At 42.4% G+C, this 56,261-nt stretch carries 62 protein-coding genes, 2 riboswitches and 1 other annotated feature (1 of these 65 running past the window's edge); of the genes, 42 read left to right on the forward strand and 20 right to left on the reverse strand.

Annotated features, from left to right (window positions below):
- On the reverse strand, window positions 1-413 hold a 413-nt coding region (locus SB660_RS00005), incomplete at its 3' end, for a transposase (RefSeq protein ID WP_410580804.1).
- 99 nt (window positions 414-512) lie between these two features.
- On the reverse strand, window positions 513-1,985 hold the full coding sequence (locus tag SB660_RS00010; protein WP_410580806.1) for an NAD(P)/FAD-dependent oxidoreductase: 1,473 nt from the start codon (window positions 1,983-1,985) through the stop codon (window positions 513-515).
- 226 nt (window positions 1,986-2,211) lie between these two features.
- Here SB660_RS00010 and SB660_RS00015 point away from each other — a divergent pair, with 226 nt between their 5' ends.
- A complete protein-coding gene (locus SB660_RS00015) occupies window positions 2,212-3,036 on the forward strand; it encodes a methyl-accepting chemotaxis protein (protein ID WP_410580808.1) in 825 nt (274 codons plus the stop codon).
- A gap of 36 nt (window positions 3,037-3,072) precedes the next feature.
- Here the strand turns inward: SB660_RS00015 and SB660_RS00020 are convergent, their stop codons facing one another.
- On the reverse strand, window positions 3,073-3,444 hold the full coding sequence (locus SB660_RS00020; protein ID WP_058014230.1) for a DUF5412 domain-containing protein: 372 nt from the start codon (window positions 3,442-3,444) through the stop codon (window positions 3,073-3,075).
- Between the two features lie 244 nt (window positions 3,445-3,688).
- Between SB660_RS00020 and SB660_RS00025 the strand changes: the two genes are divergently transcribed.
- Entirely contained in the window at window positions 3,689-4,312 is a 624-nt protein-coding gene (locus SB660_RS00025; protein ID WP_180309139.1) for a poly-gamma-glutamate hydrolase family protein, read from the forward strand.
- 16 nt (window positions 4,313-4,328) lie between these two features.
- Here SB660_RS00025 and SB660_RS00030 read toward each other — a convergent pair whose 3' ends face one another.
- On the reverse strand, window positions 4,329-4,877 hold the full coding sequence (locus tag SB660_RS00030; protein ID WP_058014228.1) for an ImmA/IrrE family metallo-endopeptidase: 549 nt from the start codon (window positions 4,875-4,877) through the stop codon (window positions 4,329-4,331).
- A 312-nt stretch (window positions 4,878-5,189) separates the two neighbouring features.
- Between SB660_RS00030 and SB660_RS00035 the strand changes: the two genes are divergently transcribed.
- A complete protein-coding gene (locus SB660_RS00035) occupies window positions 5,190-6,089 on the forward strand; it encodes an N-acetylmuramoyl-L-alanine amidase (protein WP_410580811.1) in 900 nt (299 codons plus the stop codon).
- Here the strand turns inward: SB660_RS00035 and SB660_RS00040 are convergent.
- From SB660_RS00040 to SB660_RS00065, 6 genes are all read right to left on the reverse strand, one after another.
- On the reverse strand, window positions 6,078-6,209 hold the full coding sequence (locus SB660_RS00040) for a hypothetical protein (protein ID WP_260850301.1): 132 nt from the start codon (window positions 6,207-6,209) through the stop codon (window positions 6,078-6,080). The genes SB660_RS00035 and SB660_RS00040 overlap by 12 nt on opposite strands.
- A 100-nt stretch (window positions 6,210-6,309) precedes the next feature.
- Window positions 6,310-6,486, reverse strand: a complete 177-nt coding sequence (locus SB660_RS00045) for a type II toxin-antitoxin system SpoIISB family antitoxin (protein WP_080984789.1) — start codon at window positions 6,484-6,486, stop codon at window positions 6,310-6,312.
- Window positions 6,455-7,225: a type II toxin-antitoxin system SpoIISA family toxin gene (locus SB660_RS00050; RefSeq protein ID WP_003211137.1), complete on the reverse strand. Its 771-nt coding sequence runs from the start codon at window positions 7,223-7,225 to the stop codon at window positions 6,455-6,457. Before SB660_RS00050 ends, SB660_RS00045 begins: the two co-directional genes overlap by 32 nt.
- Window positions 7,226-7,362: 137 nt before the next feature.
- Window positions 7,363-8,361, reverse strand: coding sequence for an inorganic phosphate transporter (locus tag SB660_RS00055; RefSeq protein WP_058014225.1), 999 nt, complete (start codon window positions 8,359-8,361; stop codon window positions 7,363-7,365).
- Between the two features lie 15 nt (window positions 8,362-8,376).
- Window positions 8,377-8,994: a DUF47 domain-containing protein gene (locus SB660_RS00060; RefSeq protein WP_003212390.1), complete on the reverse strand. Its 618-nt coding sequence runs from the start codon at window positions 8,992-8,994 to the stop codon at window positions 8,377-8,379.
- 206 nt (window positions 8,995-9,200) lie between these two features.
- Window positions 9,201-9,659 (reverse strand): ASCH domain-containing protein, encoded by a 459-nt coding sequence (locus tag SB660_RS00065; protein WP_058014224.1) that lies wholly within the window; start codon window positions 9,657-9,659, stop codon window positions 9,201-9,203.
- Between the two features lie 227 nt (window positions 9,660-9,886).
- Between SB660_RS00065 and ggt the strand changes: the two genes are divergently transcribed.
- The 14 genes from ggt (at window position 9,887) to SB660_RS00135 (ending at window position 23,869) form a co-directional block, all read left to right on the forward strand.
- Window positions 9,887-11,638 carry a gamma-glutamyltransferase gene (gene ggt, locus SB660_RS00070; RefSeq protein WP_058014223.1) on the forward strand — a complete coding sequence of 584 codons (1,752 nt, stop codon included), beginning with the start codon at window positions 9,887-9,889 and terminating at the stop codon, window positions 11,636-11,638.
- A gap of 653 nt (window positions 11,639-12,291) precedes the next feature.
- Window positions 12,292-12,759 (forward strand): PTS sugar transporter subunit IIA, encoded by a 468-nt coding sequence (locus SB660_RS00075; protein ID WP_410580815.1) that lies wholly within the window; start codon window positions 12,292-12,294, stop codon window positions 12,757-12,759.
- Between the two features lie 53 nt (window positions 12,760-12,812).
- Window positions 12,813-14,186 (forward strand): PTS galactitol transporter subunit IIC, encoded by a 1,374-nt coding sequence (locus SB660_RS00080; protein WP_058014221.1) that lies wholly within the window; start codon window positions 12,813-12,815, stop codon window positions 14,184-14,186.
- 19 nt (window positions 14,187-14,205) lie between these two features.
- On the forward strand, window positions 14,206-14,484 hold the full coding sequence (locus SB660_RS00085; RefSeq protein ID WP_003212259.1) for a PTS sugar transporter subunit IIB: 279 nt from the start codon (window positions 14,206-14,208) through the stop codon (window positions 14,482-14,484).
- Window positions 14,485-14,545: 61 nt separating this feature from the next.
- Window positions 14,546-14,992, forward strand: a complete 447-nt coding sequence (locus tag SB660_RS00090) for a hypothetical protein (RefSeq protein WP_410580818.1) — start codon at window positions 14,546-14,548, stop codon at window positions 14,990-14,992.
- Window positions 14,989-16,020, forward strand: coding sequence for an alcohol dehydrogenase catalytic domain-containing protein (locus SB660_RS00095; RefSeq protein ID WP_410580820.1), 1,032 nt, complete (start codon window positions 14,989-14,991; stop codon window positions 16,018-16,020). Before SB660_RS00090 ends, SB660_RS00095 begins: the two co-directional genes overlap by 4 nt.
- Window positions 16,021-16,202: 182 nt before the next feature.
- The gene (locus SB660_RS00100) at window positions 16,203-17,186 is read left to right on the forward strand and encodes a thiamine pyrophosphate-dependent dehydrogenase E1 component subunit alpha (RefSeq protein WP_144462260.1); all 984 of its coding nucleotides are present in this window, start codon (window positions 16,203-16,205) and stop codon (window positions 17,184-17,186) included.
- Between the two features lie 31 nt (window positions 17,187-17,217).
- Window positions 17,218-18,198 (forward strand): alpha-ketoacid dehydrogenase subunit beta, encoded by a 981-nt coding sequence (locus SB660_RS00105; protein ID WP_180310809.1) that lies wholly within the window; start codon window positions 17,218-17,220, stop codon window positions 18,196-18,198.
- A 17-nt stretch (window positions 18,199-18,215) separates the two neighbouring features.
- The gene (locus tag SB660_RS00110; protein ID WP_410580822.1) at window positions 18,216-19,541 is read left to right on the forward strand and encodes a dihydrolipoamide acetyltransferase family protein; all 1,326 of its coding nucleotides are present in this window, start codon (window positions 18,216-18,218) and stop codon (window positions 19,539-19,541) included.
- Between the two features lie 12 nt (window positions 19,542-19,553).
- Window positions 19,554-20,936: a dihydrolipoyl dehydrogenase gene (lpdA, locus tag SB660_RS00115; RefSeq protein ID WP_144462256.1), complete on the forward strand. Its 1,383-nt coding sequence runs from the start codon at window positions 19,554-19,556 to the stop codon at window positions 20,934-20,936.
- A 25-nt stretch (window positions 20,937-20,961) separates the two neighbouring features.
- Window positions 20,962-21,663 carry an SDR family NAD(P)-dependent oxidoreductase gene (locus SB660_RS00120; RefSeq protein WP_235567019.1) on the forward strand — a complete coding sequence of 234 codons (702 nt, stop codon included), beginning with the start codon at window positions 20,962-20,964 and terminating at the stop codon, window positions 21,661-21,663.
- Window positions 21,641-22,426, forward strand: coding sequence for an SDR family NAD(P)-dependent oxidoreductase (locus SB660_RS00125; RefSeq protein WP_410581209.1), 786 nt, complete (start codon window positions 21,641-21,643; stop codon window positions 22,424-22,426). The genes SB660_RS00120 and SB660_RS00125 overlap by 23 nt, the downstream gene beginning before the upstream one ends.
- A gap of 93 nt (window positions 22,427-22,519) precedes the next feature.
- Window positions 22,520-23,476 (forward strand): sugar-binding transcriptional regulator, encoded by a 957-nt coding sequence (locus SB660_RS00130; RefSeq protein WP_058014214.1) that lies wholly within the window; start codon window positions 22,520-22,522, stop codon window positions 23,474-23,476.
- Window positions 23,477-23,539: 63 nt separating this feature from the next.
- Window positions 23,540-23,869 carry a hypothetical protein gene (locus SB660_RS00135; RefSeq protein WP_008358910.1) on the forward strand — a complete coding sequence of 110 codons (330 nt, stop codon included), beginning with the start codon at window positions 23,540-23,542 and terminating at the stop codon, window positions 23,867-23,869.
- A 124-nt stretch (window positions 23,870-23,993) separates the two neighbouring features.
- Here SB660_RS00135 and SB660_RS00140 read toward each other — a convergent pair whose 3' ends face one another.
- Window positions 23,994-25,319 (reverse strand): APC family permease, encoded by a 1,326-nt coding sequence (locus SB660_RS00140; protein ID WP_058014213.1) that lies wholly within the window; start codon window positions 25,317-25,319, stop codon window positions 23,994-23,996.
- A gap of 318 nt (window positions 25,320-25,637) precedes the next feature.
- On the opposite strand from SB660_RS00140, the gene SB660_RS00145 reads away from it, so the two are divergent.
- On the forward strand, window positions 25,638-26,594 hold the full coding sequence (locus SB660_RS00145; RefSeq protein WP_044138917.1) for a ring-cleaving dioxygenase: 957 nt from the start codon (window positions 25,638-25,640) through the stop codon (window positions 26,592-26,594).
- A 134-nt stretch (window positions 26,595-26,728) separates the two neighbouring features.
- On the opposite strand, the gene SB660_RS00150 is transcribed toward SB660_RS00145, so the two are convergent.
- Window positions 26,729-28,045 carry a S1C family serine protease gene (locus SB660_RS00150; RefSeq protein ID WP_410580827.1) on the reverse strand — a complete coding sequence of 439 codons (1,317 nt, stop codon included), beginning with the start codon at window positions 28,043-28,045 and terminating at the stop codon, window positions 26,729-26,731.
- 167 nt (window positions 28,046-28,212) lie between these two features.
- On the opposite strand from SB660_RS00150, the gene proG reads away from it, so the two are divergent.
- The 10 genes from proG (at window position 28,213) to SB660_RS00200 (ending at window position 38,608) form a co-directional block, all read left to right on the forward strand.
- On the forward strand, window positions 28,213-29,037 hold the full coding sequence (gene proG, locus SB660_RS00155) for a pyrroline-5-carboxylate reductase ProG (RefSeq protein WP_410580829.1): 825 nt from the start codon (window positions 28,213-28,215) through the stop codon (window positions 29,035-29,037).
- Window positions 29,038-29,226: 189 nt separating this feature from the next.
- The gene (locus SB660_RS00160; RefSeq protein WP_169056356.1) at window positions 29,227-30,051 is read left to right on the forward strand and encodes a M55 family metallopeptidase; all 825 of its coding nucleotides are present in this window, start codon (window positions 29,227-29,229) and stop codon (window positions 30,049-30,051) included.
- Window positions 30,052-30,069: 18 nt separating this feature from the next.
- Window positions 30,070-31,005, forward strand: coding sequence for an ABC transporter permease (locus SB660_RS00165; RefSeq protein ID WP_003211100.1), 936 nt, complete (start codon window positions 30,070-30,072; stop codon window positions 31,003-31,005).
- Window positions 31,002-31,964, forward strand: a complete 963-nt coding sequence (locus SB660_RS00170; RefSeq protein ID WP_268466993.1) for an ABC transporter permease — start codon at window positions 31,002-31,004, stop codon at window positions 31,962-31,964. The genes SB660_RS00165 and SB660_RS00170 overlap by 4 nt, the downstream gene beginning before the upstream one ends.
- A gap of 7 nt (window positions 31,965-31,971) precedes the next feature.
- Entirely contained in the window at window positions 31,972-32,982 is a 1,011-nt protein-coding gene (locus SB660_RS00175; RefSeq protein WP_410580832.1) for an ABC transporter ATP-binding protein, read from the forward strand.
- Window positions 32,982-34,604 (forward strand): peptide ABC transporter substrate-binding protein, encoded by a 1,623-nt coding sequence (locus SB660_RS00180; protein WP_410580834.1) that lies wholly within the window; start codon window positions 32,982-32,984, stop codon window positions 34,602-34,604. Before SB660_RS00175 ends, SB660_RS00180 begins: the two co-directional genes overlap by 1 nt.
- A 111-nt stretch (window positions 34,605-34,715) precedes the next feature.
- Complete coding sequence (locus SB660_RS00185) at window positions 34,716-35,657, forward strand: S66 peptidase family protein (RefSeq protein WP_061407477.1); 942 nt, start codon at window positions 34,716-34,718, stop codon at window positions 35,655-35,657.
- Complete coding sequence (locus SB660_RS00190; RefSeq protein ID WP_058014204.1) at window positions 35,654-36,733, forward strand: dipeptide epimerase; 1,080 nt, start codon at window positions 35,654-35,656, stop codon at window positions 36,731-36,733. The genes SB660_RS00185 and SB660_RS00190 overlap by 4 nt, the downstream gene beginning before the upstream one ends.
- A complete protein-coding gene (locus SB660_RS00195; RefSeq protein WP_061407480.1) occupies window positions 36,733-37,650 on the forward strand; it encodes a C40 family peptidase in 918 nt (305 codons plus the stop codon). Before SB660_RS00190 ends, SB660_RS00195 begins: the two co-directional genes overlap by 1 nt.
- Window positions 37,640-38,608 carry an ABC transporter ATP-binding protein gene (locus SB660_RS00200; RefSeq protein ID WP_061407483.1) on the forward strand — a complete coding sequence of 323 codons (969 nt, stop codon included), beginning with the start codon at window positions 37,640-37,642 and terminating at the stop codon, window positions 38,606-38,608. Before SB660_RS00195 ends, SB660_RS00200 begins: the two co-directional genes overlap by 11 nt.
- A gap of 38 nt (window positions 38,609-38,646) precedes the next feature.
- Here SB660_RS00200 and SB660_RS00205 read toward each other — a convergent pair whose 3' ends face one another.
- The gene (locus SB660_RS00205) at window positions 38,647-39,528 is read right to left on the reverse strand and encodes a dimethylarginine dimethylaminohydrolase family protein (protein WP_061407486.1); all 882 of its coding nucleotides are present in this window, start codon (window positions 39,526-39,528) and stop codon (window positions 38,647-38,649) included.
- 179 nt (window positions 39,529-39,707) lie between these two features.
- Here SB660_RS00205 and SB660_RS00210 point away from each other — a divergent pair, with 179 nt between their 5' ends.
- From SB660_RS00210 to SB660_RS00230, 5 genes are all read left to right on the forward strand, one after another.
- Complete coding sequence (locus SB660_RS00210) at window positions 39,708-40,229, forward strand: acyl-CoA thioesterase (RefSeq protein ID WP_058014491.1); 522 nt, start codon at window positions 39,708-39,710, stop codon at window positions 40,227-40,229.
- Between the two features lie 114 nt (window positions 40,230-40,343).
- Complete coding sequence (locus SB660_RS00215; protein ID WP_058014200.1) at window positions 40,344-40,670, forward strand: PadR family transcriptional regulator; 327 nt, start codon at window positions 40,344-40,346, stop codon at window positions 40,668-40,670.
- 4 nt (window positions 40,671-40,674) lie between these two features.
- Window positions 40,675-41,427 (forward strand): HAAS domain-containing protein, encoded by a 753-nt coding sequence (locus SB660_RS00220; protein WP_058014199.1) that lies wholly within the window; start codon window positions 40,675-40,677, stop codon window positions 41,425-41,427.
- 114 nt (window positions 41,428-41,541) lie between these two features.
- The gene (locus SB660_RS00225; RefSeq protein ID WP_061407489.1) at window positions 41,542-42,030 is read left to right on the forward strand and encodes a small multi-drug export protein; all 489 of its coding nucleotides are present in this window, start codon (window positions 41,542-41,544) and stop codon (window positions 42,028-42,030) included.
- A 17-nt stretch (window positions 42,031-42,047) separates the two neighbouring features.
- Window positions 42,048-42,593: a GNAT family N-acetyltransferase gene (locus SB660_RS00230; protein WP_180309121.1), complete on the forward strand. Its 546-nt coding sequence runs from the start codon at window positions 42,048-42,050 to the stop codon at window positions 42,591-42,593.
- 14 nt (window positions 42,594-42,607) lie between these two features.
- Here the strand turns inward: SB660_RS00230 and SB660_RS00235 are convergent, their stop codons facing one another.
- Both SB660_RS00235 and SB660_RS00240 read right to left on the reverse strand, forming a co-directional pair.
- Window positions 42,608-43,651: a bifunctional transcriptional activator/DNA repair enzyme AdaA gene (locus tag SB660_RS00235; protein WP_410580840.1), complete on the reverse strand. Its 1,044-nt coding sequence runs from the start codon at window positions 43,649-43,651 to the stop codon at window positions 42,608-42,610.
- Between the two features lie 191 nt (window positions 43,652-43,842).
- Complete coding sequence (locus SB660_RS00240) at window positions 43,843-43,977, reverse strand: YrzI family small protein (RefSeq protein WP_081042291.1); 135 nt, start codon at window positions 43,975-43,977, stop codon at window positions 43,843-43,845.
- Window positions 43,978-44,197: 220 nt separating this feature from the next.
- Window positions 44,198-44,306: riboswitch (guanidine-I (ykkC/yxkD leader) on the forward strand.
- Between the two features lie 66 nt (window positions 44,307-44,372).
- On the opposite strand from SB660_RS00240, the gene SB660_RS00245 reads away from it, so the two are divergent.
- Both SB660_RS00245 and SB660_RS00250 read left to right on the forward strand, forming a co-directional pair.
- Window positions 44,373-44,702 (forward strand): DMT family transporter, encoded by a 330-nt coding sequence (locus SB660_RS00245; RefSeq protein ID WP_169056365.1) that lies wholly within the window; start codon window positions 44,373-44,375, stop codon window positions 44,700-44,702.
- Window positions 44,699-45,013: a DMT family transporter gene (locus SB660_RS00250; RefSeq protein WP_012009690.1), complete on the forward strand. Its 315-nt coding sequence runs from the start codon at window positions 44,699-44,701 to the stop codon at window positions 45,011-45,013. The genes SB660_RS00245 and SB660_RS00250 overlap by 4 nt, the downstream gene beginning before the upstream one ends.
- Window positions 45,014-45,045: 32 nt before the next feature.
- On the opposite strand, the gene SB660_RS00255 is transcribed toward SB660_RS00250, so the two are convergent.
- Complete coding sequence (locus tag SB660_RS00255; RefSeq protein ID WP_058014194.1) at window positions 45,046-45,231, reverse strand: hypothetical protein; 186 nt, start codon at window positions 45,229-45,231, stop codon at window positions 45,046-45,048.
- 162 nt (window positions 45,232-45,393) lie between these two features.
- Here SB660_RS00255 and purU point away from each other — a divergent pair, with 162 nt between their 5' ends.
- The 6 genes from purU to SB660_RS00285 all read left to right on the forward strand — a co-directional run bounded on the left by purU (window position 45,394) and on the right by SB660_RS00285 (window position 50,938).
- Window positions 45,394-46,296, forward strand: coding sequence for a formyltetrahydrofolate deformylase (gene purU / locus SB660_RS00260; protein ID WP_169056367.1), 903 nt, complete (start codon window positions 45,394-45,396; stop codon window positions 46,294-46,296).
- A 43-nt stretch (window positions 46,297-46,339) separates the two neighbouring features.
- Window positions 46,340-46,558, forward strand: a binding site (T-box leader).
- Window positions 46,559-46,613: 55 nt separating this feature from the next.
- On the forward strand, window positions 46,614-47,711 hold the full coding sequence (gene proB, locus SB660_RS00265; RefSeq protein ID WP_180309119.1) for a glutamate 5-kinase: 1,098 nt from the start codon (window positions 46,614-46,616) through the stop codon (window positions 47,709-47,711).
- Between the two features lie 12 nt (window positions 47,712-47,723).
- The gene (locus tag SB660_RS00270) at window positions 47,724-48,971 is read left to right on the forward strand and encodes a glutamate-5-semialdehyde dehydrogenase (RefSeq protein WP_061407497.1); all 1,248 of its coding nucleotides are present in this window, start codon (window positions 47,724-47,726) and stop codon (window positions 48,969-48,971) included.
- A gap of 124 nt (window positions 48,972-49,095) precedes the next feature.
- Window positions 49,096-50,232 (forward strand): Rap family tetratricopeptide repeat protein, encoded by a 1,137-nt coding sequence (locus tag SB660_RS00275; protein WP_061407500.1) that lies wholly within the window; start codon window positions 49,096-49,098, stop codon window positions 50,230-50,232.
- Complete coding sequence (locus SB660_RS00280; RefSeq protein ID WP_003211284.1) at window positions 50,222-50,356, forward strand: hypothetical protein; 135 nt, start codon at window positions 50,222-50,224, stop codon at window positions 50,354-50,356. Before SB660_RS00275 ends, SB660_RS00280 begins: the two co-directional genes overlap by 11 nt.
- 153 nt (window positions 50,357-50,509) lie before the next feature.
- Window positions 50,510-50,938: an organic hydroperoxide resistance protein gene (locus tag SB660_RS00285; protein ID WP_044138892.1), complete on the forward strand. Its 429-nt coding sequence runs from the start codon at window positions 50,510-50,512 to the stop codon at window positions 50,936-50,938.
- 32 nt (window positions 50,939-50,970) lie between these two features.
- Here SB660_RS00285 and SB660_RS00290 read toward each other — a convergent pair whose 3' ends face one another.
- Window positions 50,971-51,417 carry a MarR family winged helix-turn-helix transcriptional regulator gene (locus SB660_RS00290; protein WP_061407503.1) on the reverse strand — a complete coding sequence of 149 codons (447 nt, stop codon included), beginning with the start codon at window positions 51,415-51,417 and terminating at the stop codon, window positions 50,971-50,973.
- A gap of 161 nt (window positions 51,418-51,578) precedes the next feature.
- On the opposite strand from SB660_RS00290, the gene ohrB reads away from it, so the two are divergent.
- Complete coding sequence (gene ohrB / locus SB660_RS00295; protein WP_061407506.1) at window positions 51,579-51,995, forward strand: organic hydroperoxide resistance protein OhrB; 417 nt, start codon at window positions 51,579-51,581, stop codon at window positions 51,993-51,995.
- A 56-nt stretch (window positions 51,996-52,051) separates the two neighbouring features.
- On the opposite strand, the gene guaD is transcribed toward ohrB, so the two are convergent.
- The 3 genes from guaD to SB660_RS00310 form a co-directional block, all read right to left on the reverse strand.
- The gene (gene guaD / locus SB660_RS00300; RefSeq protein ID WP_012009701.1) at window positions 52,052-52,522 is read right to left on the reverse strand and encodes a guanine deaminase; all 471 of its coding nucleotides are present in this window, start codon (window positions 52,520-52,522) and stop codon (window positions 52,052-52,054) included.
- Window positions 52,523-52,661: 139 nt separating this feature from the next.
- Window positions 52,662-54,950, reverse strand: coding sequence for a 5-methyltetrahydropteroyltriglutamate--homocysteine S-methyltransferase (gene metE, locus SB660_RS00305; RefSeq protein WP_410580846.1), 2,289 nt, complete (start codon window positions 54,948-54,950; stop codon window positions 52,662-52,664).
- Window positions 54,951-55,104: 154 nt separating this feature from the next.
- Window positions 55,105-55,297: riboswitch (cobalamin riboswitch) on the reverse strand.
- Window positions 55,298-55,409: 112 nt separating this feature from the next.
- On the reverse strand, window positions 55,410-56,261 hold the 3' portion of the coding sequence (locus SB660_RS00310; protein WP_012009704.1) for a S8 family peptidase. The gene runs 108 nt beyond the window's last position; 852 of the gene's 960 nt are visible here — the last part of the coding sequence; its start codon lies off the right edge, out of view; it ends in the stop codon at window positions 55,410-55,412.

Below are 56,261 nucleotides of genomic sequence, written 5' to 3' on the forward strand. Positions count from 1 at the left end.
AACCCTTTTTTCATCGCTTCTCTTAAGATTCGATAAAAAATTTGTTCAAATAAATCTGTATCGTGGAAGCGTCTCACGTAGTTTTTACCGAAGGTAGAAAAGTGCGGGATTTTCTCCGAAAACCCATATCCAATAAACCAACGATAAGCCACGTTAGTTTCAATTTCTTTAATGGTTTGACGCATAGAGCGAATACCAAATAGATATTGGATTAAGACCATCTTAATGAGGACAACAGGATCAACACTTGGTCTACCATTGTCGGAACTATAATGATCTTTGACAAGATCATAAATGAAGTCAAAATCGATTGCTTGATCTATTTTCCGTACAAGATGATCTTGAGGCACTAATTCATCTAAAGCCACTACTTCTAATTGGTTTCGTCTTTCTTCTTCACGTTTGGATAACATGTTCATCCCCCACAGACTTGTGTTATTACCCTTATTATACAAAAAAGCTTGTAGACTTTGTCTACAAGCTGAAAGCCCCATTAAGGGGCTTTTTTTGTTTCAATTGAATGACAGTAGTTGCCGTAAACGAAAGTCAGGAACCGCTTCATGGAAAAAAGCCCGATTGCGTTCATCGTCCTCTTGATTCCACTGACTCCACCATTCAGCCGTTTCGCCAGAAGTGTCGGCTTGAATCATGTCATGCAGCTGTTCTAAGTTGATGATGTCTCTTGGTTCTGTTAAGAAAGAATGCATTTGGTGATACGCCTCAAGACGTTCAGGCTGTTTTGTTACTATGGCGTATTGTACGTAGCGATTTAAAAATCCTTGTACGAACGTCAAATGGGGAATGGTTGTTTCTCCTTTTAATTCAACGCCTTCCCACGCCATATCAGCAATCGCACAAAGCCACCAGCCAAGTTTATTGGCATGCTGCATTTGTTGTAATGTGTCCTTTTCAAAAGATAGCTGCTTATTTTTTTGTGCTTGTTTGAGCATACGCTCAAGAACTTGTGCTTCGAGTGCGGCCTTTGTCATTCCTTGCCCGTGAATAGGATCTAATGTACACAAGGCATCGCCCATCACCAATAATCCACTTGGCCATTCGTGCATTTGTTCATAGTGATGTCTCACGCAAGAAGGAACTCTAAACCCTTTTGGTTTTGTATAGGGCGTTAAATGAGTGATGGCATCTGCTATTGCTGGATGCGCGAGTGCAGCCGTTTCTGAATCAAATTGATCAGCATCCGTTGTTGGATAATGTGATCCGCCAGCTGCAGATAGAAGAACAGCTACTAAATCATGATCTACGCGTTCAAACAGTCCTGTTGGAATTTGCCTGTCTGGCTGACCCACGACGACCATTGATTGCTGGTATGGCGCTTCTGGTGGTATTTTGTAATATCTAGTGCTGTAACCGAGTGACACACTTAATTCATCTGTCTGTGGTAAGGTCAGTCCAGCATCTCTCAGCCATTTTGGCAATTTAGACATTCTTCCAGACGTATCAATTACTAAATCTGCTTTCATTTCACGAATGCTACCTGGTTTTTCATGCCGATCTTTCACGACCAGTCCGATGACTTGATTCGTTCCCTCTTTCAACTGAAGTGAGAGGGCTTCATGTTTTTCTAAACATTGCACCCGTCCCTCATTTAACATTCTTTGCATCAGCACCCACTCTAGCATGGCACGTCTTGTAACGGCTGTTTCTTCTGTATCAGTAAGCGTTAATTCACCATCTTTTGTGATAAATCGAGAGGTTTGTTGCCATGTATTAAATCCGCCCATTGTCAATAACTCTTTTGTATAGTCAGGGAATAAACGTTCCACGATTTGCTTGCCTAGTGGCAGCATTCTATGTGGATGAAAAGCTTGAGGAGTGCCGAGACGATTCTTAGGAGAGTCTGGCATTTCGTCCTTTTCGATAATAAAAACTTGATGATAAAACGTTGATAAAACTTTTGCAGCGAGTATTCCCGTCATACCGCCGCCAATGACGATCGCCCGCTCATATGTCATAGGTTGTCTCACAACATGCGCCTCCAATGAATATATATATATAAATGATTACATGACCATTTCATCATATGTTGATACTTAAATTATAGCAAATTTACGTTTTGTTGAATATAGAGAGGGAATTTCCCTCTTTTTACTCATACATATGAGAAATAACTTTCATCATCATCATTATTTTTAAAAAATAACTATTATTTTAAGAAAAGCGACCGATAAATAATATAAGGGGGTAGAGAAATTGGATATACTACAGAGTATAGTGACAGCAGCACCTTATATGATGCAGATTTTAAAAAATGAAGTGACGATGGGTGTCATTGACCGAGAGAAATTTTTGCTGTATTTGCCATCGAAAGATGTTGATTTTCAAATTCGAACTGGTGAACGTATTAAACCAGATGATCTGAATATGAAAAAAGCGCTGAGAGGTGAGACATCGAGTATGTTTGTGCCTGAATCAGTATATGGAGTACCTTTAAATGCAATGGGATTGCCCATTTTTGATGAAAACGGGCAAGTGATTGGTGCCCTCGCTTTAGGATTTCCACTCAAAAATCAAATAGAGCTTGAAGCGTATATGGATTCATTGAATGACATTATTCAAAGTATTCAAGAAAAGGTGCACGTGGTGGCGGCGCATTCAGAGGAGCTTTCTGCTACAAGTGAGGAGATGACCTTACAAACGCAGCAAACTCTTGAAAGCTCAAAACAAACAGCCGATATTACAAAAATGATTAAAGGCATCTCGAAACAAACGAGTTTGCTAGGATTGAATGCGTCAATTGAAGCGGCGAGGGCAGGAAAAGATGGAGCAGGTTTTAGTGTTGTAGCAAGTGAGGTTCAAAAGCTTTCAAGTGAAACTTCACGTGCAACAGAAAACATCGAAAGCTCATTACAAGGAATTTCCTCCAATATACATACATTACTTGAAAGTATGGACCATATGAAAGGTTCTTCATCAGAACAGGCTTCACTTGTGACGGAATTTAGCGAAATTGTTGATCGATTGACAACGGTTAGTACAGATATGAAGAAATTTATGCAAACCGTCATGGCAACGTAAAAAACGAATCCAAGAGGATTCGTTTTTTGTATGTCGTTATTTTCTCTTGTTCTGATCAAAGCGATAATCGTAGGTGTCGCCTTTCACCACATTTAAAAACTCATGTCCAATTTGAACAAGCTGTCCGTTTTTCCATTTGATGAGAGGGTCCTTATCAGGGTATTTCCAGTAAATCGTTTTCTTGCGGTGGGTCAGTTTGTTTTCAATTTCTGCTCTGACTGCGTTTTCCTTTAGCTTTCCTCCGCTATGCTGATAGGTGTTGATGATATACATTCCGTCAGGTGATGACATCGAGCGGATGAATGTTCCGTGAGACACGCCTTGAAGAGAGAAGCATTTCCAATAAATAATGCCAGCGAAGCTAAGGAGTAAGATGATAAGAGTGAGGGTGGTTTTCTTTTTTAACATGAATTCCTCCAGATGTAGATCACAATATTTCTAATTTATGAGAGAGAATACAAAAAGATTCATATAGTCCAAAAGTTCTATTCGTTTCAATTATCGGTCATTTTTTCTCAAAATTCAACAGAATGCCGTAAATGTAAGGAAAATTTAAGGAAGAATTCAAGTGGTATATTTGATTCGAAACCTCTTTACAAAAGAATGAGGGATCAGTAGACTTATGCTCATATAAAGAAATGGAGCAGATGACATGATGCAAATTATCGATACGTATCAAAATTATGAAGAGCTCTCCGCTCATGAAAGAAAAGGGATTGATTATCAAATTCTTCACGAGCGGAAAGGTGACCAGCTGCTAGTTTTATCTCCTCATGCTGGAGGAATTGAATCAGGCGTGAGTGAGCTTGTTCATGAAATTTCTAGTGACTATTCTATGTATTTATTTGAAGGCCTTAAAGTAAAAGGCAATCATGTGCTTCATATTACAAGTACACGCTTTGATGAGCCGCTTTGCCTTTCAGAGGTGCATACCCATCATTATACGTTTGCACTTCATGGCTACGGAGAAACAGAGGTGCTTCAAACGTTAGTGGGAGGTACAGACAGAGAAAGAGCGGCAGAAACTGTGAAGCGTTTAACGCTAAATGGCTTTCACGCATTGCTGCTAGCCGAATCTGATCGTTTTTCTGGAACGCATCCTGATAATATCAATAACAAATGTCTGACAGGAAAAAGTGTACAACTTGAAATTAGTCAGGCGCAAAGAAGAGCATTCTTTCAAGACTTTAGGCGTCAATACCGGCGAGATACACAAACTGAACAATTTTATCGGTACACAAATGTACTCAAACAAGTATTAGCTCTTTATGAATAAACTTTTATGCGATAATTTACGTTTGATAAACAGCTTCTTTTTCAGCGACTCTTTCTGCTTTCATTAAATAAGACGTAAACTCCTGCTGAAAGCGAATACCTGCTTTTCGCTGTTCGAATAAGGCAAGCCGCTTTTCAGCAAAAGTCCAAGTGACATGAAACGTTTGAGCAATATGAAAAATGGCTTGCTGCCGAAGGGGTGGAAGCTTCATTTTCATCAGCATAAAGGTTGGAACACAAAAGTGATACATGAATTGTTTTGCCTGAAACTCTTGCAATTCTCGAAAGAGTTTGTTCATTTTGAAATGATTGCCTGTATGCTTTAGCACATGACAAAGCTCGTGGGCAAAATCCTGCCACTGTTCTTCAGGCGATAGGGATCTGTTTAAGATAATACTGTAAAGACCTTGATGCTGGATCATCATGCTGCCAGTCTCCTCGTAATGGACCCATACGCGAAATTCAGAAGCGATCCTTTGCATCTCTCTATAAGCAGGACCGCTTATTTGTAATTGAGCATATAAACGCTTAATATCTTCTTCTAAATGGGTTAAAAAACCAGTCATTTGAAAACCTCCATGCAAACGTATGTTCTATTTTTGACGTAAAAGAAAAGTCCATATAGGACTAAATAGCTAAATGAGCTATTACTTACTTTTATTATCGGTTTATTTTTAACAATTTTAACATAAAATCAAGGAAAAATGGAATTAATTCCTGTTTTTTTTTCTGTATTTTTGCACGTTTCACGACTAAAAAGAGTGAATTGAATTCAAATTTTACCATAGTCTTCTCATGAAAACAAACAAGTATTGTCTTACGAATGCCACCGATTGATGAGAAAGATCAATTCAATCTAGCAAAAGGGAGTGCAGTACATGGTACAAATTTATCAAGATTTTATTCCAGTTGGAAACGGAAACCGCCCAGGGTATGCGATGACACCGGAGTATGTAACGGTGCATAACACAGCAAACACGTCAAAGGGAGCAGATGCGAAAAGTCATGCGGCCTATGTAAAAAGCCCAACGACAGAGGTGAGCTGGCACTTTACAGTGGATGATCATGAAATCTTTCAGCATCTGCCGTTAAATGAAAATGGCTGGCATGCAGGGGATGGTCATGGGAATGGTAACCGGAAGTCGATCGGAATTGAAATTTGTGAGAATGTAGATGGGAATTTTCAGCAAGCGGTCAAACATGCACAATGGCTCATTCAAAAGCTGCTAAAAGAACATCACATTCCGCTAGCAAATGTGGTCACACATCAGTACTGGTCAGGAAAAGCATGTCCACGCCAGCTTCTATCTACTTGGAATGAATTTAAAAAAGGGATTGAAACAGCAGAAGATCCTGAGACGGTCATCACATATGTCGTGAAAAGCGGGGATACGTTAACGAGTATTGCGAAAGCTCATGGGGTCACAGTTCAAGATTTACAGAAGTGGAATGACATTAGTGATCCGAATAAGATTCAAATTGGACAAGTTCTCAAAATTTATCGTAACGATGCAAAGAGCTTGTATGAGCTGCCAGATGGGGTTTTAAAGGTGACTTCTCCATTGACAAAGGGAGAGCACGTACGCCTCGTCCAGCAGGCGCTTGCTGCTGTTTATTTTTATCCTGATAAAGCATCTGCAAATAAAGGAATAGACGGAGTTTACGGAGAAAAAACGGCGAACGCCGTAGCGCGTTTTCAGCTGGTAAATGGTCTGACAAGTGATGGGGTATACGGACCTAAAACGAAGGAAAAGCTTCTGAAGCTGTTAAATCAGTGAGTGTTTCTGTTTGGATGATTGGATGACTGCTTCACTTTGCTCATTTAATCGACGCATATAAGGCGACGACTTAAATTCAGCAAACTGAACATATCTCAATTGTTTGATTTTCTTTTTCATTTATTGGCACCTCAATCGTTGCAGCGTATAGATTATTGTATGCAAGTCTATGTAAAAATGGAAGCAGGACGCGGATTTTGTTCCGCGTCCTTTAGTGTAATCAAGCCCTTTTATTTTTATACTCATCCAAGAGCTGTTCATTCTTTTTGAAAATACGTTCTGTATGGGGGCTTACCTTGTAATCCGCCATACTGATATGTTGCTTTTTCTTTAAAATCTTAAAAGGGTTTTTCTTGCGATTGTTGTTATCCCCTTGAAGTGCGTGGTCCATCTTCATCACCTTCCTCTTCGTCAGGCAAGATTAGGTCATAAATTGTTGTTAGTGACGTCATTAATAAATAGTCGAACTCAGTGACAATGTCATCAGAGGTGAGCTTAATGACGAAGTGATCATCTGCTACAGAAAACGGGATGAGCACCAATTTGCCGAAATCATCGTAATAGACTTCCTGCCTGTCAAGCTTCGCCTGAATAAGAGCTCGCTGGTCAAGTGTCCGGAGCAGGTCATCTTTTTGTTCCTGCGTATCGTAAGGACAAAGAACCGCTTGAATATTCATCTTGTCGGCAAAAGAATAAATGAGCCGTTCAATTCCCTCTATATATGCCTCTACACTTCCATAATATACATGAATCGGTTCGTTTTTCAATAGGTATTGGTACGTTTTTAGTTTATTGAGGTAAGAATGAAGTAGATCGTTATTTTGTTCTAGGAGTTGGTGGGTGTCGGTTTCTAGTTCGTGATTTCCGAGTTTTTTAATATAGGAGCTGAGAAAGATGAATGCATCGGTTAATGCGAAAAATACGGCAATAATTAAGTAGTGCATCCAATCGGTGAAGATTGAAGAAGGGTCATTTGTCCAGTACACAACAGCACCAGCTACATAAATCCAATACCACGTTTTACGAATGGCAAACATCTTTTCTTTTACTTTTTGTTCAAAACGCCATACGGCAAATACATATACAGCAAGGGCACCCAGCAATAACCACACGGTCAATTGAAAAAATAATAGCATGATTTTCTCTCCCATAGACAGATGGATACTTACTTTATTTCTATGGATATGATTGGAAAACCTGCTTCATGAAAAAATGGCTTGTAGGAAAAGGGTGCAGACAAATAAAAAAAGACCTGTCAGACAGGTCTTTGATATTAGATAATCGCATTTAACACAAAGTATATAAGAGCCCCGAGAGTTCCTGAAATCGGTAATGTAATTACCCAAGTGACAAGCATACGTTTTGCCGTACCCCAGTTTACCCCTTTTACTCTGTGTGCAGAACCTACACCTAGAATAGAAGATGAGATCACGTGAGTGGTACTAACAGGTAAGTGAATAAATGTCGCACCGAAGATAATAGCTGCACCCGTTAAATCGGCAGATACTCCGTTTACTGGACGAATTTTCATAATTTTACCGCCGACTGTTTTAATAATCTTCCAGCCGCCAATAGACGTACCTAGTCCCATTGCAAGCGCACAAGAGAATTGTACCCAGAAAGGAATATCGTCTGTTGTATGCAAATTCCCTGCAATTAAAGCCATCGTAATAATTCCCATCGCTTTTTGCGCATCGTTTGTTCCGTGGGTATACGATTGTAGTGCTGCAGTTAAAATTTGAACACGACGGAATTGTTTATTTGTTTTTGCGAGATTGTGGTTTCTAAATATAAATTTGACAATGGTGTACACGATATATCCTAATACGAAAGCTAGGATAGGTGAAAGCAACAGTGCTTGAATGATTTTAATGAACCCCGAATAGTTTAAAGCGCCAAAACCAGCAGAGGCAATAACAGCTCCTGCAATTGATCCGATCAGTGCATGCGAAGAACTACTCGGAATCCCGTAATACCAAGTAAGCAAGTTCCAAGTAATGGCCGCAATTAAAGCAGCCAAAATGACGACAGAACCGTTTTGAAGTGTAAAAGGATCTGCGATGTCTTTTGTAATGGACTTTGCCACACCTGTAAATGTCATTGCTCCTAAGAAGTTCATAAACGCTGCCATAATAATAGCATGTCTAGGCTTTAACGCCTTTGTTGAAACCGAAGTGGCAATGGCATTTGCTGTATCGTGGAATCCGTTGATGAAATCAAAAGCAAGTGCACAAATGACAATAAATATGGTAAGGATGAGTAATGTGTCCATGTTTAACTAACCCCGTTACGCATTCTTCATTATGATTGTTTCTAGATTGTTGGCAACACTTTGACAGGAATCAGCAATTTCTTCAAGTGTTTCGTAAATTTCTTTGTATTGAATTACCTTGATTGGATCCGTTTCTTTTCCAAACAAGTTCTTGAGTGATTTACGATAAAGATTGTCACAATTGTGCTCGATCTCTTTGATTTTGATTGCGTGTGGTTGAATATCTTTTAAGCGATTTTCAGCCAGTAAATCGATTGTAATTAAAATTTCCTTCGCACATTCTCTGATGTAGTGGCTGAATTTGTCGATATGTTCGTCAGAGCTTGTCATTGAATAAATTTCCATTGTCGCTGAAAAATGCTCAATTCCATCTAAAACATCGTCGAGGCTATTCGTCAATTGAAGAATGTCTTCACGTTCAATCGGTGTAATAAAGGCTTTGTTCAGCTCTTTAATCATAGTATGAACATGATTATCACCTTTTGTCTCATATTCCTTCAATGTGTCAGAAAATTCTTTCAGAGTGGTTTGATTTGTTACTTTATAGCTAACAAAATACTCAGCAGTTTCATCTAAATTTTTAGCAATTTCCGTTAACAAGACGGAAAACTTGTCTTTTTTCCTTTTTAACATGTAAAAACCCTCCATTGTATAAATGAGACAATGCACACATCAAATAATTATATATTCTTTTGTCGAAAAAAAACAGGTGTAGTCGAAAATTTCTTCACTTTTTCTATTTGATCTTATTCTGACCTAAAGATGTGTTCTCATCACACCTTTTTCAGAAAGGAGAAAAGAAATGAAAAAAGCGGTCCTTTTTTGGCGCCGCTTAAAGCTTAAGAAGCTGAATAAACAAGTTTAAATCGCTCGCAAACGAGGAGCATGTCTTCTTTAAATTCTAATCCGTACGGTTTGAGTGATTCTGTGAAAAATGCTTCATGGGCTCTGTACCAATAGTGATAAGAAAGATCGCCTTCACCTTCTGCTTGGGCAAATGATTCTGGAACTTCATTCATTGGCATGACATCTACATGCGTGATCTCTATGATGGCTTTTGGTTCGTCATGGCTGTCCAAAATAACCGCATATTGTCCTGCCTTTGGAAGCGGCTCCTGTTCCTTTTCGTAAAAAAGATGTCCAGAACATGTCGCTGTTTTTTTCCCTTGCAGAACAAGGTCAAGTAAATGATCTGGGTCTGCTCCAAATGCCCAAGCGGAAACAGATGCGTCAATTGGTGCGCTTTCTGATTTTTCTTTCCAATATGTTTCCCAAAATAAAGTGCTTTTTTGATTCATCATTCTTCCCCCTTTGCGATGCGTTTATTATACCGCGAAATCAAAAACATGAAAGGATAGTGTCTTTATCCCTACTTAGTACGTGTGTCATATGTTTTGAAAATCCACTTTACATTTGATGAATATAGGATGATAGAATGAAAATTATAGAAATTTTAGAATAATCTATTGTATTCTGGTCAAGAAGTCGGTATGGTCAAAGTAAGAATATGGAAGGGGTGTTGTGTATGAAACGCATTTCTCTAACTATTTTGTCCATATGTCTGTTGGTTTTCTCGTTTTTTCTGCCTGTCGGTCAGGTCACTGCAAACGAAACTCATGGGAATAAAGTAGCTGTTGGGAAAGATGGCATGGTGGCTACTGCCCATCCACTCGCATCAGAAGTGGGTGCAGATGTATTAAAGAAAGGTGGAAACGCTGTTGACGCTGCTGTTGCCATCCAGTACGCACTGAATGTGACAGAGCCAATGATGTCTGGAATTGGTGGCGGAGGATTTATGATGGTTTATGATGGGAAGACAAAAGAAACATCCATCATCAATAGTCGAGAAAGAGCACCACAAGGCGCAACACCTGACATGTTTTTAACAGATGAGGGGAAAGCCATCCCGTTTGCTGAGCGATCCACACATGGTAATGCTGTTGGTGTTCCAGGGACTGTGAAAGGTCTTGAGGCGGCATTAGATAAGTGGGGAACCCGCTCGATGAAGGAATTGATTAAGCCTTCCATCCAGCTTGCAGAGGATGGATTTGAAATCGATTCTGTCTTGGCAAAAGCCATTGATGATCATCAAGGAAAATTGAAAAAAACGGCTGCAGCGCCCATCTTTCTTCCAAATGATCAGCCGCTCAAAGAAGGAGACCTCCTAGTTCAGCCAGGCCTTGCAAAAACATTTAAGCTCATTGCGAAAAAAGGAAGCAAAGCATTTTATGAAGGAAAAGTAGCGAAGGCACTTGCAAATACAGTCCAAGATTTTGGCGGGACAATGACAACTGATGACATTGGTCGTTATGAGGTCGAGACTGACAAGCCTATCTGGGGAGACTATAAAGGATACCAGCTTGCAAGTATGCCTCCACCAAGCTCAGGCGGGGTGTTTATGCTGCAAATGCTCAAAATACTTGACCACTTTAACCTATCTCAATATGACCCCAAATCATTCGAAAAATATCAACTACTTGCTGAAACGATGCATCTCTCCTATGCTGACCGTGCTGCATATGCCGGTGACCCCGAGTTCGTAGATGTTCCACTAAAAGGACTATTAGACGATGATTACATTTCAGAAAGAGCCTCTCTTATTCAATTAGACAAAAAGAATCTTAACCCGAAAGAAGGAGATCCGTGGGCGTATGAGGATGAAAAAAATCCATCTCCTATTGTACCGCAGCCTGAAGATAAAACCATTGGTGAGACCACACATTTTACTGTTGCTGATCAGTGGGGAAATGTTGTGTCGTTCACGACAACCATTGAACAGTTATTTGGTACAGGGATTCTCGTCCCGGAATATGGTTTCTTCTTAAACAATGAACTAACAGATTTTGATGCAATACCAGGCGGAGCAAATGAAGTTCAGCCGAATAAACGACCGTTGTCCAGTATGACACCGACCATCATTTTTAAAGATAATGAGCCTGTCATGACAGTAGGTTCACCGGGAGGAACAACCATCATTGCTTCTGTTTCACAAACTATTTTGAATTTGCTTGAATATGAGATGGAGCTTCAGGATGCAGTTGAAGAACCAAGAATTTATACAAACAGTCCAACTTCTTATCGTTATGAAGTAGGTGTCCCTCTCGATGTGAGAACAAAGCTTAATGATATGGGGCATCGTTTCGGCAATTCGCCTATTGATATAGGAAATGTTCAAGCGCTACTCATTGATCGAAAAGCAGGAACCTTTACTGGAGTGGCTGATTCCTCGAGAAACGGAACTGCCGTTGGCGTCGATTTAAAGCTCTCTGCCCAATAAGAACATTTCCCGGGAAAAGAAGCGCCTCTTGAGGATGGCGTTTCTTTTTTATTTATATAAAAGAAACACAGCGGATCAGGGAATCGAAGACGCTTTGGCCATTTGAAGTACAGACTGTAATGTATTTCAATGGCTAAGGGTCTTTTTGTGTATGAATGACAAAGTTGTTGCTCACATCAAAGAGCAAGTACTGAGTGATTAGAAGAAGTCACATTTAATAAGAAGAAGAGCAGAGTTGATGAAAGATGCAGAAAAGACTGCATCTCAGCGTGTAGACAAACCCTCGCATTCGGTGTCAGTCCTGCGCGTCGGTACTCACGGATGTCAAATTCGCTCCGTTCCTGTGCTCGTCCTTCCCTAGACTGCAAAGGTTTTCTATCACGCTGAAAAGAAGACAAAGGGCTAAAATAAAAATCATTTTAGCCCTTTGTCAACAATCTGAGAGGCAGAAAAAACTGCATCTTTTTTTATAAAATTTTTCCTAGGAACATTGACTTATAATTTAGAATATTATAATATCTTTACAAAGGTAACAACATTGAACATTTTTCTATATGTGTATTTGTAAGCGCTTTATAAAAGGTTCTATTCTAAAATGTTCTTTCTTTTTGTTACATGTGTTCACGTTTATACCAAATGAAAGGGGTGGTTGTTTGAACAACTTGTTTGAGTTAGATGAACAACTGATCAAGCTGCAGTACGATGCATCTTCGAGAGAGGAGGTGACCACATATTTAGCAGAGCAATTAGAAGCAGGAGGATATATTAAGTCGAGCTTTTTAGCAGCGGTGCTTGAAAGAGAAAAAACATATCCTACAGGCCTTCCACTTGCGACCTTTGGGGTAGCAATTCCACATACAGATCCTGAGCATGTGAACAAACCGGCGATTAGTGTAGCCACTCTAAAGGAACCTGTTATGTTTCACAAGATGGGGAGCCCTGATGAAACTGTGCTGGCCAAAATTGTGTTCGTCCTAGCAATCTCTGAACCTAGTAAGCAGCTTGTGATGTTAGAGAAGCTCATGACACTTTTTAGAAAAGAAGAGGTGATGACGAAGCTGTCTGACATGACGTCGTATGAAGAAGCGGTTGCTTTGCTTCAGAAAGAATTAAACCAATAGCCTTTGACAAAATAATGTAAGCGCTTTATTCGAAAAATCCAGGAGGTGGATGTATGATCAAGCAAGCTGTCGATTTTATATTAGACCTTGGACCAACTATTATGCTCCCGATTATTATGACGCTTTTCGGTATGATTTTAAGGCAAGGCTTTAAGAAATCCTTCCGAGCCGGTATTACGATCGGAATTGGGTTTGTCGGTGTCAACCTTGTCATTAATTTGCTTGTGAGCGGCCTTGGGCCAGCAGCAAAAGCCATGGTTACTTCCCTTGGGCTAAAGCTCGATATTTTGGATGTTGGATGGCCGATTGGAGCTGCTATATCCTTTGGAACACCCGTTGCCCCTTTGATGATTCCTCTTGTGCTTTTGTTAAATGTCATCTTATTGTCCGTTAATTTTACGAAAACACTGAATGTGGATATTTGGAACTTCTGGCATTTGATTTTCGCAGCCTCTGTGACTTACTACGCTTATCATAATATGTTCTTGGCACTTGCTGTTGGTTTGATCGTCTCTGCTATCACACTTAAATTAGCCGATTGGACGGCACCGACAATCGAACACCACTTTGGATTGAAAGGCGTATCGATGGCTCATGCTGAAACGGTCAACTTCGCGCCGCTTATGTATGCGTCTAACCGCATCATTGACAAGATCCCTGGTTTAAACAAAATTCATGCTGATCCAGAAACATTGAAGAAACGTTTTGGCATTTTTGGCGAACCACTTGTGATGGGTCTCATACTTGGTATCATTATTGGTCTTTTAGGCGGATATGATGCGAAGGGCGTCATGACGCTTGGTATTCAAATGGCAGCAGTTCTTGTGCTAATGCCAAGAATGGTTGCGTTATTAATGGAAGGTCTTATTCCAATCTCTGAGGGCGCTCGTTCTTATATTCAAAAGCGCTTCCCTGGAAAAAATGTCTATATTGGTTTAGATACAGCGATTGTAATTGGTCATCCTGCAAATATGGCGGTAGCTCTTCTTATGGTGCCGATTACGATTCTACTTGCGGTCGTTCTGCCTTACAATGGCATGCTGCCGTTTGCTGACTTATCAGTTCTGCCGTTTACAGTTGTATGGGCAGTAGCAGCCGCTCGTGGAAATATTATTCGCGGTCTTATTAACAGTATTTTTACATTAATGATTGTCTTCTTTATCGCAACAAATCTCGCACCGCTTGCGACAACAATGGGGAAAGCAGTCGGATTTGACTTCCCAGAAGGAGCCAATATGATTTCAGGTATTGACCTTGGTTCCCACGTCATTCCTTGGATCATGGTGAGACTTCTTGATCCGAGCAACCCATACTTTATTGCAGCCATCATCTGTGCTTTGGCTTATGCGCTTCTATGGTACTGGGTGCGAAATGATATTAGAAAGCAGTATGCGAAAGAAATGGGCTTAGATCAGAAAGATCAATAAACGAGCTGGAGGGATTCTTATGGCAAAGAAAATATTGGTTTCATGCGGAACAGCGGTTGCAACATCAACGGTTGTTGCTAAAAAGGTCGAAGAGACGTTAAAGGAAAAAGGATACGATGTTGTGGTGGAACAGTGCAAGGCATCTGAAGTCCCGCAAAAAGCGGAGGGCGCCGATTTAATCGTAACGACAACACCAGTGAGTGATACGAAAGGAACGCCTGTGATTCAAACATTATCCTTTTTAACCGGATTTGGCATTGAAGATGATATTGAAAAAATCATCGATCATATTAAGTAAACAATCATTCCATGGAGGAGCTTTCCCGGCTCCTTCTATGTATCTGAAAGGAGGACGTCTCATGCAGCATCATGCTTATAGCCGAACGTCTGCAGTGTTGTCTATTTTTCTTCCAGCCGTACTCATCTGTCTGTTTTTCCTTTGGTCTCTTTATACGTTAATGTCAGCAGGGCCTGAACCGTTAGCTGTGTTAGGCGTTTATACGCTGCCTATCCTCATGCTTTCTAGTATCACTGGACTGAACCAGCCGACAAACGTCATCATTAGTGAAGATAAACTCAAAATCGGAGCGTTTGGCAGATGGCACACATATGTGGTCTCTGATATTAAAGGAAAGCTTTTTATTAAGCCATACCCTCATATCGGAAAAGTCTATGTCAGGGTGGGCCCATCTCGTATATTCGGAGGACGTTACTGGATATCCAGTGAGATGAGTGAGTACAAGCAGCTTGTGCAAACGTTGCAGGATTTTGCGAAAGGTGATGAAAAGGAGGATGCAGCTACATGAAATCAGCTGTCTTTTATTCTTCAGAGGACATTCGGTATGAGAAGCGGAACCGGCCTGCGATAAGTGAGGATGAAGTTCTATTAAGGATGCGTGCCTGCGGCTTATGCGGCACAGATATTTACAAAGCAACACATGAGACGGTACCTCCAGGAACGGTACTAGGGCACGAAATCGCTGGTGATATTGTTGAAACCGGAAAGCATGTGACAAATATAAAAACGGGAGACAGGGTTTATGTTGCGCACCATGTGCCTTGCTTTACCTGTGACTTTTGTCAAAGGGGATTTTATACAATGTGTCCGCAGTTTGCAGCCACTAATGTAGAGCCAGGCGGGTTTTCAGAGTATATCCGCGTACCTGCATTACATGTCAAGCACACAATGGGCAAGCTCCCAAATGACGTCTCATATGAGCAAGGGGCGATGGTGGAGCCAGTCGCCTGCTGCCTGCACGGTTTTGAACGAGCACCTGTTCATCCAGGAGATTCTGTACTGATCCTTGGAGCGGGGCAAATTGGCTGCATTCAACTACAGCTTGCCAAACATTACTTGGCTGGGAAAGTGATGATAACGGATGTGAATGAGAACCGGCTGCTGCAAGCGAGAAATTTAGGGGCTGACGTCGCTTTTCATCCAGCCTCTGAGCCGGTGGAAGACCGGGTCATGAGGGAAACAAATGGAAAGGGAGCAGACCTCGTCATTATTTCTGTTGGGAGTAGTGCGCTTTTAAAAGAAGCGTTTCAAGCAGTAGCGAGAGGCGGAACGATTTTAGTATTTGCTCATTTTCCAAAGGGAGACGTCTCCATTCCGGCTGATCGGTTTTTCCATGATGAAGTGAAAGTAGTAGGAGTCTATTCCTCGCATCCTTATCACTACCTCGAAGCCCTTGAACTTCTAAGAGCAAAAGTGGTCAACACAGAAAAGATGGTGACGCATCGTTATCCGTTAAGTCAGCTCCTTCAGGCGATAGAATGCGCAAGGCACCCTGAAGGTGAGAGTGTCAAAATCATGATGTATCCAGATAAATGAGAACGTAAGGGATTGGGAGAGAAAGAGAAGTTCTTTAGAAAAGGGCTTTGCCTTTCTCTTTTTTTCTGATAAAAGATGAAAACGCTTAAAAATGAAATAGAAATGCTTGACTTCAATGATACTTAAACGTATGATAATTACAAATGTAACACACAAGAACAAATGTAAAGGGGAGAGAATAAATGCAAAAACAAATCACTTTGCCTGAACAGATTAGTCATGAGAGATTAGCAGATTTATATAAACAAATGTGGTTAGTGAGATATTTTGATGAAAAGGTCGATCAATTCTTTGCGAAAGGACTTATCCATGGAACCACTCATTTATGTGTCGGACAGGAAGCGTCAGCTGTTGGATCAATTGCCGTATTAAAGGACGAAGATAAGATCGTCAGTACGCACCGTGGACATGGTCACTGTATTGCAAAAGGTGCAGAGGTCAATAAGATGATGGCGGAACTATTCGGGCGTGAGACTGGTTATTGCAAAGGAAAAGGCGGCTCGATGCATATCGCTGATTTAGAAAAAGGGAACCTTGGCGCAAATGGAATCGTTGGCGGCGGTATCCCGCTGGCAACAGGTGCAGCGCTCACATCTAAAATGAAACAGGAAGGCTTTGTCGTTCTTTGTTTCTTCGGAGATGGAGCGACAAATGAAGGAAGCTTTCACGAAGCACTAAATCTTGCATCCATTTGGGATTTGCCTGTTGTATTCATTTGTGAAAACAACCAGTACGGTATGTCTGGCCCTGTAAAAGAAATGATTAACATTGAAGACATTTCAACAAGAGCAGAAAGCTACGGAATCCCAGGGAAATCAATTGATGGAAATGACATGGTTGAGATTATGAACACAGTAGATGAAGCGGTCAGCCGTGCAAGAGCTGGAGAAGGTCCATCACTTGTTGAAATGAAAACGTATCGCTGGAAGGGTCACTCTAAGAGTGATGCGAAAAAATACCGTACACGTGAAGAAGAAACAGAGTGGAGACAAAAAGACGGGATCAAGCGCTTTAAATCTCTCTTGATTGAACTAAATGTTTTGACAGAAGAGCAGGCAGCGGTTTTACAGGAAGAAGCGAAGCAAGAAATTGAAGCGTCTGTAGAATTCGCTAAAAACAGTAAAGAACCGTCAATCGATACACTATTAGAGGATGTATACGCCTAATTAGGAGGGGAATCACGTGACAAAAACAACAGTGAGAGAGATTTCATATTTAGAAGCCGTTCGAGAGGCTATGAGTCAGGAAATGAGAGAGAACCAAGATGTATTCATTTTAGGTGAGGATATTGGCGTATATGGCGGTGCTTTTGGGGTCACGCGCGGCATGATTGAAGAGTTCGGTCCAGAGCGCGTACGCAATACACCAATCTCTGAGGCTGCCATCGCAGGAGGTGCAGTCGGAGCGGCTTTGACAGGTATGCGTCCGATTTTAGAGCTTCAATTCTCTGACTTTATTACAATCGCAATGGATCAGCTTGTAAACCAAGCAGCTAAAACACGATACATGTTTGGCGGAAAAGGAAAAGTACCACTCGTTGTGAGAACACCAGCAGGATCAGGAACAGGTGCCGCAGCGCAGCATTCACAAAGCTTAGAAGCGTGGATGGCTCATATTCCGGGATTAAAGGTGGTTCAGCCTTCAACAGCTTATGATGCCAAAGGACTTTTAAAAGCAGCAATGGATGATGACAACCCTGTCATTTTCTACGAGCACAAGCTTTTATATAAAACAATCGGCGAAGTGCCTGAAGAGCCTTATTCGATTCCTTTAGGGAAAGCTGATGTGAAAAGAAGCGGGAAGGACGTCACAATTGTAGCAACAGCGATTATGGTACACAAAGCATTAGAAGCGGCGAAGGAACTAGAAGCAGAGGGAATCGATGTTGAAATCATTGACCCAAGAACGCTCGTTCCATTAGATGAAGAAACCATTATCGAATCTGTGAAGAAAACGGGTAAATGTATCGTGGTTCATGAGGCGGTCAAACGAGGCGGCTACGGCGGAGAGATTGCAAGTATGATAGCGGAAAGTGAAGCGTTTGACTACTTAGATGCGCCGATTAAACGACTTGGCGGCCTTGCAGTTCCAATACCATACAACCCGGCTTTGGAAAAAGCGGTCATTCCACAAGTGCCAGATATTATTGAAGCAGCAAAAGAGCTTGCACGCTCTTAAATAAAGGGGGGAAGATCATGCCAAAAGAGATATTTATGCCGAAGCTAAGCAGTACGATGGAGATCGGAACCTTGCTTCAATGGTTTAAAGAAGAAGGAGATTCGGTTGAAATCGGTGAGCCTCTTTTTGAAATTATGACAGACAAGATCAACATCGAGGTGGAAGCCTATGATGACGGCATTTTTCTAAAAAAATACTACGAAGCTGATGATCAAATTCCAGTCAATGCTGTTATTGGATATATTGGAGAGGCAAATGAACAGGTGCCAAGCGAGCCGCCAGCACAGGCAGATGAGGATTCCTCAGAAAGCAGCGAACCATCTTCACCAGACTCGTCTTCATCCAGTTCTACTGAAGCTCCAAAAACATCTGATGAAAAAGTACGTGCCACGCCCGCAGCGAGAAAAACGGCAAAGGATCATCATGTGGTGATTCAAGAGGTATCTGGCACAGGACCAAAAGGCAGAGTCCAAAAGCGGGACGTCGAGGCAGTCGTTCATTCTAGTAAGAAAGACCGACGCGTCTCACCACTTGCAGAAAAAGTCGCTGCTCGTGAAGGAATCGATTTAGCAGCAGTTTCTGGATCTGGCGCTCACGGCAAGATCATGAAGAGTGACGTACAAGCAGCAGCAACGCAAACAGCAGAGGCTTCGCCTGTGAAAACACAAAAATTAGCTGGCATGAGAAAAGTGATTGCTGATCGCATGTCACAAAGTGCCTTTACAGCACCGCACGTCACATTAACAAGTGAAATTGATATGACGAAAGCAAAAGAAGTGCGTCAGCAGCTACTCCCGGCGATTGAAAAAGAGACAGGCTACCGGTTGTCGTTCACAGAAATCATCATTCATGCGGTCAGCCATGTACTCACGCGCCACCCGCAGATCAATATGACATTTGAACAAAATGAGCTCCATTTCCATGAGGATGTACACATTGGTCTTGCTGTTGCAGTGAAAGACGGCTTGATGGTACCAGTCATTTCTCATGCGAATCAAAAAGGATTAAAACAACTAACAAAAGAAGCGAAAGAAATTGGCCGAAACGCACGCGATCAAAAGCTGCTTCCGGACCAGCTGAAAGGGTCCACTTTTACGATTAGTAACTTAGGCATGTATGCCATTGATACTTTTACCCCGATCATTAATCAGCCGGAAGTGGCGATTTTAGGAGTAGGACGGATTCAAGATAAGCCTGTTGCAGTGGATGGAGAAATTCAGGTGCGGCCAATGATGGGTGTCAGTTTATCGTTTGATCACCGAGTGGTAGATGGCGCACCAGCAGCTGCCTTTTTAACAGACCTTAAAAAAGTGCTTGAACAACCATTTGAATTGCTAATGTAGGAGATGAATCGGATGACGAAAACGTATGATCTGACAGTCATTGGCGGAGGGCCTGGCGGGTATACTGCCGCCCTTCAAGCGGCTGAGCGCGGACGGAAGGTTGCTTTGATTGAGGAGGATTTTCTAGGCGGTACTTGTTTAAATCGAGGCTGTATCCCTTCAAAGACCCTGCTGAAACATGCAGAAGTCATTGAATCAATCGAGAAGGCGAAAAGCTGGGGAATCGAAACAGGTGACATGATCCTTTCCTTCGATAAAATGAGAAAGCGCAAAGATGACGTCATTGAAAAGCTCAGAGGCGGAATCGCCTTTTTATTAAAGCAAGGAAAGATTGATGTATATAACGGCAGAGGCACAGCGGTGACCAAGCATCGGATTGAAATAGAAAAACAAGATGGATCAGAATCGATTGAAACGAAAGAGTTAATCATTGCTACTGGATCTTCACCGGCCATTCCGCCAATACCGGGGCTTAAGGATATTTCATTTGATACAAGTGATACAATCTTTGACATCCCAGATATTCCTGCTTCTGTCGTCATTATTGGCGGAGGTGTCATTGGTCTTGAACTTGCTTGTATCTTCCAAAGTCTTCAATCAAAAGTCACCATTATTGAAGCGGCACCGTCCATTATCCCACAAGAGGATGAAGAAGCATCTAAGCTGCTAGAAAGAGAACTCAAGAAAAAGGGCATCCATATTGCGAAGAAGACCACTGTGACAGAGTTGACGGAAAGCGAAGGAGTCAAAGCGGTTCATGCAACAGATGATAAAGGGGAGACACACATCTTTACAGCGGAAAGACTGCTTGTCTGCGTTGGAAGAAAACCGAATGTATCAGCTGTTAGCCAGCTTGATCTTCAGCTCGATGGTCCGTTTATCAAGGTGAATGATCAGATGCAGACAAGTGCTGATGGTGTATACGCAGTTGGGGATGTCGCCGGCGGCTATCAGCTGGCTCATGCGGCGATGGCAGAGGCTGCTGTTGCGGTCAGCAATATTTGCGGAGTGCCTGAAAAAATGAATGCAGATATTATGCCTAGATGTATTTATACATTACCAGAGGTGGCAAGTGTCGGTCTAACGGAGAAAGAGGCAAAAGCCAAAGGGCTCAGCGTACAAACAGAACGATTTGATTTAGCGGCAAGTGGTAAAGCGTTAGCGGCAGGTGTTCAAACAGGCTTTATTAAATTGGTGTACGATACAGCATATGGTGAAGTGATCGGCGCAACGATGGTTGGTCCGCATGTCACAGAGATGATTTCAGAAGCTTCTTCCTTTATGTATTTAGAAGGAACAGCAGAAGAGATGGCGAAAATGATTCATCCGCATCCGACCATCTCAGAAGGTTTTTATGAAGCAGCTCTTGAGATCGTGAGTAAGCTGAGAAAATAAATGCCAAACAAGGGATAGGGAGGAGATGCATGTGCACGTCCAGCTTCATCAGAAAGCGGCACTTGTGACAGGTAGCACAGATGGGTTTGGAGAAGCCATCTGCCTGGCTTTAGCCCGGGCAGGTGCACATGTTTTTTTACACACATTTCATGATGAATCAAAGGCTAGAACCATTTGTGAAGACATTCAAAAAATGGGTGGTCAGGCGAGTATCATCATGAACCCGCTGGAGACGCCGCGTGATGCTACGCGTATGCTGAGGCAAGTGATCGATACGTGCGGGAAACTGGATATTTTGGTCAATCAAGCAGCGCAAGGAACGGAAGCGGAGCTTGATGCCACTCACCCTAATGAGTGGATGGACGAAGTGGAAACAGCTGTGAATACTGTCTTTCTTTCCAGTCAAGCTGCCGTATGGCACATGGTTGACCAGAAGAAAGGCTGTATTATTAATATATCGTCATCAGGCAGTATCACAGGTGATGGCGGGATTTCACATGCGACATCGAATTCCATGCTGAATGCCATGACAAAAGGGCTGGCGCGAGAATTTAAAGACAAAGGCATTCGGGTGCTCGCCTTATTACCGCCGCCTCTCCATTTGATTCCTAACACAGAGCAAATCAAGGAGACTGTGGCCCATATGACGGTCTTTTTAAGTACATCATATGGCGCATTTACAGATGGTGCAGCGATTATGCTTGATGGGGGCGAGAGTGCTGGCTAATGATCAAAAACCAGTTCTCATCGTTGGCGGTGCCCAAGGGATAGGAAAGGAAATTGCCGAGCGTTTTTTAAAAGAAGGACACAGAGTGGCTGTGTCTGATATAGATGAACAAGGACTTTCACTTTTAAAAAAACAGCACTCTGAGCTGCTGACATTTCAAGCTGACGTTTCATCGTGGGAAAGTGTTCAGCAGATGATCTCAGCAGCTGAAAGGGAGCTAGGCGGCATTGCTCATCTTGTGTATTCAGCAGGGATGACAAAATCACTTCCTTTTTTAGAAGTCGATTTTTCACTTTGGAAAAAGACACTGGCTGTGAACTTGTATGGTCTTTATTATTGCATCAAAGCGTCAGCACCTTATATATGTGAGCGGCAAGAAGGAAGCATTGTCATGATTGGATCAGGATCTGCTATAACTGGCTCAGGCGGCGGAATTCAGTATTACGCCTCAAAAGCAGGTGCTTTTGGTCTGATGCGTTCGCTCGTAAAGGAATTGGGGGCACACCATGTGCGTATCAATGTGATTGCCCCCCGCGTAATTGAATCTCAAATGCTTGATACGCTCTATCCTACTGAGGTGGAGAAAAGGCAGCTGCAATCGCTCATTCCTGTCGGAAGATTAGGAAGACCAGACGATATTGCAGGACTCACTTTATTTCTTACAAGTGACGAGGGAAGCTATTTGCACGGACAAATTATCCTGTTAGACGGCGGGAGAACGTATCAGCCAAAATATATGGAGAGAAAAAGAGCGGAGAGGTAATCGCTCTTTTTGTCATTTTCGTAACAATTGTTCCAATTAGAAACGAATGTTTGGTATACTGGGAATCATAGTATATTAAAAGGATGATGTCACATGCTGAATTGGGAAGAAAGACGACAGCTCGTCAAAGTTGCTCATCTTTATTATACAGACGGGTGGACGCAGCAGGAAATCGCAAAAAAGCTCAATGTCTCGAGACCAGTCATTTCAAAGCTCTTACAAAAAGCAAAAGATGTGGGAATCGTTGAGGTGTACATTAAAGACGAAAGTATTCACACGGTGGAACTGGAAAAGCAGCTAGAAACAACTTTTCAATTAACAGATGCTGTTGTTGTCCCAAGTGTCGGGACAATGTCTGAGATGGTGAAACGTGCCGTCGGTCAAGCTGGCGCCTATTATTTATCTAAAAACATGAAAGATGCGGAGAAAATCGGCATTTCATGGGGAACTACGCTAGCTGAGCTTGTAAAGGAATACCCGTTCGAGCGAAGAAACGATGTGAAGGTCATTCCATTAGAGGGTGGAATGGGCAGGCAGGCAGTCGACATTCATGCCAATCAGCTGGCATATGAGCTGGCAAAGAAAATGAATGGCACGTGTTCCTATTTATATGCCCCGGCGATTTTAGAAACAGAAGAATTAAAAGAGCGGCTTATGGCAATGCAGGATATAGAAGCTGTGCTTGAAGAAGGTAAAAATGTCGACATTGCCCTCATCGGTATTGGCAACCCGCATAAAGGTTCAACGTTAAAAACAGTTGGTTACTTAAAAGAAGAGGATTTATCTGGTTTAAGGCAATCAGGGGCTGTAGGTGATATTGGCTTTCGTTTCTTTGACGGTCAAGGTAAACCTGTCCAAGATGAACTGAATCAAAAGGTCATTGGTTTATCACTGGAGCAGTTAAAGAGCGTCAAAACGGTCATCGCTGTTGTAGAAGGAACCCATAAAGCTGAAAGTATTTTAGGGGCTTTAAATGGCGGATTCATTCAAGTGCTGGTGACAGACGAACTAACGGCGGCAGCCATTTTAAAGGAAGCTTCCGTCCAATAAACGGCTCATAGCCATCGAATTGTATAAAAAGAGCAACATCAAACGAGAAAGGAGCTGTGTATCTTGAAGAAAACCGAAATGGAAGCGAACCTGCATTGTACTCGGTGCCAAGAAGAGACCCTCCACAGCATCGTTTATGTGAATGATCAGATGAAAAGCGTTGAGTGTACAGAGTGTCATCAGAAGATCAGTGTGCAAGTCGACATCATGAAGGAATTTTACAAAGAAGTATACGAAAAAATTGCGACAAAGCCAAAGCGGATGACGCAGGAATATAAGGCGAATTTGAATGGATTTATCTCAAGACTCCCAATCCGCGTGCTTAGTAAGCCATACCGGCTCATGAGATATTTAAACGAATCATACAAAGTGATTAAGCAATATAAAAAATAGCAGAGCACTAGCGCGTTTAGACAAAACCTCGCATTCTTTGACAGGTCTGCGCTCGGATGCTCGTTCTTTCTAGAAAGCAAAGGTTTTCTATCACGCTGTGAAGAAAGAAAAAAAGCAGAGCTGATTAGCGCTCTGCTTTTTTGTGTGCTTTTTTCATATAATAATAAATAGGCAGTCCAGCAATTCCGATCAGCATGGAGATGAGACAGCTTTTCCAGTCGGTGATCATGGTGCTGATTAAAACGAATAAAGAACCGATAATTGCAACGATTGGAGTGAGCGGGTAAAGTGGTACGCTATAAGCACGCTCCATTCCTTTGTTTTGTTTTCTCAGTTTAAAGACTGCGAAAAAGGCCATGACATAAAAGATGTAGATCATGAAAATCGAAACCTCTGACAGTTTTTCTGGATTGCTGACGATCATAAATACAATGGCAATCAAAATTTGTACAAATACAGCAATCCACGGTGTTTTAAATGTAGGGTGAATACGCGAAATCGCGTTTGCGAAAGGAATTTGCTTTCGCTCTGCCATCGCGAAAATCACACGTGGGAATGAAAGAACCTTTCCGTTCAAACAGCCAAAGATACTAATGATGATGCCGATACTAATCACTTTACCGCCGATTGGTCCAAAGAGCATTGTCGCAGCAGTACTTGTCGCATTTTCTCCAAGCTGTACGATTTGATCTGCTGGTAACACGTGCAAAAGAGCAACATTAATAAAGAGATAACAAGCCGTGACGATTAAAATCCCGCCTGCCATTGCACGAGGAAGCAGCTTCTCTGGGTTTTTCATTTCACCGCCAAGTGCTGCAAGCAATATCCAGCCATCATAAGCAAACAACGTAGCCAAAATCGCTGCACCAAAGTTCATTTGAGCGATACTATCGTTGACTGCCATCAAAATATTTTCGTTTCCTTTCCATAAGCCAAACACAATAATAGCGGCAATCGGGACAAGCTTTCCGATGGTGGTCAGTCCTTGTACAAAACCGCCGTATTTTGTGCCCATAATGTTAATTAAACATAAAAATAAAACAGTGATAATGCCGATTGTTGTCGACCATAAAGAAGAAAGAGAAAATAAATTGGCTAACAATGAACCAAAATAAAGACCGAGCGCACCGATGATGGCAGGCCCGTAAATGATAATCTGCACCCAGCCGCATAAATAGCCCCAAAACTCACCATACACTTCTTCAAGATAGGCATACAATCCGCCAGTCCGAGGGATTTGTGTGCCAATTTCAGCAACAGTGAGTCCGCCTGCAAGAGTTAAAATGCCACCTAGCAGCCAAGCGAATAATGCGATATCTGAGCTTCCTGAATAGGAAAGGACGTTGCCTGGCTTCATAAAGACGCCGGACCCGATAATCGTCCCGATGACAAGAGATAGGGCGAAAAATAAGCCGATGTCCTGTTTTAACGCTGGTTGTTCTTTGTTCATTACACACGACCTCCTGCATCACTTTCGTACGTTACTGTGACATGTATTTTGTTCATTGTAATACGATTTTAGGAAAACAAGAATTAAAAAAATTTTCTGATTTTCGTATTTGTATTTAAAAGTGTTCGTTTATTGGAGAAATCAGGGTGAATGTTTCGTTAAAAACGAACAATAAAAGATTAATTTTGATTTAATGTTAATTTTATCGTTAGAAACCGAACATCTAGCCAAATGGTTGACTTTTCTTGAAAAATGACCTATTTTATTCATAAGGATATTATCTTGAATTCGAGATATTTTGAAATAGGAGTGAATATAATGAAAATCAATGGGATTCACCACGTATCTGCATTAACAGCCAATGCTCAAAAGAATGTTGATTTCTACCGCCAGATTCTTGGCTTAAAACTTGTAAAGAAAACAGTCAATCAGGATGACCCATCTATGTATCACTTATTTTATGGAGATGAGGTCGCTTCACCGGGAACGGAGCTCACCTTCTTTGAAATTCCAATGCTCGCCCGTCGTTTGAAAGGAACAAATGCCATCACAAGCACAGGCCTTCTCGTTTCTTCTGAAGAAGCACTTTCATTTTGGGAAAAGCGTTTTGAAGAGACAGGCGTGCAGCAAGAAACGGCTTCCTTAAGAGGGGGTAGACCTGCCTTGCGCTTTCAAGATCCAGAGGGGCAGCAGCTATTTTTAACAGTAGAACCGAACGCACAAGAAGCAGGCTCACCGCCAGTGCATGATGATATTCCGGCAGAGTTCGCCATTAGAGGTTTGGGGCCAGTGGAATTAACCGTTGCAGAAGCGGACAAAACGATCCGTGTTTTAACAGACATCCTTGGCTTTACCGAAAGAGCGCGTGAACAATCAAATGATGGTGAGATCGTGACCATTTTTGAGTCAGGAAATGGCGGTGCTGGAACAGAAATTCATGTGATCGAAAAAACGGAAGGACCTTCTGAGCGTTCAGGCAGAGGAAGTGTGCATCACGTAGCCTTTCGCGTGGAAGATGCTGAGGAACTGGAAAAATGGTATGACAAAATATCAAAAGCAGGCTTCACAAACTCTGGTGTTGTGGAACGTTTCTACTTTAAAGCCCTTTACTTTAGAGAACCGAATGGTATCTTATTTGAAATCTCAACAGATGGTCCTGGGTTTACAGTGGACGAAGGAGTAGATGAGCTTGGCGATCAATTAGCCCTTCCACCATTTCTAGAGCACAAACGAGCAGAAATAGAGCAGAGATTAACGCCAATTCAGTCATCATAAAAAGCAGTTCATTCATGAACTGCTCAGCGTATAGACAAATCCTTGCGTTTTTTGTCAGGTCTGCAAATGTTTTCTATCACGCTGAAAAGAAAAAAGGGTAAAATCATCTTGATTTTAGCCCTTTTTCTTTTGCATTAGGAACTTACCTGCTTAGATTCATTTTGTGTTAATGTCACCTTCTTCGTTTCTACTTTTCCGTTTCGAATGAGTGTGATGTTTACGGTGTCTCCAACTTTCGTATTCGTGTATAGTTCATGACGTAATTCACTTCCGGTTTTGATTTGTTTCCCATTGATGGCGTTAATGACATCCTCAGACTTTAAGCCGGCTTTGGCGGCAGGTGAGCCTGCGGCGATTTCTTTGATGTATACGCCTTGATCAAGCTGACTGTTTTTGAGACCGAGTGTTTCTTTCTGATATATGTCTGGGACTTGGTCGAGATCCAGCATGCTGATGCCGATATATGGACGTTCAATCTTTCCTTTTGCGAGAAGCTGATCGGCGATTGGTTTGACATCATTGATTGGAAGTGCGAATCCAATACCTTCAACACCTGTTTCAGAAATTTTCATACTCGTGATCCCCACAACCTTTCCATCTGTCGTAAGAAGTGGTCCGCCGCTGTTTCCTGGGTTAATAGCTGCATCTGTTTGAATCACATTAATGCTGCTTTCGCCTGCTGATGTGTTCATCGAAACTGTTCGGTCGACACCGCTGACAATTCCTTGGGTCACGGTTCTTGATAGATCTTCACCAAGCGGGTTTCCGATCGCGATGACAGTTTCCCCAGCACGCAGCGAGGAGGAATCGCCTAATGCCGCGACCTTCGTTACATGACTGCTGCTAATTTCTACAACTGCTAGGTCAGTCAGCGGGTCAGCTCCGACCAATTTCCCTTTGGCGGTTTTGCCATCGTGCAAGGATACTGTGAGTTTATTTGCCCCTTCAATGACGTGGTTGTTTGTTAAGACATAGGCTTTGCTGCCAGATTTTTTGAAAATCACCCCTGAGCCTGTACCTGTTTTTTCCTCTTGACTGCTTTTATTTTGCTGTGACTCATCAAAAGGTGTATTGAAATCGCCAAAGCTCATGTCTGTTTGACTTTGCGCTTGATAGTTTGTAATGCCGACTATGGCTGGCGATACATCTTCGACCATGCTTGAGATACTGCTTGATGAATGTGATGTTTGGACAGCAGTTGTTTTTGACGAACTGGCACTTGTATTATTTGTTGATACAGCTTCTGTTTTTGCAGCAGAATCGCTTGCTGTGTTGTTTGATGCGTGCTGGGCATATGGCGTAAGGACATACACACCTAACGCTAGTATGCCGCCTACAATGCCGCTAACAAATGGCTTAAACCAGCTGTTTGGCTTCTTCTTTTGTTTTTGTGGCTGCTTCATTGTTTGAATCTCATGAGAAGGTTGGTTTTCATGTTTGTGATGTGTCATTCGAATCACTCTCTTTCTTCAATTTTTCATGTATGGTTCGAGGTGGGATGACCTTATGTGTGGTGATTGACTTTATCGTAAGAAAAAAGTGTGGGATAAAAATGAAAACATTGTGGGAAATTGTTAAAATAAGTAGTGAATCTAAGCCAAATAGAGGAGATTAAACTGTGGAGAAAATTGGAATCATTGGATATGGAAGCATGGCTGATATGATGGTGCAAAAATGGCTGGAAAAAGAAGTGCTCAATGCCCATCAAATCATGATCCATACAAGAAGTGAAACGGACCGCCTGCTTCAACTCAAAGACAAGCATCAAGAAATAAACATCTGCTCATTAGACGAACTTTCTGCGTCATGTGATGTACTTTTTATCTGCGTGCCGCCGCTTGCTGTACTTGATGTACTCGATCAACTGCCTTCAGCAGCCAAATCGGTTCATATTGTGTCAGTAGCCGCGGCTGTGACGTTAGACAAGTTATCAAAGCATACGACTCACCCAATTTCCAGATACATCCCAACGCTCACGTCAGCTGTTGGAACGGGCGTATCCCTCGTTGCGCATGGTGAAACTGCTGGAGAGGAAGAAAAGGTGCGTTTGCATCGTCTCCTTTCAGCTTTTAGTATCGTACGTGAAATAGGGGAAGACCAGTTTGATGCGGCGAGTAACTTGACGAGCTCATCTCCTGGTTTTATCGCTGCTCTTTTTGAAGAAATGGCGAGAGCTGCTGTGAGAAACAGTGAGCTTTCCTTAGAGGAAGCGTATGAATTTTTAACGTATGCCCTTTTAGGCACAGGTCAAGTCCTTGTAGAACGAGGCCTCACCTTTGCTGAAACCGTCGATAGAGTGGCGACAAAAGGGGGCATTACAGGAGAAGGCGCCGAGGTTATTCAAAAACAGGCACCTCAGATGTTTGATGATCTATTTACACAAACCATGAAGAAATATAAACAGCTAAAAACACAGATTAACGAAGCGGACAAACACCACTAAAGACATAGTTAGTGGTGTTTTATTTGTTAAAAAAATCCTTTGTCACAAAGTCTTTTGACCTGTATTATCTGAGTCTAATTACCTTATTTTCAGACATTGTATTGAAAAATCAATCAAGTAATCATATAATTTTTTAGAAAATTTAGAAAAATATACACAAATTTTAAGTTTAATTAAAGGGGGATGGGGATGAAGCTCTATGTATCTGTCGATATGGAGGGGATTACTGGTCTAGCTGATCATACATTTGTCGATGCCCGTCAGCACAATTATGAACGGGGCAGAAAGATCATGACAGGTGAAGTGAATGCCTGTGTGGAGGCTCTTCTTCAGCATGGCGCAACCGACATCTTGGTCAATGACAGTCATTCAAAAATGAATAATTTGTTGATTGAAGAATTGCATGAAGAGGCATCTCTTATATCTGGTGACGTCAAGCCTTATTCAATGGTTCAAGGGTTAGATCAATCCTATGACGCTGCTGTTTTTTTAGGCTATCATGCGAGGGCGTCTATGAAAGGTGTGATGTCCCACAGTATGATTTTTGGTGTCAGACATTTTTACATAAATGATCATCCAATTGGTGAAATGGGCTTTAATGCGTATGTTGCAGGCTACTATGGTGTGCCGGTGATTCTTGTTTGCGGAGATGATCAAGCAGCACTTGAAGCAGAAAAGCTGATGCCTGGTGTGAAAACAGTGGCAGTGAAAGAGACCATATCAAGATCTGCTGTGAAATGTCTCACTCCTGCCAAAGTCAACCAACAAATCTCGCAGCAAGTGGAAGCTGCAATGAAACAGATTCATCACATCAAGCCGCTGACGCCTCCTGATCAGCCGCTGCTGAAGATTGAGTTTGCCAATTATGGACAAGCTGAATGGGCGAATTTAATGCCAGGTACTGCCATCATAGAAGGAACAACAACGGTGACGTATCAAGCAGAGAATATATTAGAAGCCTACCAAGCGATGCTTGTCATGACAGAGCTTGCCGCACGTACAACATTTTGTTAAACGAGGGGGAGACGGCAGATGACCAGCTTTTTGCTCAAGCGTTTTATTGCGATGATTGCCACGATCTTAACAATTACGACGTTAACGTTTATTTTAATGAAGGTCATCCCAGGATCGCCTTTCAATGAAGAACGTAATACAAACGAAACGGTCCAGCGAAACCTCGAAAGCTACTATCACTTAGACGAACCACTGTATGTTCAATATGTCATCTATTTAAAATCCATCGTTACCTTTGATTTTGGTCCTTCCATTAAAAAGCCTTCTGAAAGTGTCAATGATCTATTGGCGAGAGGCTTCCCAGTCTCATTAGAACTTGGTCTTATCTCAATATTGATTGCTGTCATCTCCGGCATCCTGCTTGGGGTCATGGCTGCCCTCCGGCACAATGGCTTGATTGATTATATCGCCATGACCATTGCTGTTTTCGGTATATCCATTCCAAACTTCATCTTTGCTACTTTATTAATTCAGCAGCTTGCTGTGAATTTGAAGCTCTTTCCTACAGCGATGTGGACAAGTCCGATGCATATGGTGCTGCCAACCATTGCTCTTGCCGTTAGTCCGATGGCCATTATTGCCCGGTTAACAAGATCGAGCATGATTGAAGTGCTGTCTCAGGACTATATTCGCACTGCTAAAGCAAAAGGACTTTCTCCCTTTAAAATTGTGTTCAAACATGCGCTTCGAAATGCGCTTTTGCCTGTTGTGACCATTCTTGGAACACTTGTCGCAAGTATTTTAACAGGAAGTTTTGTCATTGAAAAAATATTTGCGATTCCTGGCATGGGAAAATACTTTGTCGAGAGTATTAACAACCGTGATTATCCTGTCATCATGGGAACCACTGTTTTTTACAGCATTATTTTAATCACACTTCTTTTCATTGTTGATGTGGCGTATCGCCTGCTTGATCCGAGGATTCAGCTGCATCAGAAAGGAGGAAAGGCATGAGTATACACTTGCATCAGGATCAACCGAATCCGCATCATGAAGTGCCGGACGAATGGTTTTCTCCGAGAGAGCAAAAGAAAACGGAGGCCCATGCTATTAAAAGACCCTCTCTTTCGTATTGGGCAGACACATGGAGACGACTGAAGCAAAATAAGCTTGCGATGTTTAGTCTATCGGTATTGATTTTTCTTTTTATCATGGCACTATTAGGCCCATTGCTTGCACCTAATAGCGTGACAGAGCAGCGTCTTTCGATGCAAAATCTGCCGCCATCCGCTGCTCACTGGTTCGGAACGGATGAGCTTGGACGAGATGTGTTCACGCGTACATGGTACGGGGCACGTATTTCGTTATTTGTAGGCGTCATGGCAGCCCTGATTGATTTTGCTATCGGCGTGATCTATGGAGGGATTGCCGGTTATAAGGGCGGGAGATATGACCATGTCATGATGCGAATCGTCGAGGTGCTCTATGGTCTTCCTTATTTACTTGTTGTCATTTTATTGATGGTTCTGATGGGGCCAGGGCTTGTCACCATTATTGTAGCGCTCACTGTCACCGGATGGATTGGCATGGCAAGAATCGTGAGAGGTCAAGTTCTTCAGTTGAAAAGCCAGGAATATGTCCTTGCCTCAAAAACCTTTGGTGCAAAGAGTCTGCGTATCATTCGCCGCAACCTGCTGCCGAATACGATGGGGCCGATTATCGTTCAGATGACCTTAACTGTACCGACCGCGATATTTGCAGAAGCGTTCCTAAGCTTTCTTGGTTTAGGCATTCAAGCACCGTTTGCAAGCTGGGGCGTGATGGCCAATGATGCGCTGCCAACAGTGCTGTCAAATAACGGGCATTGGTGGCGTTTATTTTTCCCTGCGTTTTTTATTTCACTCACGATGTTTTGCTTTAACAATTTAGGTGATGGCTTGCAAGATGCGCTTGATCCGAAGATGAAGAGGTGATGGCGCTTTGAAAAAAGTTCTACAAATCATCGATCTGCACGTCAGCTTTCGGACATATGGCGGCTCAGTTCGAGCGGTACACGGAGTGAATGTGGATGTATATGAAAAAGAAACCCTTGCCATTGTAGGAGAATCAGGCTGCGGGAAAAGTGTGACTTCACAAAGTATCATGAGGCTGCTGCCAGCATACAGCGCTCATGTTGATCAGGGAGAAATCTGGTTTGAAGACCGAAATTTGCTGTCATTATCTGAAAAAGAAATGCGCGCCATACGAGGTGTCGATATTTCGATGATCTTCCAAGATCCCATGACCGCACTGAACCCAACCTTGACAATCGGCGATCAGCTCATGGAGGCGGCAAAGGAGCATCAAAAGCTGACGAATAAAGAAGTGAAAGAAGCCGCCATTCGGATGCTTGATTTGGTCGGCATTCCGCAGCCGAAGGAAAGGCTAAAGCAATACCCTCATCAGTTCAGCGGGGGAATGAGGCAGCGGCTCATGATTGCCATGGCACTGATTTGCGAGCCGAAAGTGCTGATTGCTGATGAACCAACGACCGCACTGGATGTGACCATACAAGCACAAATATTAGAGCTGTTTAAAGAGATTCAGAGAAAAACAGGGGTCACCATTATTTTAATCACACATGATTTAGGGGTCGTAGCCCAAGTCGCAGACCGAGTGGCGGTCATGTACGGAGGGAAAATGGTGGAGGTCGGAACGAGGCGAGATATTTTTTACAGTCCGCAGCATCCTTATACAAAAGGACTTCTGCAATCTGTTCCAAGACTTGATATGAAAGATGAACTCATTCCAATTGAAGGAAGCCCGCCTGATTTATTTGCTCCACCAAAGGGCTGTCCGTATACAGATCGCTGCCCTGCCGCCATGAAGGTATGTGATCATATCATGCCGCATGAAACGCAGCGGTCACCTACCCATACAGTGCATTGCTGGCTCCAAGATGAGCGTGCGAATCAAACCGTTTTATCTTCAACACAAAGGGGGAGTTTTTGATGAGAAAAAAGGGATGGATCATCAGTATATGCTTGTTCACGATCATGCTGCTCGCAGGGTGTACAGCCAATGAGCAAGCAGGGAAAGGATCATCAAGCAAAGAGGGTGAAAAGAAAGTATTAACCTTAAATAACGAAAACGAACCGACGTCGTTTGATCCGCCGATTGGTTTTAATAATGTATCGTGGCAAGGACTCAATAACCTAATGGAGGGATTAACAAGACTGAATGAAAAGCATGAACCATCTCCTGCAATGGCGGAAAAATGGGAGATTTCAAAGGATGGAAAAACGTACACGTTCCATTTAAGAGACGGCATCAAGTGGTCAAATGGTGATCCAGTGAAAGCGAGTGACTTTGAATATGCGTGGAAGCGGCTGCTTGATCCGAAAACAGGCTCCTCCGCATCATTCCTAGCGTACATGATAGAAGGCGGAGAGGCATTTAACAGCGGAAAAGGAAAGAAAGAAGACGTGAAAGTCAGCGCTGTAAATGACAAAACGCTTAAGGTCACACTAGCATATCCGCAGAAATCGTTCTTAAATATGACCGCAAACCCTGCCTTTTTTCCTGTCAATGAACTGGTAGCAAAGAAGGACCCAAACTGGGCAAAAGACGCCAAAACCTTTGTCGGAAATGGACCGTTCAAGCTGACAGAGTGGAAGCATGATGAGAGCTTCACAATGGAAAAAAGTGAGACGTATTGGGATGAAAAATCAGTTAAGCTGGATCAAGTGAAGTGGCTGATGATCAGTGATCGAAACACAGACTATCAAATGTATCAATCAGGAGATTTAGATACTGCCTTTGTCCCAGCAGAGCAAAGTGAAAATCTGCTGAAAAATAAAGATGTACAAATTGAAGACCAGGCTGGATTGTTTTTTTATCGTCTGAATGTAAACATGGAACCTTTTCAAAATAAGAACATCCGCAAAGCTTTTCAAATGGCGATCAACCCGCAAGATATCGTGGATTATGTGACAAAAAATGAAGAGAAGCCAGCACGTGCTTTCGTCTCGCCAGGCATTCTAGATTCAAATGGCGAGGATTTCAGAGAAGCTGGCGGTGATCTTGTGAAGAATGATAAGAGTGAAGCTGCGAAGCTATTAGAAAAAGGGCTGAAAGAAGAGAACTATTCAAAACTGCCAGCCGTCACATTGACATATAGTACAAAGCCTGAGAACAAGAAAAAAGCTGAAGCCATCCAACAGCAGCTGAAAGAAGCGCTAGGTGTAGATGTAAAGCTTGCAAACATGGAAGCCAATGTATTTGCAGAAGATCAAAAGGCGCTGAAATTCCAATTCTCACAAAGTTCATTTTTAGCAGACTATGCAGATCCAATCAACTTCCTAGAGAGCTTTCAAACAGGGAATGCGATGAACCGGACAGGATGGTCCAACGATACCTATGATCAGTTGATCAAAAAGGCAAGCCAAGAAGCAGATGAGCAAAAGAGAAACAACATTCTTCATGATGCAGAGGTACTTCTCATTGAAGAAGCACCGATCATCCCGATTCATTTTTATAATCAAGTCCATTTACAAAAAGAAGGCGTGAAAGGGATTGTCCGTCACCCTGTTGGGTATATCGATTTGAAATGGGCACAAGTAGATGGAGAGTGATATTAGGATCAAAAGACGCTTTGAAATAAAAGCGTCTGTTCCTTTATTCGTTCATGTTATGAAGCAGAAACCCATAGATTGAAAGAAACGAAAAGAAAGAGGGGATATGGCATGAGCCAGCTGCCAGTGGCACTTCAAACAGGGGATACGGTGGGGATTATTGCACCAGCAAGCCCGCCTGATGAGCTGAAATTAGCAAAAGGGATTGCCTTTTTAGAAAGCCTCGGGCTAAAGGTGAAAAAAGGGAAGTATTTGGGCCGCCGGTACGGGTATTTAGCAGGTCATGATCATGAAAGAGTGGAGGATCTCCACCGTATGTTTCAAGATCCAGAAGTGAAAGCGGTTATTTGTGCTTGCGGAGGATATGGGACTGGCAGACTTGCGGAAGCCATTGACTATGACCTGATTCGCCGGAATCCAAAAATTTTTTGGGGCTATAGTGATATTACGTTTTTACATACGGCCATCCAGCAGCAGACGGGTCTTGTGACGTTTCATGGTCCAATGCTCTCCTCTGATGTGGGACTTGAGGAGGTCCATCCTTATACGAAAGATACCTTTTTACAGCTGTTCGCACCGAAAGCCTTTACGTATGCGCACCACTTGTCACCCCTTCATACTTTCTATCCGGGCACCGCTTTAGGTGAGATTGTAGGAGGAAATCTTGCCCTCATCGTGACGACACTTGGTACACCTTTTGAAATCGATACGAAGGGAAAGCTTTTGTTCATTGAAGATATTGATGAAGAGCCCTATAAAATTGATCGAATGATGCAGCACCTCACATCTGCGGGAAAATTGGATGATGCAGCTGGATTCATCATTGGAGATTTTCATCAATGTGAACCAAAAAAGAAAGATCAGTCCCTCACATTGAATCAAGTATGGGACACCTACATTGTGCCGCAAAAAAAGCCTGCACTTGGGGGCTTTCGGATTGGCCATTCTTCGCCGAACTTTGCCATTCCAATGGGCACGCAGGCTGCATTAGATGCGACAGGGAAAAAACTGCACATTTCTCCCGGTGTTGCAGCGAAAGAGGCGATCAAATGAAAATCGTCGATGTTCGTACATGCAGAATGAGCGTACCGCTAAAAAAACCGTTCAAAACCGCTTTGCGAACGGTGTATGACGCAGCATCTCTGATTGTTATCATCACATATGATCAAGGTGACGTCAGCTACGGAGAGGCAGTCCCGACAGCGGTGATTACAGGTGAAACGCTGGAAAGCATCGACTATGCCATCTGTGAAGTGATCAGACCGATATTGCTTGGGGCTTCCTTGTCCGAGTATGAACAGATTTTTTCTCGTTTGAACCGTGTGCTCGCTTGCAACACAAGCGCAAAGGCAGCGGTTGACATGGCCATTTATGATGGCTTAGCGAAGCAGGCAGGACTTCCGCTTTATCAATACCTTGGCGGATATCGCAGTCAGCTTGAAACAGATTATACGGTCAGTGTGAACCGGCCGCTTGAGATGGCGGAAGATGCGAAGCAATACGCAGCAGAAGGCTTTCAGACATTAAAGATCAAGGTAGGAAAAGATGATATAGACACGGATATTCAGCGTATCAAGCGAATTCGAGAAAAGGTCGGACCGGATATTCAGATCAGGCTCGATGCGAATCAGGGCTGGACGTGGAAGGAAGCGGTCGTAGCCATTCGAAAAATGGAGGCGCTGAATATCGAACTAGTCGAGCAGCCAGTGCCAAAAGAAGATATCGAAGGTCTGCGCCGTGTGACGGAGGCAACAGATACACTCATTATGGCAGATGAAAGCATTTTCAGTTTTCATGATGCGATCAAGGTGCTTGAAACGAGAAGCTGTGATTTGATCAATTTAAAATTAATGAAATCAGGCGGCATAAAAGAGGCCTTAAAAATCAATGCTTTGGCAGAAGCATACGGCGTAAAGTGCATGGTTGGCAGTATGATTGAGTCAAAACTCGGCATTACAGCAGCCGCTCATCTCGCCGCAAGCCAGCCGAATATCAACCGCTATGATTTTGATGCCCCGCTGATGCTAAAAGAGGACATGGTAGACGGAGGAATCGTGTACAAAGGAAAAGATATCTTTTTCCCGCCGCATCATGGATTAGGCATTCAAGGGGTGAAAGGAGTCTCATGATGATATTTGAATCAAAGGTTCCAGTTGCGAATGTATGGACAGCGCCGCAGTCACCGAGAGAAATCGATCAAAAGGTACTTCAGAGCTCCTTCAAAATCAAAGAGTGGATTGACAAGCAAACATATGAAGAAAAACTGGCTTTATGTGAAGAAAACCTGATCCAGTCGCAAGTACTGCTCGGTGAACGAGTCATTGGATTAGAAGAGACAGACGGCTGGATGAAAGTCGTTATTCCGCAGCAGGCCAGCCGGAAACATCCACAAGGCTATCCTGGCTATATACCTGCGAACCAACTAAAGCAAGTGACAGAAGGAAGTGCGCCAGCTATTTCTCATATCGTTTGTCAGAAAAAAGCCACGCTCTATCAAAACGGGCAAGCGGACATGGAAATTAGTTTTTTAACAGAGCTCGCAGCTTTAGAAGAAACGAGTGATTGCTTTCGTGTTGTCACACCAGCAGGGACGAGAGAAATCAATAAAGAAGATGTGCAGCCAGTTTCCTCCACTTCCTCTAAGACCGGCAAAGATGTTGTAGAAAAGGGAAAACACTTTATTGGCCTTTCGTATTTATGGGGCGGCATGAGCAGCTTTGGCTATGACTGTTCGGGGTTTGCTTACAGCATGTATAAAGCGAGCGGATATCTTTTGCCGAGGGACGCAAGTGACCAAGCAGTGCAAGGAACACCGGTCGCATCAAGCCATTTAGAACAAGGCGACTTATTGTTTTTCGCCAATGACAACGGAAAGGGAGCTGTCCGCCATGTAGGGATCTATGCAGGTGACGGTATGATGCTTCACTCGCCTAAAACCGGCAGAGAAATTGAACTTCTTTCCCTTGCTGGCACTTCATATGAAAAAGAATGGGCAGGTGCAAGACGGTATTTGCCAAGCGAGAGGAGCAAAGGTCATGGCAGTTGAACCACTTTTACAAGTAAACAATCTCAAAAAACATTTTCATCTATCGAAAGGAAAAACGTTAAAAGCGCTAGACGGTGTCTCCTTTCAGCTGAAACAAGGTGAAACGTTTGGTCTTGTTGGCGAGTCTGGCTGCGGGAAATCCACACTTGGCAAAGTGCTTATGCGTCTTTATGAACCGACAGATGGGGAAGCCTTATATGAAGGGAAAAGCCTTCATCACCTTTCACAAAAAGAATCCTTTGATTTTAATCGGCAAATTCAAATGGTGTTTCAAGACCCGTATTCCTCCTTAAATCCGCGGCTGTCTGTAAAAGATATTATGCTGGAGCCAATGGAGATTCATAACCTTTATGGGAGTCAAAAGAGAAGGGTTGCTAGGGTGAAAGAACTACTGGAAGCTGTTGGACTTAGCTATGACTTTGCCACACGCTATCCTCATGAATTCAGCGGAGGACAGAGGCAGAGAATCGGTATTGCAAGAGCACTCGCCTTAGCACCGAAATTTATTGTGGCAGATGAGCCAATTTCTGCACTGGATGTCTCTGTTCAAGCGCAGGTCGTGAATCTGCTGAAGAAACTGCAAATGGAGGAAGGGCTGACATTTCTCTTTATTGCACATGATCTTTCGATGGTCAAATATATTAGCGACCGAATCGGTGTCATGTATTTAGGTCATCTCGTCGAATTGACCAGCAGTGATGCGTTATATCAAACACCGCTTCATCCCTATACACAAGCATTGTTGTCTGCGATCCCCATTCCAGATCCTGACGTGGAGGACAAGCGCAAAAGGTTCATTTTAAAAGGAGAAATTCCAAGTCCAGTGAACCCGCCAAGCGGCTGTGTATTTCGAACAAGATGTCCTGCAGCGATGGATGTGTGTGCTGAAAAAAAGCCAACATTACAAGCAGTAGAAGAAGGGCATGATGTCGCCTGTCATTTATACGATCAGAAATAAAATAGGCAGATAAAAAGCCAGCAAGTAGACAAGCTGTTCTACACGCTGGCTTTTTTAGTGGATGAACGCCGAATCGGCAATGTGCAGCATCTAAAAGAGCCGCCAGATTTAATGATTTCTGAAAAATTCACTTCAATGACAGTGTAGCCGTGAGCGGTTAAAGTAGCATTTGTTTCTTGATTGATAGGCAAACTAATCACTTTTTTCTGTCCAATGGATAAAACGTTTGGTCCGAGTGTGAATTGCTCTTGTTCGCTTATTTCAATGAGATGATAATGCATGTTGAGCAGGTGAAGATCCTCTTTTTTGAACGCTTCAGGATAAATCAATATCTCATCATGAGACAGAATATTCATCACACAATCGAGATGCAAAATGTGAGGAGGAAGATGAATGGGAATGATGTCATGATCCGGCAGTTCTTTTTTTAGCTCATGAATAGCGGCTGGGTTTGTTCTTTTGCTTGTTCCAACAAATACACGTGTTTGATCCACAAGGACATCGCCGCCTTCAATTGTTCCGTTTGTCAGGGTAACAGTATTCAATCCATTTCCCTGTGCCCACTCTTTTAACAATTGTTCTTCTCCTTGCCGAACCGGAGCGGCCATGCTTGAAACAAAGAGTGTATGTCCAATCGTAAACCCAATATCCCGAGTAAAGACCTGTTCAGGAAAGCGGTCATTTGCAGGAAGCATAATGGGGCGTACTTGATGGTCTTGTAGGGTTTGGATCAATCGCTTATGCTGAGCAATGGCTTTCATTTGAGAAATATTTTCTCTTGCAAAATGCTTTTGGGTTTCGTTGATGATCTGTTTGATTTCCATATAGATGGGACTGCATAAAAGGACTTCTTGTAAATCGTCATATTCACTCATGCATTGCGGCATTTTGTGTATTTGTTCTGCTCTCATAGAATCCATCAAATGGCCTCCTTGTTTGTTCATAGTTCTATTATTCCTCGTTCTAGTCATAGTTGAAACATTTCCGAAAGAAAATCTCTCACAAGAGACTAAAGCAAAAAGTTTAGACAAACCTAAAAGAATAGTGTTTAATAAAAGTCGTTCCGCATTCACGAAAACAGCAAGAAGGAGCTATGATGATGAGAGAAGAAAATTTCAAATACTGCAAGGAATCGAAAGTTGTAAAAACCAGCAGGGTATTCCCTCTCGATACGAATAATCACCAAACCTTGTTTGGCGGAAAATTAATGAGTTATATAGATGACATTGCTTCCATCTCGGCAGCAAGGCACAGCCGCAGTGAAACGGTCACGGCTTCTATGGATTCTGTTGATTTTTTAGAGCCAATTGGACAAAAAGAGTCAGTATGCTTGGAATCCTATGTGACATGGGTTGGCACGTCTTCCATGGAAGTGTTCGTTAAAGTTATGAAAGAAAACTTGATGTCTGGAGAGCGCAGACTCGCAGCGACTTCATTTCTGACATTTGTCTCGCTAGATGAAAATGGGAAGCCAAAACGAGTCCCGCAAGTCATGCCGGAAACAGAGGAAGAAATCATGCTGCATCAAACAGCGAAGCAGCGGGCAGAGGAAAGAAAGAGCCGCCGAAAGCATAGTAAAGCTTTGGCTGACGCACTTGGGACAGATAAGCCTTGGGCGTAAAAATCACCCTTTAAGCGGTGATTTTTTTCTAGGATGGTATCTTGCATGGCAAGATAGTGTGTGGTAAGATGATGCTATCTTGTGATGCAAGGTACTGGAATCGGAGGAACAAAGATGACAACATCCACACAAATGCTAAAAGGAATTTTAGAAGGCTGCCTGCTGTCGATTATTTCAGAGGGTGAGATTTATGGATATGAAATGACGAAGAAGCTCGCGCATTACGGGTTTGATCAAATTAGTGAAGGAAGTATCTATCCGATCCTGCTGCGTATGCAAAAGGAACAGCTCGTGACCACTGTCACAAAAGCATCAGCAAGCGGACCGAAAAGGAAATACTATACGCTCACACAAGCTGGAGAAAAAGCGCTCATAGAGTTTATTACCCGCTGGAGTGAGCTTTCAAAAAATGTAAACTGTTTACTACAAAAAGGGAAGTGAGATTATGGTATCAAAAGAAACAAGACACGTTCTACTAGAGGTGAAACTCTATCTCATATCAAAGGGAAAAAATCAGGACGAAATTGATGAGTTGATGGATGAACTGACGACACATGCGGTTGAGGCTGAAAAAGACGGTAAAACAGGGGAGGCTTTGTTTGGCGGAGATCCGCGGGGCTATGCTGATGAACTTGCAAAAGAGCTGTCAGGAAACCATAAAGACTGGATTCCTTTTGTCAGTGCCTTCTTAATTGGTTCACTCTTTTATATGATTTTATCAGATGCGATCAGTCAAAGCTTATCCTATTCTTGGTATGCATTGATTGGTTATCCGCTCGTTTTAGTAGCCAATGTCATCATGATCATTGTCATGTTTAGAGCGTCTTCCTTTCAAACAGGAGGCCGGGCATTTCTTTATTTCTGGATCTTAGGAATCTTTCAGTTGACTTCAATGGTCACAATCAAACTATTGGATCAAAAACTCGGCACACCATTACTTGTACTGACTTCAGGTCAAAGATGGGGCGTCATCCTGCTTATGCTGTTATGTATCATTGTTTTTAATGCAATCATGAAAGCGAATCTCATTTCACTGATTCCAATCATCTTTTTCGGACCGCAGCTCATATTCGAATGGATTGGCTGGACATCACCAAGCGTGCTTCTCTTGCAAAGTCTACTATCTATTGTGATCTTAGTCGGGCTTGTGCTCATTGTTTTACGCCGAACGAATAAGAAAAATGAAAATACGATGTAAAAAAACAGGGCACATCCCATCCGATGTGCTTTTCTTTTTCTAAAAAAATGTAGAAATGGTAACGTGTTTTTCATTACAATGGGAAGAGGACAAAAATGAAAAGGGGTTCTGTGTTTGGATATTTTATGGGGATATGTACTTGTTTTTGTATTGGCTGCTTTGCCTTTTTTTGAGGTGGTAGGGGTCGTTCCGCTGGCCATTTTAAGTGGCATGCATCCTGTACCGGCAGCGGTTATTGGGTTCATCGGCAATTTTTTTACCGTTTTCCTGCTCATTGTTTTCGTAGACCGCTTTAAAGCTTGGCGGTTAAAGAGAAAAGAGGACAAAAGCAATGAAAAAGGAGAAAAAAAGCAGCAGCGGGCGAGAAAAATTTGGGAACGTTATGGCCTCCCAGGATTAGCGATAGTCGGTCCTTTTATCATTGGCAGTCATTTAGCGGCGTTTATGTGCATGAGTTTCGGGACGAAGAGAAAGCAAGTTGCGGTGTGGATGACAGTCAGTTTAATGATGTGGACGGCGCTGGCAGCTAGTTTAACCGGTGCGGGAATCCATTACTTTGCCCCAGATTCAAATGGACTGTTCGGTGATCTTTTTAATCAGTAAGTGAGGGAGGTTCATAAATGAAACTTCAAACACGCACAGTGCTTGAAACAGAGCGCCTTAGACTGAGAACGATGAATGAACATGATGCCTCGTTTTTATATGACATGTTGTTCCAAGATGAAGAAGTAATGAAGTATTATCCATCTTTGAAGGATGAGCAGCAGACGAAAGAGTGGATTGCATGGAATCAAAAGAATGACCGCATCTATCATACTTCTCTCTGGATCATTGAAGACAAAGAAACGAATGAACCACTTGGACAAAGCGGAATTGTTCTGCAAAACATTGAAGGACAAACAGAACTTGAAATCGGCTATATGCTTAAGAAAGCAGCGTGGGGGAATGGCTATGCTGCTGAAGCCGCAAAAGGGTGCCTCACCTATGGCTTTGAAGAAATGAAAGTCAGACGAATGGTAAGCTTAATCCGGCCGGACAATGAAGCATCGGTAAAGGTCGCTTTAAAAATGGGCATGAAAAAAGAAAAAACCATTTCAAAATGGGACCAAATCATTGATGTTTACAGCATCACCCGCAACGAAGAAAACGGCTCGCTTACAAAATAAGCAGAGCCGTTTTTTTATATCCGCTGTTCTAGTTGAAGTAAATATTTCTTACGTTCGATCCCGCCGCCGTAGCCGCCGAGCTCACCACTTGTTTGAATGACGCGGTGGCATGGAATGATGATTGCCAACTGATTGGCACCATTTGCATTCCCTACCGCCCGGACCAAATGCGGATCGCCCAGCATCAAAGCAAGATCTCGGTAAGAACTAGTTTCGCCTGAAGGAATACGTGTGAGCAGGTCCCACACCTTCATTTGAAAAGGGGTGCCATGCATGGAAAGTGGTACTGTAAACTGCGTCAGTTTTTTCTCGAAATATAAGGTCAATTCCTTTGTTAATTGCTGATGGACGTTTGTTTCTCCAACTAAAATACGCGCATGATGCTTTTTTCTCATGTTCTCAATTTCCTTTTCTAGTCCCCGCCTGTCCATAAATTCCAGTAAATACACATGCGTCGCATCTGTCACGCTGATCATCCGTCCAATCGGTGTAGAAATAAAATTAGCGTGAAGAATTTTGGTTTGCGTCTTTTTAGGGGGATTTCCCATGATTTTCGTAAAGGCATCATTGAAGGCACTTGAAGAATCATAGCCCAAGGCGACCTGCTGATCAATCACTTTTTTTCCATTCATAATTTCTTTAAAGGCAAGCCCCATTCGGCGTGATCTCGCATATTGAACAAAGGTCATGCCGTAGATTTCTTTGAATTTCCGCCTGGCCGTTGCAGAGTGAATCCCTAGCTCGCGAAAGTCCTCTTCTTTCCAGCGTTTTTCAGGATGTGTTTCAACTGCTGAAACGAGTGTTTTGACTTCTTCTGGAATGCTGTTCGGATATGTTAATGGAGTGCAGCGCTTGCACGGACGATATCCTGCTAGCAGTGCTTCCTCTGCTGTAAAGAAAAACTCACAGTTTTCATATTTTGGTTTTCTAGCGGTACATGTGGCATGGCAGAAGATACCGGTGGTCTTAATGCCGGCGAAAAACGTGCCGTCATATTGCGGATTCTTGTCAACCAGTGCTTGATAAAATTCATGTTTCTGTTCGTTGGTTATCATCATATGATCCACCTCTTGGTTTTCTATAAAATGTTTTTCAGCATTGTTTAGGCCGATACAACGGATAATCTGTAAATGCAGCATCCTAAAGTGGAACGTTCATCTCATCAATCTGAGTTCATTATACCAGCGATATGACCGTTCCTTTAATGTCTGGGCGTTTCTAACTTGGTCCTTCTTCCATTTTTTCTGTTTTAGTTCATATACTTTAGTTGTTTCTGTTTCATTTCTTCATAAATTGTTTCGACTTCTTGTTCGTAAAGAACGGTCTCCATGTCCTTGTATTTACGCTTGATCGTCAAAGTAATAAAAAATAAATGGATTGTCATATACGCTCATTTCCCTTCGGTTGGCAGCACGGAAATATCCCGCAGATCTTCTTTATCAGTTGATCTGTTTCTAACACTTAGTATACGCCGGTCCGAAATCATTTCTTTCGAAAAATGAACAAGTATATTTGAAGAGGGAGAGCAAACTGGTAGACCGGCATATTGGGGTGTGGTAAGATTTTTAATACAGAATCTGCTCTAAGTCAGATCTGTTTATCATGAATTGGTTTTCTAGGGTTCCGTGCGCTGGTGCAGTCTGGTCCGAGAGAAAACACATAGGGTCTTTAGAAGAGGCCGTATGGACACGGAGGGATAAAAGCCCGGGAGATTTGATCAAACGATCGATTTCCAGGCTTTTTTTGTTGGTTGGAATCGTTCAGAAAGGAGAAGATCAGATGAAATGGGGAAATGTCTTTATCGCGGCCATCTTTGAAGTCGGCTGGGTGATGGGGCTGAAATATGCCCACTCGCTCATAGAATGGGGCGCAACCATCGTTTGTATTATCGTGAGCTTTTATTTACTCATGAAAGCAACAAATGTACTGCCAGTTGGCACACTTTATGCTGTTTTTACCGGGCTTGGTACAGCAGGTACCGTCGTCATAGGCATGGTGCTTGGTGAGCCGGTTCAGCTTGTCAAACTGCTTTTGATTGTCATGCTTTTGTGCGGTGTATTAGGACTGAAGCTGACAACAGGTGAAAAGAAGGGAGAGGCTGAATCATGAGCTGGCTTTTACTTATTGGAGCAGGCATCTTAGAAATGCTTTGTGTGACCATGATGAACCAATTCCAAAAAGACAAGCATGTCAAATGGATTTTATTCATTGCGGCTGGCTTTTCGATGTCCTTTCTGATGCTGTCTCTTGCGATGAACACGATTCCGATGGGAACGGCGTACGCCATTTGGACTGGAATCGGAGCTGCTGGAGGCGCCATGGTCGGTATGCTCTTTTACGGAGAGTCGAAAGATGCAAAACGTATTTTCTTCATCGCATTGATTTTATCTGCGGCAGTAGGGTTGAAAATCATTGAATAAGAAAAGGCTGGCAGATAGATGCCAGCCTTTTGTTACATCGAATGATGATTGGAATCGTTTTCATTTTTGCGGTAAAGCTGGCTCACAAGTAGAAAACACACACCAAATGTGAGAAAAGGAACGAGTCTTTCACCGGCTATAAAAAGGGAAATACCTGTGATCAGACAAACGATGCCGAGCCAAAAGCTCACTTTTCCAAACAAAGTCATACTTTTCATCTCCATCACTCCTTTTATGATAAAAGGTCTATTCACATTATATCACGCTAGGGGCAGAATTGAATGAATATTCAATAAAAAATGGGGCTCTACATTGCTTTTTCTCTTTCCAGTCCAGTATAATATTTCATTAGAATGAAAACGTAAATGAGGTCATGATACATGAGAACTTTGATAACAGAGAAACTTGAATTACACAGACAAAAGCATGAGCAAAAAGGAAGATTGCTTGTCAGCTGCCCGGATCAGCCTGGAATTGTATCAGCTGTTTCTTCCTTTTTATTTGAGAACGGAGCAAATATCATTGAATCCAGCCAATACACAACAGACCATGAAAGCGGCCGGTTCTTTTTAAGAATTGAATTTGATTGGAAAGATATCTCGGCAAATATGGATCAGCTGAAGCAGCAGTTTGAGCCAATTGCAGCATCTTTTCAAATGACGTGGAGCATGTCGCGTGCAAGTGAGCTTAAAAAGCTGGCAATCTTTGTGTCAAAAGAGCTTCATTGTTTACATGAGCTGCTATGGGAATGGCAAAGCGGCAATTTGATGGCTGAAATTGCGGTCGTGATCAGCAATCATGAAACGGCAAAAGATACAGTAGAAGCGCTTGGAATCCCGTTCCATTTTGTGAAGGCGAACAAAGACATTCGCAAAGAAGCGGAAAAACAGCAGCTCGCATTATTAGAAGAGTATGATATTGATGCCATTGTGCTTGCTAGATACATGCAAATTTTAACACCTGCTTTTATAGAACAGCACCCGAACAAAATCATTAATATTCATCATTCCTTCCTGCCAGCGTTTATCGGTGCGAATCCATATAAGCGGGCATATGAGCGAGGTGTCAAATTAATTGGCGCAACTTCTCATTATGTGACCAATGATTTAGACGAAGGACCGATCATTGAACAGGATATAGAGCGTGTAGATCACCGGGATGATGCGGAAGCTCTAAAAAATATTGGTCGAACAATTGAGCGGAGTGTGTTAGCACGTGCCGTCAAATGGCATCTAGAAGATCGAATTATTGTGCATGAGAATAAAACGATTGTATTTAATTGACCGCTTGACTTTTCCTTTGCAATTGGTGATAATATAAAAAAATTAACGAGCGTTGAAAAGGAATAGTAAGCAGGAACTGATGCGTAAAGAGAGCAAATGACATGCTGAAACATTTGCCGCAGACAGCTGCTGAACCTGCCCTTTGAGCCTTAGAGGAAAAATCTAAGCGCGTGCCTGGCGTTACAGGAGTTGAGTGGAATAAGCTGGAAGTATGCTTATTCAATGAAGGTGGTACCACGGAAAATCCCTTTTCGTCCTTTACATAAGGAGAAAAAGGGATTTTTTTGTGCCTAAAGGTATAGCGGAGGGAATCAATAATGAAAAAGCAAAGGATCGTCATCAAAATTGGCAGCAGTTCATTAACAGAGCAAAAAGGAGCCATTGATGAACAAAAAATGCAGGATCATGTGAAAGCGATAGCAAAGCTGAAAGAGGCTGGGCATGAAATTATTTTAATTTCATCAGGAGCCGTGGCAGCAGGGTTTGGCAGCTTAGGGTATCCATCAAGACCTGTGACCTTAAAGGGAAAACAGGCAGCAGCAGCCGTTGGACAGGGCTTGTTAATGCAGAAATATACAGAACTATTTTCACAGTTTCACATGACACCTGCACAAATGCTTTTAACCCGTAATGACTTTTCAGATCGAACAAGATATCGAAATGCTTACGCAACGATGATGGAGCTGCTGGAAAGAAAAATTTTACCGATCATTAATGAAAATGATTCTGTCTCCATTGAGGAGCTTACTTTTGGGGATAATGACATGCTGTCAGCTCTTGTCAGCGGTTTAATTCATGCAGACCAATTGATCATCTTAACAGACATTAACGGAATTTATAATGCAAATCCAAATGAGCATCCTGATGCGAAGCGTTTTGATGTACTAACACACATTTCAGAAGAATTGTTTTCATATGCGAAGAGTACAGGCTCAAAAGTGGGAACAGGCGGGATGAAATCAAAGCTGTCTGCTGCACAAACGGCACTTTCACTAGGCGTGAAAGTCTTCATTGGTACAGGCACTGGTGAAGATAAGCTGCTTCATATTCTTGCGGGTCAAGGAGACGGAACGTATATCGGAGAACAGGACTTATCAGCGATCAACAACCGTCGTCAGTGGATTCAATTCCATTCACCCGTTTCTGGGAAAATCATGATAGATGCAGGAGCAGAAGCGGCGATTTTGCATCATGGGAGAAGTCTTCTTCCAGCTGGAGTTATTGATGTCGCTGGTGACTTTTCTAAAGGAGAGGTCGTTGAAGTCGTCGGTCCGAATGGGCTAGTAGGTAAAGGACAAACCTTGTACGCATCCGATGAGCTTCTCGGTATTAAAGGACTGCGAAGTGATGAGCTTTCAAATGAGAAGCCTGAAGTCATACACAGAGATCACTGGGTACAGCATGTACAAAACTGAGGAGGGAATACGATGAATGAAGTTCTTGAAAAAGCAAAAAAAGCAAGTGTAGCCAAAGATCAGCTGCTCCTAAAAACGACGGAACAAAAAAATGCAGCTTTACATGCCATCGCAACGGCACTTAAAGCATCTTCCGCTTATTTACTCGATGAGAATAAAAAAGATGTGCAGGCTGCCGGGGAAAAGCAGTTCACGCCTTCTGTTATTGACCGGATTACACTCACAGAAGAGAGAATAGAAGCCATCGCAGACGCGACCCTTCAACTCATTCACCTAAAAGACCCAATTGGTGAAACATTAGAAACCATTCGAAAAGAAAACGGTTTGTTCATTGAAAAGGTGCGTGTGCCTCTTGGAACGGTTGGAATGATTTATGAAGCAAGACCAAACGTGACTGTAGATGCTGCCACCCTTTGTTTGAAAACTGGGAATGCTGTTATTCTTCGCGGGAGCTCCTCTGCCATTCATAGTAATAAAGCGATTGTGAAGGTGATCCATGAAGCGCTTCACACAACAGATATTCCAGTAGACAGTGTGCAATTGATTGAAGATACAGGCCGTGAAACGGCGAAAACGCTGTTCACTTTAAATGAATATTTGGATGTTCTTATTCCGCGCGGCGGGAAAAATTTAATTGATCTTGTCGTGAGAGAGTCTACCGTGCCAGTGCTTGAGACAGGGGCAGGGAACTGTCATATCTACATTGATGAAACAGCGAAAAACGAAATGGCTGAGCAGATTGTGCTGAATGCTAAAACCCAAAGGCCATCTGTTTGCAACGCGATCGAGAGCATTGTCATTCATGAAACATGGGCAAAAACATATGGCGCTTCATTATTTGAAGCCCTTCATGCAAATGGGGTAGAAATACGGGGCGATGAAGCTGTATGTGCCCTTGCGCAAGGTGCTTCATTAGCGAGCACAGAGGACTATGAAACAGAGTTTTTAGCGCCGATTGTCAGTATTAAAACCGTAGAGAGCATAGAAGAAGCGATTCAGCATATACAAACGTATAGTTCCAAGCACTCTGAAGCGATCATTACGGAAAATGATCAAAATGCGTCACTTTTCTTAACAGCTGTCGACGCTGCCGCTGTCTATCATAATGCTTCTACTCGGTTCACAGATGGCTTTGAATTTGGCTACGGAGCAGAAATAGGGATTAGCACACAAAAACTGCATGCAAGAGGACCTATGGGTCTGCCTGCCTTAACCTCTGAAAAGTTTGTCATTCGCGGTCAAGGACAAATAAGAGAATAACGAATTCAAAAGAGAGTCTTGTGACAATAGGCTCTCTTTTTCCTTTCATTTTTGTATTTCTTCGGTCAAGTATGATAAAATATGGTAATGTTTTATATTTTGAAAAGATTGGAGAAGGCAACGTATGGCGAAAATCATTCCCTCTTCGGATATTGGAGTGAAAATCAACAAGTGGTATGAATTAATCCGCAGATTTGATTCAGAACAAGCAGAACAACTAAAGCAGGAAATTCGCACCTCTCTTGATTCAATGGAAGAAGATCAGAATTTGCTTCTCTATTTTTCTTTAATGGAATTCAGACATGAGGTCATGCTCGATTATTTAAAGCCATTAAAGGAAGGAAAGCTTCGCGCCAACTTTTCCGAGCTTTCGAAAGAAATAGATGAGCATCAAACACATGTCACAGGCATGCTTGAATACTACTATCATTTTTTCAGAGGCATGTATGAATTTGGCCGTAGGCAGTATATTGCTGCCATCTCGTCTTATCAAAAGGCAGAGCACAAGCTTTCTTTTGTGTCAGATGATATTGAACGTGCGGAATTTCATTTTAAAATGTCAGAAATATATTATCACATGAAACAAACACATATCTCGATGCATCATGCCAAACTGGCGCTGGATGTCTATATTCAGCACGAGCTATATGCGCTTCGCACGATCCAATGCGAATTTATTGTGGCAGGTAATTATGATGATATGAGAAGACATGAAAAGGCATTACCACATCTCGAGAGAGCGCTTGCGAGATCAAGAGACTTTCAAAATGTGCGTTTTATTGCTTCCTCTTTGTTTAATATGGGCAACAGTTATTACCGAATGGGGGATCTTGACCGCGCACTCGAACTAATGAAAGAATCCATCTCGTTATTTGACCAAAATCAATCTGATCACCTTCGTCGATCCATAGACCCTCTTTATACAGCCGCTCAGATATTATACAAACAAGGTAAACACGAAGAAGCCTTACACTACAGAGAAGAATGTATGAAGCGAGCAGAAGCACTTCAGGATGACATTCATATTCAAAAGACGATATTTTTAGAAGCATTGTATTTAAAGCAAGATGCGGAGCATATTAAACGAATTTTTCATTTTTTAGAGTCTGCCTATGCATATCCAGATATAGAGGAGCTGGCATTAGACACCGCAAAGTATTATAATGAAATGGAAGATTATGAAAAATCTTCCGCGTTCTACGGAGAAGCAGAACATGCTCGAATCTATATTCAGAGAGGGGATTGTTTATATGAATTTTAAAAAATGGGCAGTCGTCTGTACAAGCATCACCATCTTGGCGTTATGGCTGGCAGCAGCAAATGCCGACCCGGATAACAGAAACCATACGCTACAACAACCAAATGCGCAGCATGACATCATCTAAAAGCCCTTATTAAAGGGCTTTTTTTACTGTCTACATAAAAGAGAGGCAAGAAGGAAATCTTAAAAAAAGAGTGTGTATTCGTTGACTCTTAAATTTAAATTGTGTACAATTCAATTGTAGCAAATATTATTGGAGAGAAAGAGGGTTATATACATGTCAGAAGTTTTATTTACTGCAACGGTATCAGCTGTCGGAGGAAGAGAAGGAAAGGTTGTTTCAACTGATGGAGTGCTTGAGCATGATGTAGCAATGCCTGGAACACCAAGAGCGAAAAAAATAGAAAAAGCAACAAATCCAGAGCAATTATTTGCAGCAGGCTACTCTGCATGTTTTGATTCAGCCCTTCAAATGGTCGCAAGACAAGAGCGTATCCGTTTTGAAAGCGAAGTAACAGCACATGTGAGTTTAGTAAAAGACAGTTCAGATGGCGGCTTCAAACTAGGCGTTAAGTTAGAAGTAAAAGGAACTGGAATCGAGCAATCAGCATTAGATGAGCTTGTTCATAAAGCACACGGCGTATGCCCATATTCAAAAGCAACTCAAGGAAATATCGAAGTAGAATTAGTAGCTGTCGCACAATAATTGATATCATAAAAGGCTGAGGGAATATTCCCTCAGCCTTTTGATTGTGTTAATTTTTGCAAAAGCTCATGTAAAGAGGCGCGCAGCGTTTTTAACTCTTCTTCCGATCTGCCTGTCCCAGACAGCATCTGAAATGGAATTGAAGTAGCCTTCTCTTTTAGCTGCCCTCCATATTCCGTTAAACGAATTTGCACAGAACGTTCATCCTCTTTTGAGCGCTCGCGGATGATGAGTCCGTTTTGCTCCATCCGTTTCAGCATAGGTGTGAGTGTACCGGAGTCTAAATATAAAAGCTCACCCATCGTTTTCACATTTAATGTCCCATGCTCCCACAATAAAAGCAGTGCCAAATATTGCGGATACGTAATGTCTAACTCTTCTAATAACGGTTTATACTGCTTCGTCATCTCTCTTGAACTTGCATATAACAAGAAACAAAGCTGATTTTCCAGCTTCATGTGCTCGAATTCATTTGTCATGTCAGTCACCAACTATTTTTTGTCATACTTATTATTGTATAAGATTTTCTTCTTTTTTAAAATAAATACAGCCCAAAAACGAAAAATTATTTAATGTGCGATAAATGTTTGAGAAATGGATAGAACGTGAAAGGAATAAATAGATAAAGGAGGAGATAAAGATGAAACCATTATTCACAGCAAAAGTAAAGGCACAACACGGAAGAGCTGGACATGTTCGCTCAGAAGATGGTGTGCTCGATCATAACATTGTCATGCCTAATGCAAAGAAAGACGGAGAAACTGGTACGAATCCAGAGCAATTATTTGCAGCGGGCTATGCAGCTTGTTTCGGAGGGGCACTTGAACAAGTAGCGAAAAAGCAAGGGATCGACATTGAATCAGAAGTCGAGGGACATGTCAGTCTGTTAAAAGATGAAAGTGATGGCGGATTTAAGCTTGGTGTCAAGCTGATTGTATCTGCAAAAGGCCTTGACCATGACAAAGCGAAAGAGCTAGTCGAGGCTGCGCATGAATTCTGTCCATATTCAAAAGCAACAAGAGGGAACATCGAAGTAGAGCTTGAAGTGGCTGAATAAAAAGGTTCTCTATCACTCTGAAAAAAGAAACACCTGCTCATGAGCAGGTGTCTTTTTTAATATTCTTTCTTTTGTTCGTATGTTGCCCATGCTTCAAATGGTGCAAGGGTTTTTTGAAGTGTCAGCTGATAAAATGGAATATTTCTTGATTCGTAATCTTTATTGATTTCTTCATAAATAAATGAGTCATCAAAACCAGAAACTGCCGCATCCTGATGTCCAGCAGCAAAATAGACCGCTTTTGGTCTAGCCCAGTAAATAGCGCCAAGGCACATCGGACAAGGCTCACAGCTTGTATATAAAATACAATCTTCTAATTGGTATGTATTCAGCGTTTGGCACGCCTTTCGAATGGCTGTGACCTCAGCATGTGCGGTTGGATCATTCGTTGTTGTCACATTGTTGCTTCCCTCGGCAATAATCTGTCCATCCTTGACAATGACTGCTCCAAAAGGACCGCCAGTACCACTATTGACTCCTTCTACTGCAAGGTCAATTGCGCGTTGTAAAAAATCTTCGTGATTCATTGTCTTCCTCCCTTTGTTCGTCTGACTTCTCTAGTATAAACGAATCATGCTAGAAAAGGAAACCTTCTAGTAGATGGTCAATCAGGACAATTTACGCATAAAAAATCCCCCGCCAGGATAGCAGGGGAGAGGAAATCAATTATGCATGCTGCGTCAGCTTTTTACGAGCGACTTCAGCCGCCGTCACCATGTTTTTCAAAGCAGCAATGGTTTCAGGCTCTTGTCTCGTTTTTAGTCCACAATCAGGATTCACCCAGAAGCGATCTGTTGGGCATACGTTCAATGCATCATCAATGATTTGACTCATTTCTTCGACAGATGGAACGCGCGGGCTATGGATGTCATATACCCCAAGACCAAGTCCTTTCAAATACGGATGTTTCTCTAAATAATCGAGGAATCCGCCATGACTGCGTGAATGTTCAATTGTGATCACATCGGCATCAAGGTCTTCAATCGTATCGACAATATCCTCGAAGTTACTGTAGCACATATGTGTATGAATTTGCGTTTCATTTTGAACAGATGATGTTGATAGACGGAATGACTCTGCTGCCCAGTTTAAATAGTCTGCCCAATCACTTTCTTTGAGCGGAAGACCTTCTCTTAGTGCAGGTTCATCCACTTGAATGACTTGAATTCCTGCTTCTTCTAACGCTTCTACCTCTTTACGTAATGCGAAAGCGATTTGGAAGGCAATGTCCTTTCGAGAGATATCTGTTCTTGGGAAAGACCAGTTTAAGATCGTGACAGGACCTGTCAGCATTCCTTTGACCTTTTTCTTCGTTAAGCTTTGTGCGTAAACCGTCTCTTTCACGGTCATTGGCGCTGTAAACTCAACATCTCCATAAATAATTGGCGGCTTCACGCAGCGTGATCCGTAGGATTGTACCCAAGCAAATTTCGTAAAGGCAAATCCGGCTAGTTTTTCACCAAAGTATTCAACCATGTCTGTACGTTCAAATTCTCCATGTACGAGAACGTCCAGACCGATTTCCTCCTGAATATCAATCCATCTTTTTGTTTCTTCCTTAATAAATTCATCATATTCTGCATCTGTCCATTCATTTTTACGCCATTTTTGACGAGCACTTCGCACTTCAGCAGACTGCGGGAAGCTGCCAATGGTTGTTGTTGGCAAGAGCGGCAGTTCAAGAGATTCGTTTTGGATACGAAGGCGCTCTTCAAAGGCAACTGGACGTTTAAAGTCTTTCGATGAAAGATTGTTGCGTTCTTTTGTGAAATCCGCATTGGTTCCTTTTGCAAATTCTTTTAAAGTAAGAAGTGCTTGTTTGGCTTCATTGATGGCGGCTTCAATCGCTGCGGCGCCTTTTGTTAAGCCTTCTTTTAATGTTGTTAATTCAGCCAGCTTTTCAGTAGCATAAGACAGTCCGTTTAATAGTTTTTCTTCAAGCTGTTCGCTTGGGTGTTTTGCAACGGGTACATGCAGCAAACTGCTTGATGGCTGCAGCCATACTTCCTTCGGCTGAGCGTCAGCAATAACCTCAGAAACGAATGACAATCTTTCGCCAAGATCTGATTTCCAAATATTTCTTCCATCAATGATGCCTGCTGCTAAAATTTTGTCTTTCGGGAAGCCGTGCTTTTTCACTTGATCAAGATTGCGCCCTTGATCATGGACAAAATCAAGACCGATGGCTTCAACAGGATATGTGACTAGCTCTTCATACGCATCTACTGAATCAAAGTATGTTTGAAGAAGAATATTTAAGGCAGGTACGGCTTCTTTGATCGTTTGATAGATTTCTTTGACGGCTTTCACGTCTTCATATGAAGCTGTGACAAGTGCTGGTTCATCAATTTGTACCCATTTGACGCCGGCTTCTTCAAGTTCTTTTAAAAGCTGAGTGTAAAGTGGGATGAGACGCTGCTGAATCTCTTTTACTTCATTTGGTTCATAGCCTTTAGAAAGTGAGACAAATGTATAAAGACCAAGTACAACAGGTTTTGTTTCAACACCAAACGCCTTTTTCACCTTTTCGTAAGCTTCAAGCGGTTTGTTATGTGTGAGTTTGAATTCGGTGCTTTTTTCGTATTCTGGAACGATGTAGTGATAGTTTGTATTAAACCATTTTGTCATTTCACTTGAGACAGCATCTTTTGTTCCTCTTGCCATCGCAAAGTATGTATCTAGCGGGTCTTTTAAGCTGCGGAAGCGCTCTGGAATCCAATTGAACATAACAGCAGTATCGAGCACGTGATCGTAGAAGGTAAAGTCTCCAGAAGGAACAACATCAATTTGTTGATCAATTTGCGTTTTAATGGCAACTAAAAATTGTTCATCAAGTGTGCTTAAGAGGGTTTCGCGGTCTGTTTGACCTTTCCAATAAGACTCAAGTGCTTTTTTCCATTCTCTGTTTAAACCAATTCGCGGAAAACCTAGATTACTTGTTTTAACAATTGTCAATTCCAATTCCTCCTCTAAATATAAAAAGACACTTACACTCATGGTGAAGATTGATGAGGGCAAATGTCTGGTTTAAAAAGACAAAATGTGTGTGCGAAATAAGGCGTGAGCAGAACTGACGCTTTTTTCCGACATCTCCTATCAATCGTAGGGGGTTTGATGTGATAGAGCGGCTGGTATCCTGGCTGGTGAATCTGCAAGCTTTTCATCCTTCCCGTCCTTATGACAGTGGATTCATAAGAAAAGCTCTCCTCACTCACAGTGGCGGGACCGCGCCGGATTTTCACCGGTCTTCCCAATTAAAATTCGATGTGTGATTCGAATTACCGACTCTCAAACTATGAATTTATTGTGTTCGATTATATAACGTCCACTTCATTTCGTCAAAGTAAATTTTGAATAATTTTAATTAAAAAAATCCTGAGAAAATTCGATCTATTCTCAGGACCTCTATTCAAGTTATAGAGATAAAAGATCTGCTTCCAATGTCTTTTCTAAAAGCACATCAGGTGCAGTTAAATATAAAAATCCATTCCCAACGAGGGCTTTCGACTGCTTCAGTGGCAGGGTTCTTCTGACAAGCTGAGCATAGACCTCAGGCTCTGACAGCTTGCGCTGGAACGCTTCTTCCTCGGCATTTTTTATAATGGCTAGTGCACCGCTTACGTGTGGGGCGGCCATTGAGGTGCCTGTCAGTCTGCCGTATTTATGGTTAGGGAGAGTGGATAAAATGTCTTCTCCTGGAGCGACGAGGTCGATTTCTTTATTGGCGTTGGAGAATTCAGAGGATTCTCTTGCAAGGGAGACAGAGCCGACGGCAATGACTTCATTGTATGCTGCTGGGTAGGAGAACTCTTCCGTACGCTCGTCTCCGTCCCCTTCATTTCCTGCTGCGCACACAACAAGTACTCCGCTTTTTACCGCGTTTTGAATGGCTTCCTGTAAGGCGGGCTCATTGCTTGGACCACCGAGAGACATAGAAATAATATCCACCTTCTGCTCAGCGGCATAGTTAATCCCGTTAATGATCCATTCATATTTCCCGCTGCCATTTTCGCCGCCAAGAACTTTCACGATCAGCAGCTTTGCTTCAGGGGCAACCCCTAAAATTCCACCATTTTGATCTGTAGCAGCAATCGTTCCTGCTACATGGGTACCATGTCCGTTATAGTCTTTCACATTTTCAGCATCTCCGTTGTCATCATCGGTAAAGTTTTTGCCTCCGATAATCTGATCTTTTAAGTCGGGATGCTCCGTGTCGCAACCTGTATCAAGGACAGCAATGGTTATGCCTTTTCCTTTGAAGCCACT

It is taken from the genome of Bacillus sp. SIMBA_005 (assembly GCF_046535585.1).
Classification (GTDB): domain Bacteria; phylum Bacillota; class Bacilli; order Bacillales; family Bacillaceae; genus Bacillus; species Bacillus pumilus.

What these genes read in the sequence shown, in the direction of transcription:
- SB660_RS00140 (WP_058014213.1), bottom strand. Translation starts at nt 25,319, where the DNA reads ATGAACAAAGAACAACCAGCGTTAAAACAGGACATCGGCTTATTTTTC.
- SB660_RS00130 (WP_058014214.1), top strand. Translation starts at nt 22,520, where the DNA reads ATGCTGAATTGGGAAGAAAGACGACAGCTCGTCAAAGTTGCTCATCTT.
- SB660_RS00020 (WP_058014230.1), bottom strand. Translation starts at nt 3,444, where the DNA reads ATGTTAAAAAAGAAAACCACCCTCACTCTTATCATCTTACTCCTTAGC.
- SB660_RS00025 (WP_180309139.1), top strand. Translation starts at nt 3,689, where the DNA reads ATGATGCAAATTATCGATACGTATCAAAATTATGAAGAGCTCTCCGCT.
- SB660_RS00185 (WP_061407477.1), top strand. Translation starts at nt 34,716, where the DNA reads ATGAGCCAGCTGCCAGTGGCACTTCAAACAGGGGATACGGTGGGGATT.
- SB660_RS00270 (WP_061407497.1), top strand. Translation starts at nt 47,724, where the DNA reads ATGAATGAAGTTCTTGAAAAAGCAAAAAAAGCAAGTGTAGCCAAAGAT.
- SB660_RS00220 (WP_058014199.1), top strand. Translation starts at nt 40,675, where the DNA reads ATGGTATCAAAAGAAACAAGACACGTTCTACTAGAGGTGAAACTCTAT.
- SB660_RS00125 (WP_410581209.1), top strand. Translation starts at nt 21,641, where the DNA reads ATGGGGGCGAGAGTGCTGGCTAATGATCAAAAACCAGTTCTCATCGTT.
- SB660_RS00195 (WP_061407480.1), top strand. Translation starts at nt 36,733, where the DNA reads ATGATATTTGAATCAAAGGTTCCAGTTGCGAATGTATGGACAGCGCCG.
- SB660_RS00290 (WP_061407503.1), bottom strand. Translation starts at nt 51,417, where the DNA reads ATGACAAATGAATTCGAGCACATGAAGCTGGAAAATCAGCTTTGTTTC.
- SB660_RS00100 (WP_144462260.1), top strand. Translation starts at nt 16,203, where the DNA reads ATGCAAAAACAAATCACTTTGCCTGAACAGATTAGTCATGAGAGATTA.
- SB660_RS00285 (WP_044138892.1), top strand. Translation starts at nt 50,510, where the DNA reads ATGTCAGAAGTTTTATTTACTGCAACGGTATCAGCTGTCGGAGGAAGA.
- SB660_RS00035 (WP_410580811.1), top strand. Translation starts at nt 5,190, where the DNA reads ATGGTACAAATTTATCAAGATTTTATTCCAGTTGGAAACGGAAACCGC.
- SB660_RS00255 (WP_058014194.1), bottom strand. Translation starts at nt 45,231, where the DNA reads ATGAAAAGTATGACTTTGTTTGGAAAAGTGAGCTTTTGGCTCGGCATC.
- SB660_RS00280 (WP_003211284.1), top strand. Translation starts at nt 50,222, where the DNA reads ATGAATTTTAAAAAATGGGCAGTCGTCTGTACAAGCATCACCATCTTG.
- SB660_RS00190 (WP_058014204.1), top strand. Translation starts at nt 35,654, where the DNA reads ATGAAAATCGTCGATGTTCGTACATGCAGAATGAGCGTACCGCTAAAA.
- SB660_RS00205 (WP_061407486.1), bottom strand. Translation starts at nt 39,528, where the DNA reads ATGGATTCTATGAGAGCAGAACAAATACACAAAATGCCGCAATGCATG.
- SB660_RS00200 (WP_061407483.1), top strand. Translation starts at nt 37,640, where the DNA reads ATGGCAGTTGAACCACTTTTACAAGTAAACAATCTCAAAAAACATTTT.
- SB660_RS00090 (WP_410580818.1), top strand. Translation starts at nt 14,546, where the DNA reads ATGCAGCATCATGCTTATAGCCGAACGTCTGCAGTGTTGTCTATTTTT.
- SB660_RS00080 (WP_058014221.1), top strand. Translation starts at nt 12,813, where the DNA reads ATGATCAAGCAAGCTGTCGATTTTATATTAGACCTTGGACCAACTATT.
- SB660_RS00160 (WP_169056356.1), top strand. Translation starts at nt 29,227, where the DNA reads ATGAAGCTCTATGTATCTGTCGATATGGAGGGGATTACTGGTCTAGCT.
- SB660_RS00210 (WP_058014491.1), top strand. Translation starts at nt 39,708, where the DNA reads ATGAGAGAAGAAAATTTCAAATACTGCAAGGAATCGAAAGTTGTAAAA.
- SB660_RS00180 (WP_410580834.1), top strand. Translation starts at nt 32,982, where the DNA reads ATGAGAAAAAAGGGATGGATCATCAGTATATGCTTGTTCACGATCATG.
- SB660_RS00060 (WP_003212390.1), bottom strand. Translation starts at nt 8,994, where the DNA reads ATGTTAAAAAGGAAAAAAGACAAGTTTTCCGTCTTGTTAACGGAAATT.
- SB660_RS00235 (WP_410580840.1), bottom strand. Translation starts at nt 43,651, where the DNA reads ATGATGATAACCAACGAACAGAAACATGAATTTTATCAAGCACTGGTT.
- SB660_RS00150 (WP_410580827.1), bottom strand. Translation starts at nt 28,045, where the DNA reads ATGACACATCACAAACATGAAAACCAACCTTCTCATGAGATTCAAACA.
- SB660_RS00230 (WP_180309121.1), top strand. Translation starts at nt 42,048, where the DNA reads ATGAAACTTCAAACACGCACAGTGCTTGAAACAGAGCGCCTTAGACTG.
- SB660_RS00275 (WP_061407500.1), top strand. Translation starts at nt 49,096, where the DNA reads ATGGCGAAAATCATTCCCTCTTCGGATATTGGAGTGAAAATCAACAAG.
- SB660_RS00040 (WP_260850301.1), bottom strand. Translation starts at nt 6,209, where the DNA reads ATGAAAAAGAAAATCAAACAATTGAGATATGTTCAGTTTGCTGAATTT.
- ggt (WP_058014223.1), top strand. Translation starts at nt 9,887, where the DNA reads ATGAAACGCATTTCTCTAACTATTTTGTCCATATGTCTGTTGGTTTTC.
- ohrB (WP_061407506.1), top strand. Translation starts at nt 51,579, where the DNA reads ATGAAACCATTATTCACAGCAAAAGTAAAGGCACAACACGGAAGAGCT.
- SB660_RS00120 (WP_235567019.1), top strand. Translation starts at nt 20,962, where the DNA reads ATGCATGTGCACGTCCAGCTTCATCAGAAAGCGGCACTTGTGACAGGT.
- SB660_RS00145 (WP_044138917.1), top strand. Translation starts at nt 25,638, where the DNA reads ATGAAAATCAATGGGATTCACCACGTATCTGCATTAACAGCCAATGCT.
- SB660_RS00085 (WP_003212259.1), top strand. Translation starts at nt 14,206, where the DNA reads ATGGCAAAGAAAATATTGGTTTCATGCGGAACAGCGGTTGCAACATCA.
- SB660_RS00170 (WP_268466993.1), top strand. Translation starts at nt 31,002, where the DNA reads ATGAGTATACACTTGCATCAGGATCAACCGAATCCGCATCATGAAGTG.
- SB660_RS00050 (WP_003211137.1), bottom strand. Translation starts at nt 7,225, where the DNA reads ATGCTATTATTTTTTCAATTGACCGTGTGGTTATTGCTGGGTGCCCTT.
- guaD (WP_012009701.1), bottom strand. Translation starts at nt 52,522, where the DNA reads ATGAATCACGAAGATTTTTTACAACGCGCAATTGACCTTGCAGTAGAA.
- purU (WP_169056367.1), top strand. Translation starts at nt 45,394, where the DNA reads ATGAGAACTTTGATAACAGAGAAACTTGAATTACACAGACAAAAGCAT.
- SB660_RS00055 (WP_058014225.1), bottom strand. Translation starts at nt 8,361, where the DNA reads ATGGACACATTACTCATCCTTACCATATTTATTGTCATTTGTGCACTT.
- SB660_RS00165 (WP_003211100.1), top strand. Translation starts at nt 30,070, where the DNA reads ATGACCAGCTTTTTGCTCAAGCGTTTTATTGCGATGATTGCCACGATC.
- proB (WP_180309119.1), top strand. Translation starts at nt 46,614, where the DNA reads ATGAAAAAGCAAAGGATCGTCATCAAAATTGGCAGCAGTTCATTAACA.
- SB660_RS00095 (WP_410580820.1), top strand. Translation starts at nt 14,989, where the DNA reads ATGAAATCAGCTGTCTTTTATTCTTCAGAGGACATTCGGTATGAGAAG.
- SB660_RS00110 (WP_410580822.1), top strand. Translation starts at nt 18,216, where the DNA reads ATGCCAAAAGAGATATTTATGCCGAAGCTAAGCAGTACGATGGAGATC.
- SB660_RS00240 (WP_081042291.1), bottom strand. Translation starts at nt 43,977, where the DNA reads ATGACAATCCATTTATTTTTTATTACTTTGACGATCAAGCGTAAATAC.
- SB660_RS00215 (WP_058014200.1), top strand. Translation starts at nt 40,344, where the DNA reads ATGACAACATCCACACAAATGCTAAAAGGAATTTTAGAAGGCTGCCTG.
- SB660_RS00065 (WP_058014224.1), bottom strand. Translation starts at nt 9,659, where the DNA reads ATGAATCAAAAAAGCACTTTATTTTGGGAAACATATTGGAAAGAAAAA.
- SB660_RS00250 (WP_012009690.1), top strand. Translation starts at nt 44,699, where the DNA reads ATGAGCTGGCTTTTACTTATTGGAGCAGGCATCTTAGAAATGCTTTGT.
- SB660_RS00245 (WP_169056365.1), top strand. Translation starts at nt 44,373, where the DNA reads ATGAAATGGGGAAATGTCTTTATCGCGGCCATCTTTGAAGTCGGCTGG.
- SB660_RS00045 (WP_080984789.1), bottom strand. Translation starts at nt 6,486, where the DNA reads ATGAAGATGGACCACGCACTTCAAGGGGATAACAACAATCGCAAGAAA.
- SB660_RS00030 (WP_058014228.1), bottom strand. Translation starts at nt 4,877, where the DNA reads ATGACTGGTTTTTTAACCCATTTAGAAGAAGATATTAAGCGTTTATAT.
- lpdA (WP_144462256.1), top strand. Translation starts at nt 19,554, where the DNA reads ATGACGAAAACGTATGATCTGACAGTCATTGGCGGAGGGCCTGGCGGG.